General features: G+C 72.4%; 50 protein-coding genes and 1 pseudogene (2 of these 51 running past the window's edge). 30 read left to right on the top strand and 21 right to left on the bottom strand.

All coding sequences use genetic code 11. From position 1 onward, the window contains the following. The 9 genes from SYYSPA8_RS14425 to SYYSPA8_RS14385 all read left to right on the top strand — a co-directional run. Positions 1-788, top strand: the 3' portion of a protein-coding gene (locus SYYSPA8_RS14425) for a beta-ketoacyl-[acyl-carrier-protein] synthase family protein (RefSeq protein ID WP_323447545.1). 475 nt of this gene lie to the left of the window's left edge; the window shows 788 of its 1263 coding nt (coding positions 476-1263); its start codon lies beyond the left edge, outside the window; it ends in the stop codon at positions 786-788. After that, on the top strand, positions 785-2005 hold the full coding sequence (locus SYYSPA8_RS14420; protein WP_323447544.1) for a beta-ketoacyl synthase N-terminal-like domain-containing protein: 1221 nt from the start codon (positions 785-787) through the stop codon (positions 2003-2005). The genes SYYSPA8_RS14425 and SYYSPA8_RS14420 overlap by 4 nt, the downstream gene beginning before the upstream one ends. Before the next feature lie 120 nt (positions 2006-2125). Continuing rightward, positions 2126-2386 carry an acyl carrier protein gene (locus SYYSPA8_RS14415; RefSeq protein WP_323447543.1) on the top strand — a complete coding sequence of 87 codons (261 nt, stop codon included), beginning with the start codon at positions 2126-2128 and terminating at the stop codon, positions 2384-2386. A gap of 1 nt (position 2387) precedes the next feature. Beyond that, positions 2388-2870: an SRPBCC family protein gene (locus tag SYYSPA8_RS14410; RefSeq protein ID WP_323447542.1), complete on the top strand. Its 483-nt coding sequence runs from the start codon at positions 2388-2390 to the stop codon at positions 2868-2870. Beyond that, positions 2867-4069: an acyl-CoA dehydrogenase family protein gene (locus tag SYYSPA8_RS14405; RefSeq protein WP_323447541.1), complete on the top strand. Its 1203-nt coding sequence runs from the start codon at positions 2867-2869 to the stop codon at positions 4067-4069. The genes SYYSPA8_RS14410 and SYYSPA8_RS14405 overlap by 4 nt, the downstream gene beginning before the upstream one ends. A gap of 44 nt (positions 4070-4113) precedes the next feature. Continuing rightward, the gene (locus tag SYYSPA8_RS14400; RefSeq protein WP_323447540.1) at positions 4114-5244 is read left to right on the top strand and encodes an acyl-CoA dehydrogenase family protein; all 1131 of its coding nucleotides are present in this window, start codon (positions 4114-4116) and stop codon (positions 5242-5244) included. A 48-nt stretch (positions 5245-5292) separates the two neighbouring features. Further along, on the top strand, positions 5293-5622 hold the full coding sequence (locus SYYSPA8_RS14395) for a TcmI family type II polyketide cyclase (RefSeq protein ID WP_323447539.1): 330 nt from the start codon (positions 5293-5295) through the stop codon (positions 5620-5622). Between the two features lie 204 nt (positions 5623-5826). Beyond that, positions 5827-6912 (top strand): methyltransferase, encoded by a 1086-nt coding sequence (locus SYYSPA8_RS14390; protein WP_323447538.1) that lies wholly within the window; start codon positions 5827-5829, stop codon positions 6910-6912. A gap of 1 nt (position 6913) precedes the next feature. Continuing rightward, on the top strand, positions 6914-7906 hold the full coding sequence (locus SYYSPA8_RS14385; protein WP_323447537.1) for a carbohydrate kinase family protein: 993 nt from the start codon (positions 6914-6916) through the stop codon (positions 7904-7906). A 103-nt stretch (positions 7907-8009) separates the two neighbouring features. Here the strand turns inward: SYYSPA8_RS14385 and SYYSPA8_RS14380 are convergent, their stop codons facing one another. From SYYSPA8_RS14380 to SYYSPA8_RS14365, 4 genes are all read right to left on the bottom strand, one after another. After that, the gene (locus SYYSPA8_RS14380) at positions 8010-8789 is read right to left on the bottom strand and encodes a S1 family peptidase (protein WP_323447536.1); all 780 of its coding nucleotides are present in this window, start codon (positions 8787-8789) and stop codon (positions 8010-8012) included. Between the two features lie 270 nt (positions 8790-9059). Then, complete coding sequence (locus SYYSPA8_RS14375) at positions 9060-10235, bottom strand: glycoside hydrolase family 5 protein (protein WP_323447535.1); 1176 nt, start codon at positions 10233-10235, stop codon at positions 9060-9062. 195 nt (positions 10236-10430) lie between these two features. Further along, positions 10431-11624: a M20 family metallopeptidase gene (locus SYYSPA8_RS14370; RefSeq protein WP_323447534.1), complete on the bottom strand. Its 1194-nt coding sequence runs from the start codon at positions 11622-11624 to the stop codon at positions 10431-10433. A 59-nt stretch (positions 11625-11683) separates the two neighbouring features. Continuing rightward, the gene (locus SYYSPA8_RS14365) at positions 11684-13237 is read right to left on the bottom strand and encodes an AbgT family transporter (protein WP_323447533.1); all 1554 of its coding nucleotides are present in this window, start codon (positions 13235-13237) and stop codon (positions 11684-11686) included. Between the two features lie 130 nt (positions 13238-13367). On the opposite strand from SYYSPA8_RS14365, the gene SYYSPA8_RS14360 reads away from it, so the two are divergent. Together SYYSPA8_RS14360 and SYYSPA8_RS14355 are read left to right on the top strand one after the other, a co-directional pair. Further along, complete coding sequence (locus SYYSPA8_RS14360) at positions 13368-14399, top strand: Lrp/AsnC family transcriptional regulator (RefSeq protein ID WP_323447532.1); 1032 nt, start codon at positions 13368-13370, stop codon at positions 14397-14399. Positions 14400-14594: 195 nt separating this feature from the next. Further along, entirely contained in the window at positions 14595-17999 is a 3405-nt protein-coding gene (locus SYYSPA8_RS14355) for a S8 family peptidase (protein WP_323447531.1), read from the top strand. Between the two features lie 165 nt (positions 18000-18164). On the opposite strand, the gene SYYSPA8_RS14350 is transcribed toward SYYSPA8_RS14355, so the two are convergent. The 11 genes from SYYSPA8_RS14350 to SYYSPA8_RS14300 form a co-directional block, all read right to left on the bottom strand. Next, complete coding sequence (locus SYYSPA8_RS14350; RefSeq protein WP_323447530.1) at positions 18165-19610, bottom strand: aldehyde dehydrogenase; 1446 nt, start codon at positions 19608-19610, stop codon at positions 18165-18167. Then, entirely contained in the window at positions 19610-19861 is a 252-nt protein-coding gene (locus tag SYYSPA8_RS14345; RefSeq protein ID WP_323447529.1) for a hypothetical protein, read from the bottom strand. The genes SYYSPA8_RS14350 and SYYSPA8_RS14345 overlap by 1 nt, the downstream gene beginning before the upstream one ends. A 137-nt stretch (positions 19862-19998) precedes the next feature. Next, complete coding sequence (locus SYYSPA8_RS14340; protein ID WP_323447528.1) at positions 19999-21762, bottom strand: sigma-54-dependent Fis family transcriptional regulator; 1764 nt, start codon at positions 21760-21762, stop codon at positions 19999-20001. A gap of 45 nt (positions 21763-21807) precedes the next feature. Then, on the bottom strand, positions 21808-22662 hold the full coding sequence (locus SYYSPA8_RS14335) for an alpha/beta fold hydrolase (RefSeq protein WP_323447527.1): 855 nt from the start codon (positions 22660-22662) through the stop codon (positions 21808-21810). 32 nt (positions 22663-22694) lie between these two features. Then, on the bottom strand, positions 22695-23897 hold the full coding sequence (locus SYYSPA8_RS14330) for a thiolase family protein (RefSeq protein ID WP_323447526.1): 1203 nt from the start codon (positions 23895-23897) through the stop codon (positions 22695-22697). After that, entirely contained in the window at positions 23894-24598 is a 705-nt protein-coding gene (locus tag SYYSPA8_RS14325; RefSeq protein WP_323447525.1) for a CoA transferase subunit B, read from the bottom strand. Before SYYSPA8_RS14325 ends, SYYSPA8_RS14330 begins: the two co-directional genes overlap by 4 nt. Beyond that, the gene (locus SYYSPA8_RS14320) at positions 24598-25353 is read right to left on the bottom strand and encodes a CoA transferase subunit A (protein ID WP_323447524.1); all 756 of its coding nucleotides are present in this window, start codon (positions 25351-25353) and stop codon (positions 24598-24600) included. Before SYYSPA8_RS14320 ends, SYYSPA8_RS14325 begins: the two co-directional genes overlap by 1 nt. Continuing rightward, positions 25353-25643: a muconolactone Delta-isomerase gene (locus SYYSPA8_RS14315; protein ID WP_456115163.1), complete on the bottom strand. Its 291-nt coding sequence runs from the start codon at positions 25641-25643 to the stop codon at positions 25353-25355. The genes SYYSPA8_RS14320 and SYYSPA8_RS14315 overlap by 1 nt, the downstream gene beginning before the upstream one ends. Next, positions 25640-26632, bottom strand: coding sequence for a catechol 1,2-dioxygenase (gene catA, locus SYYSPA8_RS14310; protein ID WP_323447523.1), 993 nt, complete (start codon positions 26630-26632; stop codon positions 25640-25642). Before catA ends, SYYSPA8_RS14315 begins: the two co-directional genes overlap by 4 nt. Positions 26633-26657: 25 nt before the next feature. Beyond that, positions 26658-27761 (bottom strand): mandelate racemase/muconate lactonizing enzyme family protein, encoded by a 1104-nt coding sequence (locus tag SYYSPA8_RS14305; protein ID WP_323447522.1) that lies wholly within the window; start codon positions 27759-27761, stop codon positions 26658-26660. Further along, positions 27758-28693, bottom strand: a complete 936-nt coding sequence (locus tag SYYSPA8_RS14300) for a LysR substrate-binding domain-containing protein (protein WP_323447521.1) — start codon at positions 28691-28693, stop codon at positions 27758-27760. The genes SYYSPA8_RS14305 and SYYSPA8_RS14300 overlap by 4 nt, the downstream gene beginning before the upstream one ends. A gap of 240 nt (positions 28694-28933) precedes the next feature. On the opposite strand from SYYSPA8_RS14300, the gene benA reads away from it, so the two are divergent. From benA to SYYSPA8_RS14275, 5 genes are all read left to right on the top strand, one after another. Continuing rightward, positions 28934-30361, top strand: coding sequence for a benzoate 1,2-dioxygenase large subunit (gene benA / locus SYYSPA8_RS14295; RefSeq protein ID WP_323447520.1), 1428 nt, complete (start codon positions 28934-28936; stop codon positions 30359-30361). Further along, positions 30358-30921: a benzoate 1,2-dioxygenase small subunit gene (gene benB, locus SYYSPA8_RS14290; protein ID WP_323447519.1), complete on the top strand. Its 564-nt coding sequence runs from the start codon at positions 30358-30360 to the stop codon at positions 30919-30921. The genes benA and benB overlap by 4 nt, the downstream gene beginning before the upstream one ends. A gap of 23 nt (positions 30922-30944) precedes the next feature. Next, positions 30945-31994, top strand: coding sequence for a benzoate 1,2-dioxygenase electron transfer component BenC (gene benC / locus SYYSPA8_RS14285; protein ID WP_323447518.1), 1050 nt, complete (start codon positions 30945-30947; stop codon positions 31992-31994). Continuing rightward, positions 31991-32788, top strand: a complete 798-nt coding sequence (locus tag SYYSPA8_RS14280) for a 1,6-dihydroxycyclohexa-2,4-diene-1-carboxylate dehydrogenase (protein WP_323447517.1) — start codon at positions 31991-31993, stop codon at positions 32786-32788. The genes benC and SYYSPA8_RS14280 overlap by 4 nt, the downstream gene beginning before the upstream one ends. Positions 32789-32994: 206 nt before the next feature. Then, complete coding sequence (locus tag SYYSPA8_RS14275; RefSeq protein ID WP_323447516.1) at positions 32995-35841, top strand: helix-turn-helix transcriptional regulator; 2847 nt, start codon at positions 32995-32997, stop codon at positions 35839-35841. A 70-nt stretch (positions 35842-35911) separates the two neighbouring features. On the opposite strand, the gene SYYSPA8_RS14270 is transcribed toward SYYSPA8_RS14275, so the two are convergent. Further along, on the bottom strand, positions 35912-36265 hold the full coding sequence (locus tag SYYSPA8_RS14270; RefSeq protein ID WP_323447515.1) for a MerR family transcriptional regulator: 354 nt from the start codon (positions 36263-36265) through the stop codon (positions 35912-35914). A gap of 124 nt (positions 36266-36389) precedes the next feature. Here SYYSPA8_RS14270 and SYYSPA8_RS14265 point away from each other — a divergent pair, with 124 nt between their 5' ends. Further along, positions 36390-37187, top strand: coding sequence for an aminotransferase class IV family protein (locus tag SYYSPA8_RS14265; RefSeq protein ID WP_323447514.1), 798 nt, complete (start codon positions 36390-36392; stop codon positions 37185-37187). 251 nt (positions 37188-37438) lie between these two features. Here SYYSPA8_RS14265 and SYYSPA8_RS14260 read toward each other — a convergent pair whose 3' ends face one another. The 3 genes from SYYSPA8_RS14260 to SYYSPA8_RS14250 all read right to left on the bottom strand — a co-directional run bounded on the left by SYYSPA8_RS14260 (position 37439) and on the right by SYYSPA8_RS14250 (position 40333). Further along, positions 37439-39082: a DEAD/DEAH box helicase gene (locus tag SYYSPA8_RS14260; RefSeq protein ID WP_323447513.1), complete on the bottom strand. Its 1644-nt coding sequence runs from the start codon at positions 39080-39082 to the stop codon at positions 37439-37441. 87 nt (positions 39083-39169) lie between these two features. Beyond that, positions 39170-39373, bottom strand: coding sequence for a cold-shock protein (locus SYYSPA8_RS14255; protein ID WP_030069301.1), 204 nt, complete (start codon positions 39371-39373; stop codon positions 39170-39172). Positions 39374-39670: 297 nt separating this feature from the next. Then, positions 39671-40333: a TetR/AcrR family transcriptional regulator gene (locus SYYSPA8_RS14250; protein WP_323447512.1), complete on the bottom strand. Its 663-nt coding sequence runs from the start codon at positions 40331-40333 to the stop codon at positions 39671-39673. Positions 40334-40383: 50 nt separating this feature from the next. Between SYYSPA8_RS14250 and SYYSPA8_RS14245 the strand changes: the two genes are divergently transcribed. Next, positions 40384-40935, top strand: a complete 552-nt coding sequence (locus SYYSPA8_RS14245; RefSeq protein ID WP_323447511.1) for a GNAT family N-acetyltransferase — start codon at positions 40384-40386, stop codon at positions 40933-40935. A gap of 26 nt (positions 40936-40961) precedes the next feature. Here the strand turns inward: SYYSPA8_RS14245 and SYYSPA8_RS14240 are convergent, their stop codons facing one another. Next, positions 40962-41333 carry a hypothetical protein gene (locus tag SYYSPA8_RS14240; RefSeq protein ID WP_407706001.1) on the bottom strand — a complete coding sequence of 124 codons (372 nt, stop codon included), beginning with the start codon at positions 41331-41333 and terminating at the stop codon, positions 40962-40964. A 113-nt stretch (positions 41334-41446) separates the two neighbouring features. Between SYYSPA8_RS14240 and SYYSPA8_RS14235 the strand changes: the two genes are divergently transcribed. The 4 genes from SYYSPA8_RS14235 (at position 41447) to SYYSPA8_RS14220 (ending at position 47376) form a co-directional block, all read left to right on the top strand. Then, positions 41447-42178 (top strand): class I SAM-dependent methyltransferase, encoded by a 732-nt coding sequence (locus SYYSPA8_RS14235; protein ID WP_323447509.1) that lies wholly within the window; start codon positions 41447-41449, stop codon positions 42176-42178. 612 nt (positions 42179-42790) lie between these two features. Then, entirely contained in the window at positions 42791-44299 is a 1509-nt protein-coding gene (locus SYYSPA8_RS14230) for an alpha/beta fold hydrolase (protein ID WP_323447508.1), read from the top strand. Between the two features lie 1136 nt (positions 44300-45435). Continuing rightward, on the top strand, positions 45436-46563 hold the full coding sequence (locus SYYSPA8_RS14225; protein WP_323447507.1) for a type III polyketide synthase: 1128 nt from the start codon (positions 45436-45438) through the stop codon (positions 46561-46563). A gap of 144 nt (positions 46564-46707) precedes the next feature. Next, entirely contained in the window at positions 46708-47376 is a 669-nt protein-coding gene (locus tag SYYSPA8_RS14220; RefSeq protein ID WP_323447506.1) for a mycothiol-dependent nitroreductase Rv2466c family protein, read from the top strand. A 68-nt stretch (positions 47377-47444) separates the two neighbouring features. On the opposite strand, the gene SYYSPA8_RS14215 is transcribed toward SYYSPA8_RS14220, so the two are convergent. Then, entirely contained in the window at positions 47445-47747 is a 303-nt protein-coding gene (locus SYYSPA8_RS14215) for a hypothetical protein (RefSeq protein ID WP_323447505.1), read from the bottom strand. Between the two features lie 140 nt (positions 47748-47887). Here SYYSPA8_RS14215 and SYYSPA8_RS14210 point away from each other — a divergent pair, with 140 nt between their 5' ends. From SYYSPA8_RS14210 to SYYSPA8_RS14175, 8 genes and pseudogenes are all read left to right on the top strand, one after another. After that, on the top strand, positions 47888-48481 hold the full coding sequence (locus SYYSPA8_RS14210) for a TetR/AcrR family transcriptional regulator (protein ID WP_323447504.1): 594 nt from the start codon (positions 47888-47890) through the stop codon (positions 48479-48481). Beyond that, on the top strand, positions 48471-49091 hold the full coding sequence (locus tag SYYSPA8_RS14205) for a hypothetical protein (protein ID WP_323447503.1): 621 nt from the start codon (positions 48471-48473) through the stop codon (positions 49089-49091). Before SYYSPA8_RS14210 ends, SYYSPA8_RS14205 begins: the two co-directional genes overlap by 11 nt. Further along, on the top strand, positions 49084-49737 hold the full coding sequence (locus SYYSPA8_RS14200; RefSeq protein ID WP_323447502.1) for a GNAT family N-acetyltransferase: 654 nt from the start codon (positions 49084-49086) through the stop codon (positions 49735-49737). Before SYYSPA8_RS14205 ends, SYYSPA8_RS14200 begins: the two co-directional genes overlap by 8 nt. Positions 49738-50570: 833 nt before the next feature. Further along, positions 50571-51080: pseudogene (locus SYYSPA8_RS14195) on the top strand (hypothetical protein); the annotation flags it as partial. 822 nt (positions 51081-51902) lie between these two features. After that, positions 51903-53261, top strand: coding sequence for a cytochrome P450 (locus SYYSPA8_RS14190; protein WP_323447501.1), 1359 nt, complete (start codon positions 51903-51905; stop codon positions 53259-53261). A 380-nt stretch (positions 53262-53641) separates the two neighbouring features. Beyond that, complete coding sequence (locus tag SYYSPA8_RS14185) at positions 53642-55177, top strand: DUF6056 family protein (RefSeq protein ID WP_323447500.1); 1536 nt, start codon at positions 53642-53644, stop codon at positions 55175-55177. 255 nt (positions 55178-55432) lie between these two features. Beyond that, positions 55433-55882 (top strand): hypothetical protein, encoded by a 450-nt coding sequence (locus tag SYYSPA8_RS14180; protein WP_323447499.1) that lies wholly within the window; start codon positions 55433-55435, stop codon positions 55880-55882. 227 nt (positions 55883-56109) lie between these two features. Then, positions 56110-56919 carry the 5' portion of a hypothetical protein gene (locus SYYSPA8_RS14175; protein ID WP_323447498.1) on the top strand. It continues 657 nt past the right edge of the window, so 810 of the gene's 1467 nt are visible here — the first part of the coding sequence; it begins with the start codon at positions 56110-56112; its stop codon lies off the right edge, out of view.

The raw sequence follows: 56919 nt of genomic DNA, 5'->3' as shown, positions 1-56919 counted from the left end.
GCGCCGTGCACACGGTGTCCACCGGCTGCACCTCCGGCCTCGACGCGATCGGCTACGGCCTGCGGCTCATCGAGGAGGGCAGGGCCGATGTCGTCATCGCCGGCGCGGCGGAATCCCCCGTCTCCCCGATCACGGTGGCCTGCTTCGACGCCATCCGGGCCACCTCGACCCGCAACGACGACCCGGCCCACGCCTCCCGCCCCTTCGACCGCACCCGCGACGGATTCGTCCTCGGGGAGGGCGCCGCCGTCCTGGTACTGGAGGAGGCCGGACACGCCCGCCGCCGCGGAGCGCGCGCCCGCTGCCGGGTCAGCGGCTTCGCCACCCGGGGCAACGCCTATCACATGACCGGCCTGACCAGGGAGGGAGTGGAGCTGGCCGAAGCCATCGACCAGGCCCTGTGGCAGGCCCGGGTGGACCCCGCCGACGTGGACTACGTCAACGCCCACGGCTCCGGCACCCAGCAGAACGACCGCCACGAGACCGCGGCGGTCAAGCGGGCCCTCGGCGCGCACGCCTACTCCACCCCCGTCAGCTCCATCAAGTCGATGGTCGGACACTCGCTCGGCGCCATCGGCGCCATCGAACTCGTCGCCTGCGTCCTGGCGATGGAGAACGACGCGGTGCCGCCGACCGCCAACCTGGAGATCCCCGACCCCGACTGCGACCTCGACTACGTGCCGGTCGAGGCCCGCCCGGCCCGCCTGCGCAACGTCCTCTCGGTCGGCAGCGGCTTCGGCGGGTTCCAGTCCGCCGTCGTCCTCACCCCGGGGGAGCACCCGCGATGACCCGGCGGACCCTCATCACCGGCATGGGCGTGATCGCTCCCTCCGGGACGGGGACCGACGGCTTCTGGCGCTCCGCGCTCGAAGGCCGCGGCGCCCTCGGCAGGCTCTCCCGCTACCCGGCCGGCGACTATCCCCTGACGGTCGCGGGGGAGGTGCGGGACCACGACCCGGCCCACGCCATCGACCCGCGTATCACCGTGCAGACAGACCGCTTCACCCAGTTCGCGCTCGCCGCGGCCGACCTCGCCCTGGCGGACGCCCGGCTGGACCCCGCCACCCTGCCGCCCTACTCCTTCGGAGCGGTGACCGCCAGTGCCGCCGGCGGAGTCGAATTCGGACAGCGGGAGATCGAACGGCTGTGGAGCAAGGGCCCCGCCCAGGTCGGTCCGTACCAGTCCATCGCCTGGTTCTACGCGGCCAGCACCGGGCAACTCTCCATCCGGCACGGGCTCAAGGGCCCCTGCGGGGTACTCGTCGCCGACGAGTCCGGCGGTCTCGACGCCATCGCGCACGCCGCCCGGGACATCCGCTACGGCACCTCCGCCATGCTCGTGGGCGGGGCCGAGGCGCCGTTCGCCCCGTTCTCCATGGCCTGCCAGTACGGGCACGGACTGCTCAGCGACGCGACCGACCCGGACCGCGCCTACCTGCCCTTCAGCCCCCGGGCGCGGGGCTTCGTCCCGGCGGAGGGGGGCGCCGTGCTGGTCGTCGAGGAGGAGGGGCTGCGCGGTGCGGGCCCCCGGCCCCCGGTCCGTGTCGCGGGGCACGGCACCACGCACACCGGAGCCCTGAACCACGAACAGAGCGCGGAGGGCCTCGCCAAGGCGATCACCGCGGCGCTCGACGAGGCCGAGTGCCCACCGGGGGACATCGGTGTCGTCTACGCCGACGGGCTGGCCGTCCCCGAGGCCGACCAGGCCGAGGCGGACGCGCTGCGGGCCGTCTTCGGCCCCGCCCTGCGCACCCTCCCCGTCACCGTCCCCAAGGCCGGTTACGGGCGGGCCTACGCGGGGGCCGCCGCCCTCGACGTGGTCCTCGCGACGCTCACCCTGCGCCATGGCCTGATCCCGCCCACCCCGTACGCCGACGGCACCGACCTCGGCATCGACCTGGTGACCGGCGCGCCCCGGCCCACCGGCACCCGGGCCGCACTGGTCCTCGCCCGGGGCCTCGCGGGCGGCAACTCCGCGCTCGTACTGCGGACCGACGGGTCCTGACCACCCCGACACCGACCCGTCCCGCCCCGACACCGACCCGTCGCGCCCGGACCCCGTCCCACCCCGACCGCGTCCCACCTGTTCACCGCACCCGCACCCGCATCCCTCCGGAGGAGAAGCATGTCCCCATCCACGGCCCTCAGCCACGAGGAACTGGCCGAGGTGATCACCCGGTGCGCCGGGGCCCGCACCGACGCCGCCGCCCTGCGGACCACCCGCCCCACCTTCCAGGACCTGGGCGTCGACTCGCTGGGCCTCCTCGGCATCGTCGCCGAGCTGGAGCAGATGTTCGGCATCCGGCTCGGCGACGACGCCGAGCGCTGCTCGTCCCCGGACGAGCTTCTCGCGACGACCAACACCCTCCTGCGAGAGGCGGCCTGACATGCCCGGCAGCACCAGCAACGCGGTGGTCATCGACGCCCCCCTCGACCTCGTCTGGGAGATGACCAACGACATCGAGGACTGGCCCCGGCTGTTCAGCGAGTACGCGTCCGTCGACATCCTCGAACGCGACGGCGACCGCGTCGTCTTCCGGCTGACCATGCACCCCGACGACCAGGGCCGGACCTGGAGCTGGGTCTCGCAGCGCGAGGCCGACCCCCGCACGCGCACGGTCACCGCGCACCGCGTCGAGACGGGCAACTTCCGGTACATGAACATCCACTGGTCCTACAGCGAGGTCCCCGGCGGTGTCCGGATGGAGTGGCGGCAGGACTTCGCGATGAAGCCCGACGCCCCCGTGGACGACGCCTGGATGACCGACAACATCAACCGCAACAGCGCGGTGCAGATGGACCTGATCCGCCGGCGCGTCGAAGCGCGCGCGGCGGAGGGCATCGCCCGGGCGAAGGAGACGCGCTCATGACCGACGGCAACGCCGGCACCACCACGGACGGGGTGGACAGGGCCCTGCTGGACTCCGCGCGCAGGATCGCGGCCGGACTCCCGGCCCGCTCCCTGGAGATCGAGTCCTCCGGCACCCTCCCCGCCGATCTCGTCAAGGAGTTCACGGAGCGCGACCTGTTCCGCCTCGCCATGCCGGTGGCGCTCGGGGGGACCGGGGCCGCGCCCCGCACCATCGTCGAAGTCATCGAGGAGGTCTCCCGGGGCGACGGGGCGACCGGCTGGTCACTGCTCATCGGGAACATCGGCAACGCCTTCCTCGCCTGGCTGGATCCCGATGTCTCCCGCCGTATCCTGGCCGACACCCCGGACATGATCGTGGCCGGTGGCCAGGCCCCGCTCGGCCAGGCCGTGCCCAAGCCGGACGGCACCGGATACACCCTCACCGGGCGGTGGCCCTTCGGCAGCGGCAGCCTCCACGCCCACTGGTACATGGGCGGCTTCATCGTCATGGAGGGCGGGCGGCCCAGGACCGACGACCGGGGCGCCCCGGTCATGGGAGTCGCGTACTTCCCGGCGGCCCAGGCGGAGATCGACGACACCTGGCACGTCGCCGGACTCCAGGGCACCGGCAGCCACGACATCCTCGCGAAGGACATCGACCTCCCGCTGGCCCACACCTCCGTGCCCTACTTCGCCCGCGCGACGTACGACGACCCGCTCTACCGGCTCACCGCCTACAACCTCCTGCTCACCGTGATGTCGGGCTTCCCGCTCGGAGTCGCCCGCCGCGCCCTGGACGAGGCCCGCGGCCAGTTCGCCGAGCGCAGGCTCCAGGGCGGTGGCACGGCGTACATCGAGGACCCCGCCGTCCAGGTGGCGATGCTCAAGCACGAGACCGCCCTGGACGCCGCCCGGCGCCATCTCCTGGGAACCCTGGACGAGCTGCTGGGCGAACTCGCCCACGACGACCTGGACTACGCGGCGCGGGCCCGGCTGGCCGCCGCGATCATCAACGTCTACGACGTCGGCCGGGAGCTGGTGCAGGGACTGTTCCGGCTCGCCGGAACGGCCGCCGTGCTCGACACCAACCCGTTGCAGCGCTGCCTGCGCGACCTCGTCGCCGGGTCCCAGCACGTCGCCTTCTCCTTCGACTCCCGCAAACGCATCGCCAACGCCCGGCTCGGCCTCCAGACCGCACCCGCGTTCTTCGGCGTGTGAACGGTCCCAACCAGCCGCAACCGAGAACAAGTGAGGCAGAGACTATGTCCGTCACCACACTGGAGAGTTCCCCGGTCGAGGAGGCCGTCCGCCTGGCGGCGACCCTGCCCGGCCGTGCGCTGGAGGTGGAGGCCGGCCGGACCGTTCCGGCGGACCTGGTGGCCGAGCTGCGCGAGGCGGGTCTGTTCAGCCTCATGACACCGGCCTCGTCCGGCGGGCTCGAAACCGATCCGCTCACCCTCGTCCGCGTCGTGGAGGAGCTGAGCCGGGGCGACGCGGCCACCGGCTGGACCGTGCTGATCGGACAGGGCGCCGGATATCTGGCCTGGCTGGACCGCGACGCGGCCCAGGAGATCACCGACAGCACGCCCGCCCCGCTGATCACCGGCTCGATGGCGCCCCTCGGCACGGCCGCCGACACCGGCGCGGACGGGATACGGCTCACCGGCCGCTGGCCCTACACCAGTGGCTGCGGGCTCGCCGACCATCTCGTCGCCGGGTACCGGCCGGCCGGGGGAGCCCCGCGCTTCGCCCTGCTGCCCTCCGCCGCCGTCACCGTCCACGACACCTGGCACGTCGCCGGGTTGCGCGGTACGGGCAGCCACGACATGGAGGCCACCGACGTCCTCGTCCCCCACCGGTTCACCTTCGACCCGTTCGGCCCGGCGCGCGAGGAAGGCCCGCTGTACCGGCTTCCGTACATGACCTACCTGCTCGTCGCGATGGCCGGATTCCCGCTCGGCGCGGCCGGACGCATCGTGGACGAGTACCGCGACATCGTCCTGCGCAAGCGCAACACCGAGCGGACGCTCCTCGCCGAGACCCCCATCGTGCAGGCGGAGATCGCCCGCTGCGACGCCGCGGTCGGCGCCGCCCGGGCCTTTGTCCAGGAGGCCGTCGGCCAGGTCTGGGCGGAGACCCAGGACGGCGTCGCCGCCCGGCGCACCCGTGCGCGGCTGACCGGCGCGGTCCAGCACGCCATGCGGGTGACGCTCGACGTCGCCGACTCCGCGATGCGCGCGTGCGGCGCGAGCCAGCTCTACGACAGGGCACCGCTCCAGCGCTACTTCCGCGATGTCCAGACCGCCGCACAGCACATCGCGTACGGACTGGAGGCGCAGCGCCGCGTGGGTTCGGTCCTGCTCGGCCAGGACGTCCCCGACCACCTCGTCTGACCAGCCCCCTGCCGTACCGCGGCCCTCCCCCCGACCCAGGAGAGAACGATGCACCGAAGCCTGATCGTCGCCCGTATGCTCCCCGACGCCGCCCCGGACATCGCCGAGGTCTTCGGGCGCTCCGACCGCGAGTCCGATCTGCCGCGCACCATCGGGGTCCGTGCGCGGAGCCTCTTCCAGTTCGGCGCGGTCTATCTCCACCTGGTGGAGGGCGACGAGCCGGTCGAGGCGGCCGTGACCCGGAACCGGAAGCACCCGGAGTTCCGGCGCATCAGCGCGGAACTGGGCCCGTTCGTGTCCGCGTACGACCCCGGGACCTGGCGTGAGCCCAAGGACGCCATGGCCCGCGAGTTCTACCGCTGGGAACGTGATGCCTGAGACACCGCCCCGGGGCACCGGGCACCCGAGGCTCCACCGCCTGGCGGATCAGTTCGCCTACGGCTACCGGGCGCCCCCCGGCGCGTCCCCCGCGTACCGGATCTGGTGCGTCGTCGCCGCCGGCCTCGTCCACCTCGGATGGTGGTACAGCGGAGTCCCGTTGAGCGCCGTCCTCCCCGACCCACGTCATGAGAGAGGGACCCCATGAGCGGAGACCCGCGCCGGACCAGCGTCCCGGAACACGGGGCACCCACCCTGCCGGATGCCGTGGCGCTCAACGAACTGGTCGTCACCACGGCCCCGTGGGCCTTCCAGAGCCTGTACGTCGCGGCGAAGCTGGGCCTCGCGGACGCGCTCCGCGAAGGCCCCCGGTCCAGTGCCGACCTGGCCGCGGAGACCGGCGCGCACCCCGGGGCGCTGTACCGCTTCTGCCGGGCGCTCGCCGCCCTCGGAGTGCTGCACGAGCACCCCGGACGGGTCTTCGGCACGACGCCGATGGGCGCCGCCCTGCGCTCCGACGCCCCGCGGGGGCTGCGGCACTTCGTCATCGTCAACGGCGAGGAGAGCTTCCGGGCCTGGGCCGATGTGATGCACACCGTCCGTACCGGCGAAGCCGCCTTCGACCACGTCTACGGCCTGTCGCACTTCGCCTACCTGGCACGGGACGCGGATGCCAGCACCTCCTTCAACGCCATGGCCGGGACGGGCGCCCCGACTCAGACCGTGGACCGCTGCGACTTCGGCAAGGACCGGGTCGTCGTGGACGTCGGCGGCGGCGCCGGTGGCCTCCTGGCCCATGTCCTGGAGCGGAACCCGCAGCTCACGGGGGTTCTCCTGGACACACCAGAAGGCGTCGCCCAGGCTCCCGGACTCCTCGCCTCCCGGGGCGTGCGGGACCGCGCGGAGATCAGGGGAGGGAGCTTCTTCGACTCCGTCCCCACCGGCGGCGACAGCTACATCCTGTCCCGCGTCATCCACGACTGGAACGACGAGGACGCGCTGCGCATCCTGCGCACCGTACGCGGGGCGATGCCGGCGGGGGCGCGGCTGATCCTCGTCGACAAGGTGATCCCCGACGTCGCGGGATTCCACCCGGGGAAGTTCTCCGACTTGCAGATGCTGGTCGTCCTCGGGGGCCGCGAACGCACCCTGGACGAACTGGCCGCCCTGCTGGACCGCGCGGGCTTCCGCATCACCGACACCCGGATGCCCGGGTTCGGGCCGGACGCCCCGTGGGCCGAGGCCCTGATCGAGGCGACGGCGGCCGACCCCGGCGGGAAGGGGGCGTGAGATGCGCACAGCCGTCACGGGCTCCATCGCCACCGACCATCTCACCGTCTTCCCCGGACGCTTCACGGAGCAGCTCCTCGCCGGGCGGCTGGACACCGTGTCCCTGTCGTTCCTCGTCGACGAACTGGAGGTCCGCCGGGGAGGGGTCGCGGCGAACATCTCCTTCGGGCTCGGTGTCCTCGGTCTCGCCCCCGTCCTGGTGGGCGCGGCGGGCACCGACTTCGCCGAGTACGGCGCCTGGCTGCGCGACCACGGAGTCGACACCGGCTCGGTGAAGGTCAGCCGGACCCGCCGTACCGCGCGATTCATGTGCACGACGGACGCCGATCAGAACCAGATCGCCGTCTTCTACGCGGGAGCGATGGCCGAGGCGCGTGAGATCGCGCTGGCGGAGGTCGTGGCGCGCGTCGGTGGGCTCGACCTCGTGGTCGTGGCCCCCGACGACCCCGAGGCCATGGCGCGGCACACCGCCGAGAGCCGCAGGCTGGGCATCCCCCGGGCGGCGGACCCCTCGCAGCAGCTCGCCCGGATCGACGCCGGGGAGGCGCGCCGGCTCGTGGACGGGGCCGTGCTGCTGTTCACCAACGAGTACGAGGCCGCGCTGCTGCGGGAGCGCACGGGCTGGACGGAGCGGCAGGTGCTGGACCGGGTCGGCACCTGGATCGTCACCCGCGGCGGCTCCGGCGTGTCCCTCCTGTCCGCCGGCTCCCGGGTCCGCGCCGTCCCCGCCGCGCCGGCGGACCAGGTGGTCGATCCGACGGGCGGCGGCGACGCGTTCCGGGCCGGCTACCTGGCCGGCCTGGGGCGCGGCCTGTCACCGGAACGCTCGGCGCAGATGGGCTGCGCCCTGGCGGCTGGCGTCCTGGAGACGGTCGGGACCCAGGAGTACACGCTGGTGCCCGCCGAGTTCGCGGCCCGGCTCACGGACGCGTACGGACCGGCCGCGGCACGGGAGATCACGGAGCGGGGGGTGGTGGGCACGGGCACGGGATGAACGGAGCCCGTGCTCCTGGTGGCGCGGGGTGGGCGTGATCGTCATCTGTCGTCCCGCCCACCCCGCTCATCCCGTACGCGCCGGGCGTGGGCCCGTGGTCCGGTCAGACGCCGGCGATGGACTGGATCCAGGGGCGGTACGCGGTCACGTTCGTGTAGGCGGTGATGGTCTGCCGGTCGCTGGTGGAGGCGACGCCGACCTGGATGCCGTTGGCGTTCATCGGGCCGCCCGAGTCGCCGCCCGCGGTGATCCCGTCGCCGCGGCGGGCGCAGATCGCGGAGCCGTTGTAGGCGTCGCGGCAGCCGCCGCTCACGATGACATTGGCGAACTTCAGGTACTGCGACTGGCAGTTGATCTCGGATCCGCACTGGGAGGTGGCGCCCCAGCCGTACACCTGCACGGTCTGGTTCACCGTGACCGAGCCCGGCTGTCCCAGGCGGGCGTAGGTCGCGGCGACCGAGCGGTCGAGTCTGACCAGGGACAGGTCGGAGGACGCGTGGTTGTAGACGCCGGAGGCGTTGGCCACGGTGCCGCCCGCGGTCTGGTCGAGGCTGCCGATACGGAACGACAGTCCGCCGCCGCCGACACAGTGCTTCGCGGTGAGGATCCAGGTGGGCGCGATGATCGAGGCGCTGCACGTCTGTCGGCCGTTGGAGAACAGCCGGGCCGCCCAGGGGGCGTTGGTCGCGAAGCCTCCGCCGATGATCGGCAGGGCCTTGGTGCCGGCTGCGGCGGTCGCGGCGCTTCCGGTGGTCGCCGCGGTCGCGGCGCGGGGCGTGCTCTCCGCGGACGGCGCCGGTGCCTGGGCCGTGGCGGTGGGGGCCAGAGCGACTACGGAGAGTGCGGCGGTCGCGAGCGCGGGTATGAGTCGGGTGATGCGCACGTGGTCTTCTCCATCATGTGGGGGTGGAGCCCTGCCGGGATGCGCAGGGAAGGCAGGGACGCACCAGTGGGGTCTTGTTGCGTCCATGACATGTGTGGCTGCGGAGAATCTGGCAGACATCGTGCTCCGGGCACAAGAGGTCGACGGAGGTGACTTGCGCGCGAGGGCGGGCCCCTTGCCCTGTCCCGGCGTCGGACGCCCGGACGCGGACGCGGCACGCCGCCCAGGGATTCCCTGGGCGGCGTGCGGGGGACGGGGGTGCCGGACGGTTCAGCTCGTGGGGAAGTCGTCCGCGGTACGGATCTTGCCCCGGATCCAGGCTCCGGCCTCCTTCAGCGAGGCGGTGCCGACGCTGGGGCCGCCCGCCGCGCAGGTGCCCGGCTTGAAGGCGGCTCCGCTGCGGTGGTCGTCGGAGTAGTTCCAGTTGACCCAGCTGATCTTCTTGGACGCCATCAGGTTCAGATACTTCTGCGTCATGGTGAAGTCGTTGGCGCCCTCGCCCAGGTTGTTCTGGGTGCCGAACTCGGAGACGAAGACGGGGATCCTGTCGGCGGCCCGGGTGAGGCCGTCGAGGTACCGCTGGCCGTGCGACGCGGCGTAGAAGTGGAAGGTGTACATGATGTTCTGGAGCTGGAGGGGGTTGTTCACGACCTCGGACTCGTCGGTGGGTCCGGAGAGGCCGAAGGACGCCCAGTCGGGGGTGCCGACCAGGACCGGGGTGTTCGGGGCGAACTGGCGGATGTACGGGATCAGGTCCTCGGCGTAGGTCTTGACCGTCCACCAGTCGACCCGGTTGCCCTGCCAGTTCTTGCCGTTGGGCTCATTGGCGATCTCGAAGAGCAGGTTGTTCTTGCCCCGGTGCCGCTCGGCCACGTCCTTGAAGAACTTCTTCGCGTGCGCCGCGTACGTCCAGGGGTCGCCGTCCCCCCAGGTGGCGTCGTTGCCGTCGCCCAGCATGTGCCAGTCCACGATGACGTACATGCCCCGCGCCGTGGCCTTCTCGATGAGGTCGTGGACCTGGTTGGTGTACTTCACCGGGTCTTCCAGGTAGCCCTTGTCCACCGCGTCGACATACATGGAGACGCGCAGGACGTCGGCCTTCCAGTCGTTGGCCAGGACATCGAGCGAGCCGTTGTTGTAACAGCCGGGGAACCACCCGATGCCGTGGGTGGACATGCCGCGCAGCTGGATCGGCTTGCCGAACTGGTTGCACAGCTTGGTGCCGCAGACCTTGAGCTGTCCGTTGATCGCGACCGGCGATCCCGCGGGCGCCTGCGCCGCCGGGACCTGCGCGGCCGGGACCCGAGGCGCCGGCACCGCGCCCGCGGGGGCCCGGTCCGGGGTCGCCGCGGGCGCGGCCGGGGCGGCGGCGAGGCCGAGGGCCAGTGCGGCGGCGACCGTGCCCGCGCCCGCCAGCGAACGCACTCGATTGCGCGAGATGTCCATGGGTCTCCCTGTGCCTGATGAGGGTGGGTGAAGACTTATAGGAAACTTTCCTAACGGTAGGCAGTTACAACAATCTGTTGCAAGAGGGCGGGGTGGAAAAGATCGTCGGCGGGCGGGCCCGCGGCCCGCGCGCTTCCGTTTCGTACCGGTCCTGCCGGTCCTGCCGGTCCTGCCGGTCGTATCGTCGGGGTCGGGTCAGGACGTCGTGGCCGGGGCTCGCAGCGGCTCGGCCAGCCGCCCCAGCAGGGCCGCGACCAGGGCGGTCTGGGCCGGCACGGTGTCGGGGTAGATGAACTCCCCCTGGGCGTGGGCGCCGTCGCCCACCGCGCCCATGCCGCACAGCACGGGCAGCCCGAGGGCGGCGACGAAGTTGGCGTCGCTGGCGCCGCCGACGGCGGTGTCGGGCAGGTCGCGGCCCTGCTCGCGGGCGACCTCGCGGGCGAGGGCGAGCAGCGGGGCGGAGGCGGCGCCGAGGGTCATCGGCGGCCGGTTCCAGGCGTGGTCGATCTCGATCCGGACGCGGGGGTCGCCGACCTCGATGGCGTCCATCTCCGCGTCGACGCGGGCCTGTTCGGCCGCGCTGCTGATCCGGATGTCGACGCTCGCGGTGGCCTTCCCGGCGACGACGTTGGTGGCGGAGCCGCCCTTGATCAGGCCGGTGTTGACCGTCGTGCCCTTCTCGGGGGCGGCGACGGCGGCCGCGGCGACCACGAACTCGGCCAGCGCGGTGATCGCGCTCGCCCCGTCCTGCGGTGCCAGCCCGGCGTGCGCCTCGATCCCGACGGCCGTGACCTGGAAGATCCCGGAACCCTTGCGGGCGGTCTTGACCGCGCCGTGGGCACTCGGCTCCAGCACCAGGGTGACGTCCGCCTTCCGCGCGACCTCCTCGATCACGGGCCGCGAGGACAGGGAGCCGATCTCCTCGTCACCGTTGAAGAGGAAGGTGACCGTGGGCAGGGGCGTGCCGCTCTCCCGGGCGAGCCGCAGCGCCCAGATGCCCTGGATGAGCCCGGTCTTCATGTCGAAGATGCCCGGCCCGCTCAGCTTCTCCCGGCCGTCGCCGTCCGGCGCCGGCTGCACCCATCCGGCGAGGGTGCCGGTCGGCCAGACGGTGTCGTAGTGGCCGACGAGCGCGACATGCCCGGCGCCGGTGCCCGCGTAGGTCAGTGTGAGGGTGTCGCCGCACTCGCCGCCGGGGTGGCGCTGTTCGTGGTCGGGCCGGCCGAGCCGGCTGACGGTCAGCTCGCGCAGGAGGTCCAGGCCCCCCGCGAGCCCCGGCAGGTCGTAGCTCCCGGTCTCGTGGCGGACGAGTCGCAGGATGTCGGTGACGATCTCCGACGACACCTCGTGGGCGCGGTCGGTGAGTTCGGCTGCGGGCGATTCGCTCATGGTCTGCTCTCTCGTCATCTCTTGTACGGGGTCGGGGGGCTTTCGGCGGAACGGGCGGGTCAGCTGATGCCGAAGGGGATGCCGAGCAGGTACCAGGCCACGAAGAACGCCATCCAGGCGACCCAGACGACGGCGGCGATCGGGATGGTGAAGGAGGCCAGGGTGCCGATCCCGGCGGACTTGCGGTACTGCTGGATGAAGCCCAGGGCCATCACGAAGTACGGGCTCATCGGGGTGACGCAGTTGGTGACCGAGTCGGCGACGCGGTAGACGGCCTGGGTGGTCTCGGGCTCGATGCCGATGAGCATCAGCATGGGCACGAGGACCGGCGCTGCCAGCGCCCACAGTGCGGAGCCGCTGGTGATGACGAGGTTCATGAACGTGATCAGCACGGCGATGCCGACCAGCACGGTCCAGCCCTCCAGGTCGAGGGCGCGCAGCGTCTCGGCGCCCTTGACGGCCAGGATGTCGCCGATGTTCGTCCACTTGAAGTAGGCGAGGAACTGGGAGATCGCGAAGAACAGGACGAGGATCGGCGCCATCGACCGGGTGCCGTCGACCATCGCGGCGATGATGTCGCGGGCGGCGGTGAAGCTGCCGCTGATCCGCCCGTAGACGGTGCCGAGGACGGCGAAGAACACGCCCAGGACGAGGGCCATTCCGCCGATCAAGGGGGAGTTGACGATGCCGCTGCCTTCGCCGCGCAGCGGTGAGGACGTGGGGACCATGGCCAGCACCAGGAACGCGATGAAGGCGGCGGCGACCAGTCCGGTCGTGCGCAGCGCGCGGCGCTGCTGCTCGGTGACCTCGATCGCCGCCAGCTCCGCGGCGTCGAGCGCGGCCACCGGCTCGTCGGGCTCCAGGTCCGGGCGCCGGGCGATGACCTTCTCCACGACGAGGGTGATCACCAGGGCGACCAGGACCGACGAGCCGACTCCGAAGAAGTAGTTGCCCACCGGGGTGATGACGTAGTCGGGGTCGATGGTGTGGGCGGCGCTGGTGGAGATGGACGACAGCAGGACGTCGGTGGTGGTGAGGGACGGGGAGGCGTTGTAGCCGGCGGAGATCGAGACATAGGCGACGATGCAGCCGAGGACCGGGCTGCGGCCCGCCGCACGGAAGATCAGGGCGCCGATCGGGATGAGCGTGAAGTAGGCCGCGTCACCGGCGACATGGCTGACCATGGCCGTCATGGACAGGGCGAAGGTGAGGTACTTGCCCGGCACCCGCGCGACCATGCGGCGCAGCAGCGCGGAGAACAGTCCGCTCTTCTCGGCGACGACGATGCCGAACATCACGGTCAGGATGGTGGCCAGCGGCGGGAAGGCCGCGAAGTTGTCGACGGCCCCCTCGATGGCCATGGTGAGCCCGGCCTTGCTGAGCAGGCTCTCCACGGTGATGGTCTCGCGCGAGCCGGGGTGGACGGCGCTCACGTCGGCCGCCGCCAGCACGGCGCTGAGGACGGCGACGACCCCCGCGAGGATCCAGAACAGCCAGAACGGGTGGGGGAGTTTGTTGCCGACCCGCTCGATCGCCGCGAAACCCCGGAACGCGGTGCGCAGCACTCTCGACTGAGGCTCGGCCTGCGGAGTCTGGGCGGAGGTGACGCTCATCGGTACCTCTTTGCATGGTGCGAAGGATGTTCCTGCGAAGAATGGCATTCGAGTGAGAGATTCCCTAGTGTCTGGATATAACGATGGGATTAACTGGCGGTCTCGGGGGGTCGGGCTAGGGTGACATGCCATGACCCGCCCTCTCCTCGACGAGCTCGACCGGCGCCTCATCGGCGCGCTGCATCTGGCACCCCGGGGCACCTGGGACGACATCGGCGGGATCCTGGCCGCCGATGCCAGTACGCTCAAACGCCGCTACGACCGGCTGCGCGAGGCGCGCATGGTCCGCGTGATCGGGCAGGCCGACTGGGGTGTGCACTCCACGGCGATGCCGGTCCATGTCTTCCTGGACATCACCGGCGAGACCCCGCTCGCCGTCCTGGGGCGGCTGTGCGACCTGCCGCACCTCCAGCTGCTGGCGCAGATCTCCGGCGACTACCCCCTGTACGCCGTGGTCCACGCGCCCTCCGAGGCCGCGACCAGTCAGGCGATCGACCGGATGTTCTCCATCCCGGGGGTCCGCCGGGTCAACGCCCTGCCCGCGCTCAGCACCCTGCGCCGGGGCATCACCTGGGATCCCCGGTTCCTCACCGACACCGAACGCGACGACCTGCTGACGCTGATCGGCGCCCGGCCGGGGGGCACCGCGACGGCGACCGCGACGCCGCCCGCCAAGCCGCTCAGCGAGGCCGAGCGGACCGTCGTCGCCGAGCTGATCCAGGACGGCCGCGCGTCCGCCGCGGGCATCGCCAGGACCGCCGGCCTGGCGACCTCCACCGCGCACCGGGTCGTCCGCCGGGTCCTCGACGAGGGGTGGGTCAGGCCGCGCCTGGAGATTGTGTCGGAGTGGCTCGACTTCCAGACCCCGTTCATGCTCCGCCTGCGCGTGGCCCCGGGTCGGACACCCGACGTCATGCGCCGCATCGACCAGCTGCCCCAGACCCGGCTCGTCGCCCATGTCGCCAGCGATATGTCCGTGCTGGCCACGGGTCTGGTCACCGACCGTTCCGCCCTGGCGCTCTTCATCGACGACGAGCTGGCCGGGATCCCCGGCATCCTCGCCGTCAGCGTCGATGTCATGTTCGTGGAACCGCGCCGCTACTGGGTCGACCGCGACCTGGACTCCGGCCTGGGCGCCTTCCACGCGCCGACGCTGCTGTAGGGCGTACGGCGGTGGTCGTGGTGCCGCCCTGGATCGAAACCCCCTGAACCCGCCCATTCCCCCTGGCATATTTTTAACGGTTCATCAGATGTACTGACAAGGGCGGGTGGGGGATGGGAGTTTCCCTGCGGGAGTGGATCACGGGTGGCGCTCCCGGACCTCCCTGACCACCACCCGTACGGGCAGGGGGAATTGGTGTTCTCCAGGAAACATTCATATCGCGGTGGGGCGACGCTCACCACGGCGGTCGCGGCGGCGCTCGTCGCGGGGCTGACCACCCCGGCGGCATCCGCCTCCGCCGGCCCTTTGGGCGGCACGGCCGGCGCCGTGGCCTTCGGGGCGGGCGCCGCACTCATGGACCGGGGCGGCACGGCGGGCGGGGGCGGTGCCGCCGGCCTCCACTGGGTCACCCTCATCACCGGTGACCGGGTCGGCGTCGACGCCCAGGGCAGGGCGGCCGCTCTCGACCGGGCCGAGGGCCGCTCGGGCATCCCCGTCCAGACCTTCACCCAGGACGGCAGCACCTACGTCGTACCCGCCGACGCCCGCTCCCTGATCGCCGCCGGCCGCCTCGACCGGCGGCTGTTCGACATCACCGAGCTGAGCAGGGCCGAGAGCCGTGCCGCGTACCGCGAGGGCCTGAAGGTCATCGTCGCCTACGACGGCGCCCCGGGGGCCACGGCCAGGAAGGGCCTGCGTACGGCGGGAGACGTCCGGGTCGGCCGGACCCTTCCGGTCCTGAACGCGGACGCGGTGACCATCCCGGGCCGGGAGGCGAGCGCCCTGTGGGACTCCCTCACCCGTACCGGCGGAGGCACGGACGCGCGGACCACCACCGTCTCCGGCGTCCGGCACATCTGGCTGGACCGCGTGTACTCGGCCAAGCTGGACAAGAGCGTCGCCCGGATCGGCGCTCCCCAGGTGTGGCGGGCCGGTTTCGACGGCACCGGTGTCAAAGTCGCCGTCCTCGACACCGGAGTGGACCGGACCCACCCCGATCTGACGACGCAGGTCGTCGCGGAGAAGAACTTCACCGACGCCAAGGACGTGAAGGACCGGCACGGCCACGGCACCCATGTCGCCTCCACCGTGGCGGGCACCGGCGCCAGATCGGGCGGTACGCACAAGGGGGTCGCCCCCGGCGCCCGGATCATCAGCAGCAAGGTGCTCAACGACCGCGGCTCCGGCACCGCCTCCAGCATCATCGGGGGGATCGACTGGGCCGTGGCCCAGGGAGCCGACGTCATCAACATGAGCCTCGGCGCCCCTGACGGTCCGGAGATCGACCCGGTGGAAGCCCAGGTCAACAAGGTCTTCCAGGAGAAGGGCGTGCTCTTCGCCGTCGGCGCGGGCAACGAGGGAAGGCGTGGCCCCACCGGTTCGATCAGCTCCCCGGGCAGCGCCGACGGGGCCCTGACCGTCGGCGCCGTGGACGACGACGGGGCGACGGCCCCCTTCTCCAGCCGGGGCCCGCGGGCCGACGGCGGCGCGATCAAGCCGGACGTCGCCGCCCCCGGTGTGGACATCGTCGCCGCCGCGGCCGCCGGTACCGAGGTCGATCCGCAGGCCCCTGCGGGGTACGCCACCCAGTCCGGCACCTCGATGGCCACCCCGCACGTGGCGGGAGCCGCGGCCCTGCTCAAGCAGCGGCACCCCGGGTGGACGGGCGATCGGCTGAAGAGTGCCCTGACCGCTTCCACCGAGGATCTCGGCCGGCCCGCCGTGGAACAGGGCACGGGCCGGATCGCCCTGGAGCGGGCGATCGGGCAGAGCGTCGTCGCCGACCCCTCGTCGGTGAGCTTCGCCCAGCAGTCGTGGCCGCACCACGACGACACCCCCCAGACCCGGAAGATCACCTACCGCAACCTGGGCGACACGGACATCACCCTCGATGTGAAGGCCACCGGATACGGCCCGAAGGGCAGGCCCGCCCCGGCCGGCTTCTTCACCCTGGGCACCGGCCGGGTAACCGTCCCCGCCGGCGGCACCGCCTCCGTGGACCTGTCCGTGGACACCCGCATCGGAGGGACGGCCGACGGCTACTACTCGGCCTCCGTCGTGGCGACCGGCGGCGGGCAGAGCGTGCGCACCGTCGCGGGCGTGGAGCGGGAGCCGGAGCGGTACGACCTCACCATCAAGTACATCGGACGGGACGGCAAGCCGACCCGGAACCTCTCCTCGATGCTCTACGGGCTCTTCGAGGACGGGGGTTCGTACATGTTCGACGACGAGGCCAGCAGCGTCACGATCCGCCTCCTGCGGGGCGAGTACGCCCTCAGCTCCAGCGGAGCCGTGGACCCGAGGAACTACGCCAAGGGCTACGACCTGCTCATCCAGCCGAGGCTCTCCCTGACCAGGAACACCACGGTCACCGTCGACGCCCGCAAGGCCAAGCCGGTCTCCATCACCGTCCCGGACCGGAAGGCGAAGCTGAGCCGCGCGGTGCTCGGGTACGCGGTGGGCAAGGGCGCCCATCGGAGCAACGACGGCTTCTTCTTCGACTCGCTGACCAATGTGCGCACCGCGCATCTGGGCCCGGAGGCCACCGCCGGCTCGTTCGCCGAGTCCTGGACCACCCGGTGGAAGCCGGTCGGCCCGACCGAGTACACCACGGTCACCGGTGGCCCGGCGAAGAAGTACTCCACCGGCTACACCAAGAAGTTCAAGGCCGGTGACTTCGCCACGGTGAAGGTCGGCACGGCGTCCTCGGTGAAGGGCAAGTACGGCTATCTCACCCTGGCGAGCGAGCTGGGCGGCATCACCTCCTACCTGGACGGCGGACCGCAGCCCCTCCCCGGCGTCCGGAACCTGGCGGTCGCTTCGGGCCCCGGAGCCACCTGGTCCCTGGAGAGCGTCCAGTCCCGGGCGAAGGTGCCGGACCCCTGGGGGGACGAGGTGAGGACCTTCACCCCGAGCAAGGTCTACCGTCCGGGCCGGACCTACACCGAGACCATCGGTACGGGGGTGCACTCGCCGCTGGTGCGGAAGGACATCAGCGGTGCCTACCGCGAGGGCGGCAGGATCTACGGCGATGTGGCCCTCTTCAGCGACGGCAAGGGCCAGCCGGCCTACTCCCACCACGCGTCGGCGAAGACCACCCTGCACCGGGGGACGACGAAGATCGGTGAGACGAAGGACCCGATCAGTGCGTCGAACCCCTTCGAGGTCGGCGCGGACCGGGCCGTGTACACCCTGGCCACCTCGGTGCGGCGGGACAAGAAGATCACCAGGACCGCCGTCCGTATCGACGCCGCCTGGACCTTCACGTCGCAGCAGCCCGCCAAGGGCACGGTGGACACGCTGCCGCTCTCCTCGGTCCGCCTCGACGCGAAGCCGGCGCTGGACAACACCGTCCCGGCGGGCAGGCAGGCCACCATCCCCGTGACCGTCGAGGGCCCGGCGGCGGGCAAGGGGCTGAAGTCCCTCACGGTCTCCGTCTCCTACGACGGCACGTCATGGAAGAAGGTGACGGTCACCCGGGGCAAGATCACGGTGAAGAACCCGGCCAAGGGCAAGTCGATCTCCTTCCGGGCGCAGATCGTGGACACGAAGGACAACAGGAGCACCATCACCGTCCACGACGCCTACCACGGCACGTAGGCCGTGACGGCCGCCGGCCCACCGCGCTCGGCGTGGGCCGGCGGCACGGGCCCGTGGCGGTCCGGAACTCCTGACACCGGTCGACGCGCCGGAGAGCCGGACCCCCTCCACCCCGATCGGTGGAGGGGGTCCGGCCTTTACCGGTCAGTGATCAGGGGGCCAGGGTCAGAGGTAGATCGTCTGCGTCTGCTGGTAGGACGCCAGGCCCTCCGGCCCCAGCTCCCGCCCAAGGCCGCTCGACTTGATGCCACCGAAGGGGGCCGCAGGGTCGGGTATGTAGCGGTTGACGCCGATGGTCCCCGTCTGCACCCGGCGGGCGACGGCCGCTCCGCGCTCCGGGTCGGAGGTCCACACCGTACCGCCGAGGCCGAAGTCGGAGTCATTGGCGAGACGTACGGCGTCGTCCACGTCGTCGTACGCGATGACGGAGAGCACCGGACCGAAGATCTCCTCCTGGGCGACGACGGAGGTGTTGTCGACATCCGCGAAGACGGTCGGCTCCACGAACCAGCCCCGGTCGAGACCGGCGGGGCGGCCCCCGCCGGTCGTCAGGCGCGCGCCGTCGCCGAGGCCCTTGGCGATGTACGACTCGACCCGCTCCCGCTGGAGCCGCGTGGCCATCGGCCCGATCCGGGTCGCGGGGTCGCTCGCGTCGCCGACGGGGAGGGACCCGGCGAACGCGGTGAAGGCGTCGACCACTTCGGCGTACCGGTGGCGCGGGGCCAGGACGCGGGTGCCCAGGAAACAGGTCTGGCCGTTGTTGAGGAGAGTGGCGCCGAACAGACCCTCGCCGATCTTCGCCAGGTCCAGGTCGGCGTCGTCCAGGACGATCGCCGCGGACTTGCCGCCCAGCTCCAGGGTGACCGGGCGCAGCAGCCGGCCGCAGACCTCGCCGATGGCGCGGCCGGCGGCGGTGGAGCCGGTGAAGGCGACCTTGTCGACGGACGGATGCGCGACCAGGTGGGCCCCGGCCGCCCGGCCGCCCGGGACGATGTTGACCACACCGGGCGGGAGGCCCGCCTCTGCCACGGCCTCGGCCAGCAGATAGGCGTCGAGGACCGTCTCGGGGGAGGGTTTGACGACGACCGTGCAGCCGGCCGCCAGCGCCGGGGCGAGCTTGAACATGGTCAGGGCCTGGGGGAAGTTCCACGGGACGATCGCCGCGACGACGCCGACCGGTGCCCTGCGGACCTCGATCGGGCCGCCGAGGAGCCCCGGCCGCGTCTCCGCCACCGACAGCTCCCGCGCCAGGCCCGCGTAATAGCGCAGAATCGCGCTCGGATAGCCGGCCTCCAGCTGGCGGGCGACCGCGACGGGCATGCCGTTCTGTGCGCTGACCCGGGCCACGAATCCGTCGGCCCGCAGGTCGATCGCGTCGGCGAGGCGCTCCATCGCCCCGGCCCGGCGGGCGGGCTCCCAGCCCGCCCAGCCCGACGGGTCGTCGAAGGCGGTACGGGCCGCGGCGACCGCGCGGTCGATGTCGGCCCCGGTGCCCTCGGGGACCTCGCCGAGCGGTTCCTCGGTACTGGCGTCGACCGGGGTGATCGTGCGGCCGCTGTCGGGGCGGACCCAGGCGCCGCCGATGTAGAAGGTGTCGTAACGCAGATCCATCACAGGACTCCTCGGTCGTGGGGGCGCGAGGAGCGGGACGAGGGGGCGGTGGCACGGCGCGGGGCCGTGGCGGGGGCGTCGGGGGCGCCGCTGTGCGCGGGGCGGCCCGGTGCGGGGGCCACCACGCGGCGGATCGCCGGTGCGGTGCGGGCCGGCCGGGGGCCCGGCACGCGGGGGAGGGCGCGACGAGGGTACGGGGCTCGCTCCGCCAGGACGCCCCCGCGCACGGGCGGCGCTGCGTCGATCCGCATGGTCCGGCTCCTTTGCCAGGGGTTTCCGGCACAGTAGAGCAGCGCGGACCGCGCGGACTGTTCACATTCTGGACAACGTTCCGGCGCCCGGCCGGTTGCATCGCCGCCGCGCTCCCGGGTGATCTGCGGGTCCGGGCTCAGGCGGTGATCCGTAGTGCGCGCATCCGGTTGTAGAGCGTGGTGCGGCTGATGCCGAGACGTTTCGCGGCCCGCAGCTTGTTGCCGTCGCACGCGAGCAGGGCGGCGGCGATCGTGTCGTACTCGGCACGTTCCAGCGGTGTCAGGGCGCGAAGGCCCGGGCTGACCCGGTACCGCTCGGGCAGATCGCGGGGGGTGATGTCCCCGGCGGACCGGCGCTCGACGGCGCTCCGCACGACCGTGTGCAGCTCCCGCAGGTTGCCGGGCCAGGGGTGGCCGGAGAGGGCGGCCAGGGCGGCCGGGGTGAAGCGCGGCCGGCCGCCGGTGCCCGGGGCGTCGACCAGGGGGTCGAGCAGGGCGTCGACCATGGTCCGGACGAGTTCCGGCAGCTCCGCCGTACGGTCGCGCAGCCGGGGCAGTTCGATGTGGTCGGGGCAGTCGGCGGCGAGGGCCGCGTGGGGGCCGGTCAGCTCGGCCCGGGGCGGTCCGGTCAGGGCGATCCGCGGGCCGGGCCGCCCTTCCATGATCCGCCGCAGGCGTGCCGTGGAGGCCGCGGGCAGCAGCTGTACGTCCTCGACGACCAGCAGGCCGGGGCCGCTGCCGGCCGCCTGCTCCGCCGGCGCGGGCTCCAGGCCGGCCAGGGCCCGGTCCAGATCGGTGAGCCAGGCGGCTTCGCCCCGTACCGCCGCCTCCGAGGCGTCGAGGGTGATGACACGCGCCGGCTCCGTACCCGCGAGCGACCGCGCCGTCGTGGTGCGACCGGTACCGGGCACGCCGCCGACGTACACCGGGGGTGCCGCGGGAGCGGCGGACTGCCGCAGGGACCCGGAACCGGACCTGGGGCCGTGGCGGTGGGCCGGGGGAGCGGCGCTCCGAGGCCGGTGGAACGTGAAGAGCACCCTGTCGGACCCGGCGACGGCCCGGAAGGTCACGGCCAGGGTCCGCCCCGAGGACAGCTCGACGGCCGGCAGCCGGTACTCGTCACCGGCACCGGCACCGGCACCGGCACCGGCACTGGCACCCACGGCCTCGCGGCCCGGCCCGGCGTCGGCGGCGATGCCCCGCAGGCGTACATGGTCGACAGGGTCGAGGAGTTCCACGGCGGCGGGAGTGGCCAGCACCACCCCTTCGCCGAGGACGAGCACCGCCCGGTCGCGTCCGGCCGCCGCCTGGAAGGCCGCCAGCATCCGCTGCTCGGCCGCGCGAGCGGTGCGCAGCAGCCGTTCCTCGATGTCCCGGGCGGCGCGCGCGACGAGCGGGGCCAGCAGCGGGGAATCGCTTCCGCTGTGGCAGGTGATGTCCAGTACGCCCTGGAGCCGGCGGGTCACCGGATGCGTGATCGGATGGCCGTAGCAGCTGAACCGTTTGAACGGCTCCAGATAGTGCTCATCGCCGTGCACGGCGACGCCCCGCCGCAGCTCGTGCGCGGTCGCTATCGAGTTCGTCCCGGTCGTCTCCTCCAGGAACACCCCGCCCGCCACCACACCCAGCGCCTCCAGCCGGTCGCGCAGTGGACGCGCCCCGCAGGACAGGTCCACGATCCGCGACTCGCGATCGGCGAGCAGGACACAGAAGTCCGCGTCGCCGAGCTGACCGGCCAGCTCGGCGAGGACCGGTCCGGCGGCGGCCCGCAGCCGGCCACGCCGGTCCACCGCGTCCGGCTCCACCCGCAGGTTCGGCGCGGTGGGCGTCAGCCCGCTCCGCTCGGACCGCCACCAGGAGTGCGCGATCTCCGGACGGAGCGTGGTGTCATCAGGGCGCACAGCGACCTCCGATGCCCGTCGTGCGTACGCGCAGGGTAGAACGGTTCATCCGGGCGGCGGAAGCCGCGTTCCGTTTCCGGGGGCCGATACGGGAGGGGCCGCGGGCGGGGCAGCGGCCGCGGCCGCGTCCAGATGTGCGGTCAGCGCGGCCCGCAGCTCGCCGGGCCGTTCGGCGGCGAGATGGCCGCAGTCGATCACGGCGAGCGAACTGCCCGGAATGCCCTCCGCGAGTTCCCGGGCGTGCGCCACCGGGGTCGCGCTGTCCCGGGAGCCTCCGACGACGAGGGTGGGGGCGGTGATCCGGTGCAGGTCCGGGCGGAGGTCGTACGCGGCGAGGGCGTCGCAGCAGGCCGCGTAGCCGACCGGGTCCGCCCCGGCCAGGTCGCCGAGGAGTCCGCGGGCGAAAGGGGTACGCGTCTCCGTGTCCGCCGCCGCTTCCGTAGCGGCGAACCAGCGGGCCGGGCTGGTCTCCAGCAGGGGAGCGGTCCCCCGGAGCCGTACCAGGCCGGCCCGCTCGTACCACGGTTCCGGCGGCCCGAACCGCGCGGACGAGCAGACCAGCGCGAGCGAGGCGACCCGCCGCGGGCAGTGGGCCGCGAGCCGCGCGCCGATGGCGCCGCCGAGGGAGATGCCCGCGTAGTGGAACCGGTCCCAGCCGTGGTGGTCGGCGACGGCGAGCACCAGCGACGCCAGATCCTCGACCGTGGTACGGCCGGGCTCCGGGGCGGGCAGGACATCGGCCCGGGAGCCGCCGTGCCCGGGCAGGTCGAAGCGGAGCACCCGGAAACGGCGGGAGAGGGCCGGCAGCTGGCGCTCCCAGACAGCTGTGGAGGTCCCGAGGGAGGGGCCGAGGATCAGCGGTGGGGCGCCGGCCGGACCGGCGAGGTGGTGATGCAGCACGGATCTCCCGCACATCGATGGTTGATGGTCGGTCAGCGTTCGAGGACGAGGGCGAGGCCCTGTCCGACGCCGACGCAGAGGGTCGCGACGCCGGTGCCGTGCCCCCTGCGGGCGAGCTGATGGGCGACGGTCCCGGCCAGGCGGGCACCGGAGGCGCCCAGTGGATGGCCGAGGGCGAGGGCTCCGCCCTGGGGGTTGAGGATCGCCGGGTCGATATCCGGCCATGCGGCGAGACAGCCGAGGACCTGCGCGGCGAATGCCTCGTTGAGTTCGAGGACGTCCAGGTCGGCGAAGGTCCGGCCCGCCTTGGCGAGCGCACGGTGCACGGCCTCGACCGGCCCCAGGCCGAAGTAGTGGGGATCGATGGCACAGACACCGGTGGCCGCGATCCGGGCGAGGGGTTCGCGGGCCATGCTCCGGAGCCCTTCCTCGTCCGCGAGGAGCAGCGCCGCCGCGCCGTCGTTGAGGGGCGAGGCGTTTCCGGCGGTGACCGTGCCGCCGTGCGGACGGAAGGCCGGCCGGAGCGCCGCGAGTCCGGCGAGGGAGGTGTCCGGGCGTACGCACTCGTCCGCCGCGACCAGGTGCGGTCCGCCCCGGCGCCGCGGGACCGGCACGGGCGCCAGTTCGGCGTCGAACAGCCCCTCGGCCTGCGCGCGGGCGGCCTTCCGGTGGCTCAGCAGGGCGTACTCGTCCTGCTGGACACGGCTGATTCCGTACTTCTCGGCGACGAGTTCGGCGGACTCGCCGAGGGGCACCGTCCACTGCGGCTCCATGGCCGGGTTGACCATGCGCCAGCCGAGGGTGGTGGAGTACATCTCGGTGTGGGCCGCCGGGAACGCCCGGTCGCTCTTGGGCAGGACGTAGGGGGCGCGGGTCATGGACTCGACACCGCCCGCGAGGACGACGGACGCGTCACCGCAGGCGATGGCGCGGGCGGCCTGGACGACGGCCTCCAGGCCGGAGGCGCACAGGCGGTTGACGGTGACGCCCGGGACGGTCGTGGGCAGCCCGGCGAGGAGGGCGGCCATGCGGCCGACGTTGCGGTTCTCCTCGCCCGCGCCGTTGGCGTTGCCGAAGTGGACGTCGTCGATCCGCTCCGGTTCGAGGCCGGGTGTCCGGGCGAGGAGTTCCCGTACGACATGCGCGGCGAGGTCGTCGGGACGGACGGAAGCGAGGCCTCCGTTGTACTTCCCGATCGGGGTGCGTACGGCGTCGACGATGTAGACGTTCTTCACCGCGTGCCCTCCTGTGTGCCGTTCCGCAGCTCGTCCCGCAGCTCGTCCCGCAGTTCTTCCCGCAGCTCTGCCGCGACGGAGAGCCGGGCACCGGTCCTCTCCGCGATCTCCGCGATCTCCACCCCCGGCGCGGTCTCGACCAGCACCAGGCCCTCGTCCGTGACATCGAGGACGCCCAGGTCGGTGATGATCCGGTCCACGCAGGCCCGGCCGGTCAGGGGCAGCGCGCACTCGGTGAGGATCTTCGGGGAACCGTCCTTGGCGGTGTGGGTCATCACCACGACGACGGTACGGGCGCCGTGGACGAGGTCCATCGCGCCGCCGATGCCGGTGACGAGCTTCCCCGGGACCGCCCAGTTGGCGAGGTCGCCCTTCTCGGACACCTGCATCGCGCCCAGGACGGCGACGTCGATGTGCCCGCCCCGGATCATCCCGAACGACAGGGCCGAGTCGAAGAAGGACGCCCCCGGCAGGACGGTGACGGTCTCCTTCCCGGCGTTGATGAGATCCGGGTCGACCTCGTCGCGGGTGGGGTAGGGGCCGGTGCCCAGGATGCCGTTCTCGCTCTCCAGGACCACTTCCACCCCCTCGGGCAGATGATTGGGGATCAGCGTCGGCAGGCCGATGCCGAGGTTGACGTACTGCCCGTCGCGCAGCTCACCCGCCGCCCGCGCGGCCATCTCCTGGCGTGTCCAGGCCATCAGTCGCTCACCGTCCGCTGTTCGATGCTCTTGTCGGCGGCCTGCTCGGGTGTGAGGGCCACGACGCGCTGGACGAAGACGCCGGGTACGTGCACCGCGTCCGGGTCCAGTCCGCCGGGCTCTACCACCTCCTCGACCTCGGCGATCGTGATCCGGCCGGCCATCGCCGCCAGGGGGTTGAAGTTCCGGGCCGACCGGTGGAAGACCAGGTTGCCGTGGCGGTCGCCGCGCGCGGCCCGGACCAGCGCGTAATCGGTGCGTATCCCGCGTTCCAGGACGTACTCCTTGCCGTCGAACGCGCGGACCTCCTTGGGCGGCGAGGCCAGCGCGACCCCGCCGGAGCCGTCGTAGCGCCACGGCAGACCGCCCTCGGAGATCTGGGTGCCGACCCCGGCGGGTGTGTAGAAGGCGGGGATTCCGGATCCTCCGGCGCGCAGCCGCTCCGCCAGCGTGCCCTGGGGGATCAGCTCGACCTCCAGCTCACCGGCGAGGTACTGCCGGGCGAACTCCTTGTTCGCGCCGATGAAGGAGCCGGTCACGCGGGCGATCCGGCCGGCCGCCAGCAGGACCGCGAGGCCGCGGTCCATCGCCCCGCAGTTGTTGGAGACCACGCCCAGACCGGTCGTACCCCGCTCGTACACCGCCTGGATCAGGACGTTCGGCACCCCGCTCAGACCGAACCCGCCCACCGCCAGCGTCGCGCCGTCCGGCACATCGGCCACGGCGGCCGCCGCCGAGGCAACAGTCTTGTCCATCAGCCGGCCGCCAGGTCCGAGGGGTGCTGGGACAGGGGGGTGATCTCGACGCTCAGATAGGGGAAGAGCGGCAGGTTCCACAGGATCCGGTGCAGCGCCTCGTTGTCGGCGACGTCGAAGACACTGATGTTGGCGTACTGTCCGGCGCACCGCCAGATGTGCGCCCACGCACCGGACCGCTGCAACTCCTGGCAGTAGTCCCGCTCACGGGCGACCAGGTCCGCCCGGACCCCGGGGTCGAGACCGGGCGGGATCGCGACGTCCATCCGTACCGCGAACAGCATCGTCATCCCACCTTGTCGAACGTGTCGAGTGTGTCGAACTCGTCGGACGGGTCGGACGGGTCGGACGTGCCGAGCTTGTCGAGGACGAAGTCGTAGGTGACACGGCGGCCGTCGCCGTCCGCCGCCGGCACGGGGTCGAGCACCAGCTCCGGCTTGACGGCGGAGGCTATGTCGTCGGAGACGTGCTCCCCGCCTCTGAAGTACAGCTGGGTGGTGATGAGCCGGTGGCCCGGGGCCGAGACCTTCAGATGCAGATGGGCGGGGCGCCAGGCGTGCCAGCCGGCGGCCGTGATCAGGCGGCCGCAGGAACCGTCGGTCGGTATCCGGTAGGGCGCGGGCTCGACGGTGTGGATGCGGAAGCGGCCCTCGTCGTCGGCGGTGACCGTGCCCCGCAGGTTCCACTCCGGCAGGCCCGGGGCGAACTGCGAGTAGTAGCCGTCGGCGTCCGCCTGCCAGATCTCGACCGAGGCCCCGGCGAGCGGCGCCCCGTCCACGTCCGTGACCTGTCCCTGGAAGGCGAGAGGGGTGCCCTGTTCGCCGTCGCGCATGGGGAGGGCCGCCGTGGCGGGCAGGAGTGGGGAACCGGGGACGTAGTACGGGCCCTCGATGGTGCCCTTGCTGCCCCGGCGGCTCTCGTGGGCGACCTCCTCGACGACGTGCTCCAGCCATACGTCGAGGAAGAGGGGCCACTCGCCGTCCTCGCCGACCTGGATCAGCCAGGACTTGAGGGCGTCGTACTCGGCGTAGGTGACCTGGTGGTGGCGGATGATGTCGTGGGCGGCGGCGAGGAGTTCGGAGACCAGCGCGTTGACACGGGTGGTGTGGGAGGTGTCTGTGGTGTCGGCGGTGCTCGGGTCGGCGGTGTTCGGGTCGGCGGTGGCGCTCTCCGTGCGCTGCCTGCTGCGGAAGCGCTCGGTGGCGGCGGCTCCGGAAGCGGCGGCGGTGGCCTGCTCGGCTGCGGCTTCGGCTGCGGCTTCGGTGAGGATGTCGGTCATGGGTGTCCCGTCCCTGGGGTGAGTGTCAGCGGTCCTGCCGGTAGCGGGCCAGCTTGTCGGGGTCGATGTCGATGCCGAGCCCGGCGCCCTCGCGGACGCGCAGCGTGCCGGACTCGATGGTCAGCGGCTCGGTGAGGAGGTCGTCGGTCATGTCGAGGAAGTTGGAGAGTTCGCCCGCGTACCGGGACGACGCGCGATGGGCCGCACCGAACGCGACCGAGCAGAGGGTGCCGATCTGGCCGTCGATCTGATTGCCCATCACCACCTCCACGCCCAGGCCCTCGCATCCGTACAGGACCCGCTGCGAGCCGGTGAATCCGGTACGCGCGGTCTTGATGCTGATGGCGGTGGCGGAGCCGCCGAGGAGTTCGCGTGTCACCTCGGCCGGCCGGGTGGCGCTCTCGTCGGCGATGAACGGGACGGGGCTCCCCGCGACCAGCCGGCGGCGCCCCAGCACATCGTCGGCCGGGCACAGTTCCTCGGCGAAGAGCAGTCCCAGGTCCGCCATCTCGGACAGGGCGCGCGCCGCCTCGGACGCGGACCAGCCGCGGTTGCCGTCGACGTACAGCTCGACTCCGGGGCCGAGGGCTTCCCGCAGCGCACGGCAGGCCGCCACGTCCTCGCCGTACGGCTGCCGGCCGACCTTCACCTTGAAGGTGGTGATGCCGTAGGTGTCCCGGACCCGTTCCGCTTCCGCGACCATCTCGTCGGCGGGCGCGAAGCCGACCATGTGACTCACCCGCATCCGGTCGGTCCAGCCGCCGAGCAGTCCGCAGACCGGCGCTCCGGTGGCCTGGCCGAGGATGTCCCACAGGGCCAGGTCGATCGCCGCCTTCGCGGTGGGATTGCCCACGGTCCGGTTCAGCCGGGCGTGCACGGTCTCGCGCTCCAGCGCCGTGAGACCCAGGAGCTGCGGAGCGAAGATCTTGTCGATCACCGCGACGATCGACTCCTGGGTCTCGCCGTAGGTGTACGGGCGGGGCGGGGCCTCCGCGGTCCCGGTGAGCCCGTCGTCGGTGCGCACCCGGATCAGGACATGGTCGGCGGTACGCACTTCGCCGCTCGCGAATCTCAGCGGTTTCGCGTAGGGAATGGCGAAGGGGATGGCCTCCACCGCCACGATCTTCATGCAATTCCTTCGTTCGCTTCGGTTCTTTCGTCTGTTCCGGCCTTTTGGGGAAAGAGGCCTTCGTGCTCCAGCACCTTGCGGAGATTCCGCAGCAGCGGTGATCCGTCGTCCTCGCGCCAGGCCAGGGCCAGCGGCACGGTCGGCGCGTTCTCGATCTCCTTGCACCGCACGCCCTCGCGGGGCGCGGAGCGGATGGAATCCGGCAGGACGGCGATGCCGAGCCCGGCCGCGACCAGCGCCAGGGCGGCGGAGGTCTCGGTCACCTCGTAGGCGCGGTGCGGGAAGAAACCGGAGGCCAGACAGGTGCGGACGACGGTGTCGCCGACGACGGAGCCGAGAGCGGCGCCGTACATGATGAAGTCCTCGTGGCGCAGCTGCTCGATGCGGACGCCGCCGGCCCCGGCGAGCCAGTGCTCCTCGGGTACGGCGACGACCAGCGGCTCGTCCGCGAGCTTCCGGTGGGCGATGCCCTCGCGGCGCACCGGCGGGCGCAGCACGCCGACATCGAGACGCCGCTCGATCAGCCCCACTTCCTGGGCGGGCGTGAGCATGTCCGTGTGCACCTCCATCACCACGTGCGGCATCGTGTGTTTCAGCAGCCGGGCCAGCGCGGGCAGCTGTCGGTACGAGGCGGAGCCCGTCAGGCCGAGCCGCAGCACCCCCTCCACCCCCGAGGCGAAGCGCCCCACCCGGGTGACCGCCTCGTCGACGGCCTTGAGGATGCGTTCCACATCGGTGCGGAAGACCTCGCCGGCGCCGGTCAGGGCGACCTGCCGGGTGGTACGGGTGAACAGCTCGACGCCCAGCTCCGTCTCCAGCCGGCGGATCGCCTGCGAGAGCGGAGGCTGTGCCATGTGCAACTTCTCCGCGGCCCTGCCGAAATGACAGGTCTCGGCGACGGCCGCAAAATAGCGAAGGTGCCTGAATTCCATCGGGGCTGCCTCTTTCCCGTGTCCGGGGCCCTCGATTGCGCCTCAGCGTAGGAAGCCGGCCCCGTGGCCCGCAAATATCTGTCAGCAGGGTATTGAGACGACCGCGATATCAATACCCCCCTGGGTCAACCCTGGGGGAATGTCCGGGGCCGACTCTTCACCTCGCTGTCATGGTGCTGAAAAGCAATGGCAACGAAGCCGCCGGCGAGGCGGCCCGGCCCAGAGGCGAAAGGGGCGGTCATGACTGAGGTCCGCAGCCGCGCGCGAAGCATCCTCGACGACGCCCTCGTGGAGGACCCGGACACCGGTGTGTACCGGGTGCGGCGGAGTGTCTTCACCGACGAGGAACTCTTTGAACTGGAGATGAAGCACATCTTCGAGGGGAACTGGGTCTATCTCGCGCACGAGAGCCAGATCCCGGAGGTCGGGGACTACTTCACGACCTGCATCGGCCGGCAGCCGGTGGTGATCTCCCGGGACAAGCAGGGCGTACTGCACTGCCTCGTCAACGCGTGCAGCCACCGGGGCGCGATGCTGTGCCGGCGCAAGACCGACAACCGCACCACTTTCACCTGCCCCTTCCACGGCTGGACGTTCAGCAACAGCGGACGGCTGCTGAAGGTGAAGGACCCCCGGGGGGCCGGCTATCCCGAGCAGTTCAACACCGACGGCTCGCACGACCTGACCAGGGTCGCCCGCTTCGAGAGCTACCGTGGCTTCCTCTTCGGCAGCCTCAACCCGGACGTCAAGCCGCTCAGGGAGCACCTGGGCGACGCGGCGGTCGTCATCGACATGGTGGTCGACCAGTCCCCCGACGGACTGGAGGTGCTGCGTGGTTCCTCGACGTACCACTACGACGGGAACTGGAAGCTCCAGGCGGAGAACGGCGCCGACGGCTACCACGTCTCCGCCACCCACTGGAACTACGCCGCCACCCAGGCCCGCCGTACCTCGGGGGAGTCCAGGAACGACACCAGGACCATGGACGCGGGCGGCTGGTCGAAACAGAAGGGCGGCTTCTACTCGTTCGAGCACGGCCACCTCCTGCTGTGGACCAAGTGGCTCGACCCCGCCAACAGGCCGCTGTCGGAGCGCCGCGACGAACTGGCCGCCGAGTTCGGCGAGGAGAAGGCCGACTGGATGATCGGCGTGTCCCGGAATCTGTGTCTGTACCCGAATGTCTATCTGATGGACCAGTTCAGTTCGCAGATCCGGCACTTCAGGCCCATCTCCGTGGACCGGACCGAGGTCACCATCTACTGCATCGCCCCGAAGGGCGAACCGGCCGAGGACCGTGCCCGCCGGATCAGGCAGTACGAGGACTTCTTCAACGCGACCGGCATGGCAACGCCGGACGATCTGGAGGAGTTCCGCTCCTGCCAGAAGACGTATATGGCCCGGTCCATGCCCTGGAACGACCTCAGCCGTGGTGCGACACACCAGATCGACGGCCCGGACGAGGACGCGAAGAAGATCGGCATCAACCCGATCGCCAGCGGCGTGCGCACGGAGGACGAAGGCCTCTACACCATCCAGCACGGCTACTGGCTCGACACCCTGCGCAAGGCCCTGGCCGAGACCCCGGCCGCGAGCTTGTGCGCGACGAGCGCGGGGGACACGGAAAACACGGGGGACACGGAAAACACGGAGACGGAGGCGGCGAAGTGACGACGGTGAACGAAGTGACGCCGGTGACCGGCACGGGCGGCTCTGCGGCCGTCGCGGAGACCGCCGAAGGGCCGGCCACCCTGGAGCGGATCCGTCAGTTCCTCTACCGCGAGGCCCGCCATCTGGACGACCGCGAGTTCGAGCAGTGGCTGGAGTGCTACCACCCGGACGCCGAGTTCTGGATGCCTGCCTGGGCGGACGACGACCGGCTCACCACCGACCCGCAGCGGGAGATCTCCCTGATCTACTACCCGAACCGGGCCGGCCTGGAGGACCGCGTCTTCCGTATCCGCACCGACCGCTCCAGCGCCACGAGCCTGCCCGAGCCGCGCACCGGCCACAACATCACCAATGTCGAGATCACCGGCCGCGACGGCGACACGGTGGAGATCCGGTTCAACTGGTTCACCCTCTACTACCGCTACCAGAGCGTCGACACCTACTTCGGTACGTCGTACTGCACGCTCGACCTCTCCGGCCCCGAGCCGCTGATCACCCGCAAGCGGGTCGTCCTGAAGAACGACTACGTGCACCACGTCGTCGACATCTACCACGTCTGAGCCGACCGCCGCTCCGTTCGGAAATGAGCGAGAACATGTCCTTCCAGGTCGCCCTGAACTTCGAGGACGGCATCACCCGCTTCGTCGCGTGCCGCCCCGGCGAGACCGTCGCCGAAGCCTCGTACAAGGCACGCATCAACATTCCGCTGGACTGCCGCGACGGCGCCTGCGGCACCTGCAAGTCCCTCTGCGAGTCGGGAACGTACGACGGAGGCGACTACATCGACGAGGCACTCACCGACGACGAGGCCGCCCACGGCTACTGTCTGCCCTGCCAGATGACCCCGCGGAGCGACCTCGTCCTGAGGATCCCCTCCTCCTCCGCCGCCGCGAAGACCGCGGCGGCCACCCACACCGCCACGGTCTCCGGGATCGAGCACCACTCGGCCACCACCGTCGAACTCGCACTCGACGTCGACGCGCGACCGGCACTGGACTTCCTGCCCGGCCAGTATGTGAACATCGCCGTCCCCGGCACCGGCCAGAGCCGCTCCTACTCCTTCAGCTCGGGCCCCGGCCGACGACAGGTCTCCTTCCTGGTACGGATCGTGGCGGGCGGCGCCATGTCCGGCTATCTGACGGGACGGGCCCGCGTCGGCGACCGACTGGAGTTCACCGGCCCCATGGGCGGCTTCTACCTCCGCGACCTCGTCCGCCCCGCCCTCCTGCTGGCGGGCGGCACCGGCCTCGCCCCGCTGCTGTCCATGCTCGACCGCCTCTCCACGGCCCCGGCCGCCGCTGCCCACCCGGTCCATCTGCTCTACGGCGTCACCACCGACGAGGACCTCGTCCACCTGGACACCCTGGCGCACTACACGGAAGCGATCCCCTCCTTCACCTTCGACCACTGTGTCGCCGACCCGGCGACCACCGCCCGCAACAAGGGCTTCGTGACGGCGCTGATGGACACCGGCACCCTCCACGACGGCGACGCGGACATCTATCTGTGCGGACCGCCCGCCATGGTGGAAGGCGTACGCGGACACATCGCATCGCTCGGCGTGACCCCGGCGGCCTTCCACTACGAGAAATTCACCCCGGCCGCCGTACGCGAGACGGCGAGGGCCGCGTGAACGCGCCGATCGGGTCCGGCCCGAGCGTGCACACCGGCCGGTTCGCGGGCAGGAAGGCCGTCGTCACCGGCGCCGCCCAGGGCATCGGCCTGGCCGTCGCCCACCGGCTCGTCGCGGAATCCGCCGATGTCGTCCTGGTCGACCGCGCGGAGACCGTCCACGAGGCCGCCGCCGATCTCGGGGCGCACGCCGTCCTCGCCGACCTGGAGACCTACGAGGGCGCCGAGTCGGCAGTCACGGAGTCGCTGGCACGGCTGGGCCGGATCGATGTCCTCGTCAACAACGTCGGCGGGACCATCTGGGCCAAACCCTACGAGCACTACACACCCGACGAGATCCAGGCGGAGATCCGGCGCTCCCTCTTCCCCACCCTCTGGACCACCCGGGCCGTCCTGCCCCATCTCATCGAGCAGCGCTCCGGCACCGTGGTCAACGTCTCCTCCATCGCCACCCGGGGCATCAACCGCATCCCCTACTCGGCGGCCAAGGGCGGCGTCAACGCGCTCACCGCCTCCCTCGCCATGGAAGCCGCCCCGTACGGGATCCGGGTCGTCGCCACCGCGGCGGGCGGCACCGACGCCCCGCCCCGACGCGTGGCCCGGGGGCCCGCGCCCCGCACCGGGCAGGAGCGGCACTGGTACCAGCAGATCGTGGACCAGACCGTCGCATCCACACTGATGAAGCGCTACGGCACACCGGAGGAACAGGCAGCCGCGATCTGCTTCCTCGCCTCCGACGAGGCTTCCTACATCACCGGCACGGTGCTCCCGGTCGGCGGCGGCGACCCCGGCTGACCGCGCCCGGCCCGCGCTGACCCGCGCCGATGCCGACGCCGGCGGTGATGCCGGCACCCACACCCGTACCGACGCCATGACCGACGGGAGGCGGAGACCGGGAACCGGACCGCGGGCCGGGGAAGGCCCGGCCGGTGGAGGACCCGGGGCCCCCGGGCGGCTTCCCCCCTGTGCCGCCGCCCGGCCCTGCTGCTAGCGTCCGGCTCATGAACGACCGCCCTGAGCTGCGACGGAGCCTCATCGGGCGGGCCGGCGAGATCACCGCGCTGTCCCGTGCGATACAGGCCGCCCGAGCAGGGCACCCCACGACGGTCCTGGTCGAGGGGGCGGCGGGCATCGGCAAGACGGCCCTCGTCGAACATGTCCTCCAGGACCACCACGACCTCTGGAAACACCGCGAAGGCCACGATCCGGCCGGGCAGGTCCCACCCGGTGTCCTGCGGGTCGCCGGGGTGTCCTGGGAGGCGGACCTGCCGCTCGGGATCGCCCACCAGCTCATCCGGGCCCAGAGCAGCGGTCTCGACCCGACCGGCCCGGCTGCGCCGCGGACCGTCCTCGACGCCGGCCTTCTCCTCCACCGCCAGTGGTCGGCCCGGCAGGAGCGGGAACCGCTGACCGTGGTCGTCGACGACGCCCACTGGGCCGATCCGGAGAGCCTCCGCGCCATGCGGTCGGCGCTGCGCCGCATGTCCACCGAGCGGGTCCTCGTCGTCCTGATCGCCCGGGAGGACCCGCACGAGCTGCACGAACCGTACGACTCGTACGAGGCGGGCGGGTGGCCCACCGAGCCGTCCCCGGCCGTCCTGGCCGCCCTGGAGGTCCTCGACGGCTGCCGCGAGCACGTCGTACGCCCCGGCCCGCTCACCCCGCAGGACGTGCGGAGCCTGGCCCGGGACACCGCGGGCCTCACGCTGGACCTGCCGGCCGCCCGGCAGCTCTGCCACCACACACGGGGCAACCCGCGCCATGTGACGCGACTCCTGCGCGAACTGCCCCACGAGACCTGGCAGGACCGGCGCTGCGAACTCCCCGCCCCCGCGCGCTGTGCCACCTCCGTCCGCCATCGCCTCGCCCGCTGCGGCCAGGACACGCGGGCCCTGGTGGAGGCGTGCGCCGTCCTGGGCGAGGACGCCCTGCTCGCCGAGGCCGCCGTGCTCGCGGGCATCGACACCCCGCTGCCCGCGCTGGACGAGGCCCGGGCCGCCGGTCTGCTGACCGCCACCGTCGATCCCGGACGTGCCCTGCTGACGTTCGCCCACCCCCTGGTACGGGCCGCCGTCCTCACCGGCATCGGCCTGACCCGCCGGGCCGGACTCCACGCACGGGCGGCGGAGATCACCGAGGACCGGGGCCGCCGGCTCTTCCACCGCGTGGCCGCCACCACGACCGCCGACGGGCCACTCGCCGACGAACTCGATCGCCACGCCACCGAACGAGCCGCGGCGGGGGAGTGGTCCGCCGTGGCCGACACCCTCGTCCGCGCGGGCCGGCTCAGCACCGGACGTGCCGCCCGCGAGGACCGGCTGCTGCGCGCCGTCGACGCGATGATCGGCGCCGGCGACGTGCCCCGGGCCACCGCGTTCGCGGCGGAACTGGAGAGCTTCCCGGCCGACACCCCGCGCGATGCGGTCCTCGGATATCTGGCCATCATGCGCGGACGCCCGGCGGAGGCGGACGCCTTCCTCACCCAGGCCTGGAAGCGCTGCGACCCGGAGCGCCACCGCGACCTGATGGCCAGGATCTGTCAGCGGCGCGTGCTGCACGCCCTGGGCCGCTGGGACGGAAGGGACCTGGTCGCCTGGGCCCGCCGGGCGATCGAACTCGCGGACCCGGAGGATCCGTCCGCCGTCGAGTCAAAGGCCGTGCTCGGCCTCGGCCTGGCCGCCGTGGGCCGCCCCGAGGAAGCCCTCGCCGCGTACGACGCGGCCGCCGCCGAACTGCCCGGGGGCGCCCAGCCCCAACGCTTCCAGCTGGGCCGTGGCTGGGTGGATCTCGCCCTGGACGCACCCGAAGCCGCCCGCCGCCGACTCGAAGCGGCCGTGCCCACCGGCTATCGCATGGGGTCCACCCGGATCTCCCTGTGGGCGCAGGGCTGGCTGGCCCGCACCCAGTTCGCGCTGGGCGTATGGCCGGACGCCCTGGAGACCGCGCAGCGGGCCGTGGTCCGGCTCACCGAGTCCGGCATCGAACCGGTCCGCCCGCTCATCCACTGGACCGCCGCGCAGATACACGCCCTGCGCGGCGACTGGGAGACGGCCGACCGCCACGCGGCCGAGGCCGCCGCCGACCTCCACCACTACGAGGTCATGCTCGTCCCCTCCTGCCTGGCCCGCGCCCAGGTGGCGGAGGCCAGGGGCGACTACGAACGGGTCATCGAGGCCCTGGCCCCCGTGGTCCAACTCCCCGTACGGGAATCGATCGACGAACCGGGCTTCTGGCCCTGGCCGGACATGTACGCCAACGCCCTGGCCCTGACCGGCCGTCTGGACGAGGCCGACGCCTTCCTCACCCCCCACGAGGCCCGGGCCGCCCGCCGGGGCCGCCGCTCCGCCCAGGCCCGCCTCGGCCTGGCCCGGGGCCGCCTCACCGCCGCCCGCGGCGACATCGACACCGCCCGCAGGGATTTCGAACAGGCCCTCGCGCACCTCGACCACCTCCCCCTGCCGTACGACCGGGCCCGCGTGAACTTCGCCTACGGCCAGACCCTCCGCCGCGCCGGCAAGCGCCGCGAGGCCGACACCGTCCTGAAGAACGCCCGTGACGCCTATGCCACCCTCGGGGCCCGCACCTATGTGGAGCGCTGCGAACGGGAACTCCAGGCCGGCGGGGTGCACACCGCCCGCACCGCCCCGGGCCTGCTCCGCCTCACCCCGCAGGAGAGGGCCGTGGCGGGACTCGTGGCCGCCGGCGCCACCAACCAGCAGACGGCGCTGGAGCTGTTCATCTCGGTCAAGACGGTCCAGTACCACCTGACGAACATCTACTCCAAGCTCGGCATCCGCTCCCGGAGTGAACTGGCGGCACGGTTCCGGGAGTCGCCACCGACCGGATGATCCCTTGTGCCTTGTGCCTTGTGCCTTGTGCCCTGTGCCTCGCCCTCCGAGCCCGGCCCGGCGGGGCTCCTTATACGGAGCTGCCCGCCCCCAGCCACGCGGCCAGGGCTTCACGGCTGCGGCGGAGGTCGGCCATACGGGTGTCCGTGGCGTCGAGTTCATGCGTGAGGAGGGCCTGGACATCGATGCAGAGGTCGAGCCGGGGCGGTGCGCCGTGGGCGCAGGGCAGGAGGGCGCCGATGGTGTCCGTGGTCAGGCCCGCGTCGAGCAGTGCGCGGATCTGATGGACGGTGAGAACGGAGGCCTCGTCGTAGTCGCGGTAGCCGTTCGGGGTGCGGATCGGAGTGAGGAGGCCCTGGGACTCGTAGTACCGCAGCAGACGGGCGCTGACACCGGTCCGCTCCGACAACTCACCGATCAGCATGTGCTTCCGCCCCCGTACGGTTCGCTCTTGACCTTGCCATTGGTGTGAAGCCTTAACGTCGTCCCGTGAGCGGGCATTCCGCCCCTCGCGATTCCCCAGTGCCGTAGCGATGGAGTGATGACGCATGACCTCGTACGTGGTGCACCGTGACGGACGGGCAGCCACCGCCGAAGAGCTGGGGCCCCTGGCGTTCGCAGGATATGCGCACTTCACCGCGGCACAGGTACGCGGGGGCCGGATACGGGGCCTCGACCTGCATCTTGAGCGGCTGCGGGCCGCCTCGGCGGAACTCTTCGGACGCACGGTGCCACAGGAGCGGATACGGGAGTATCTGCGGGCGGCGCTCGCGGCCGGGCCCGGGGACCTCTCGCTGACGGTGACCGTGTACTCCCGGGCGGGCGAGTTCACCGCCGCCGACGACGAGTTGGAGGTACTGGTACGGACGGGCCCCGCCGCGTCCGGGCCACGTGGGCCGCTGGCGCTGGCGGCGGTGCCGTACGAGCGGCCCCTGCCGGAGATCAAGCACGCCGGCGAGGTCGCCAAGACGTACCTGTTGCGGAAGGCCGTCGCCGACGGGTACGACGACGCCGCCTTCACCGATCAGCGGGGCCGGCTGAGCGAGGCGACCATCTGGAACCTGGCGTTCTGGGATGGTACGGCCGTGGTGTGGCCGATGGCCGGAATGCTCGACGGAACCACGATGGGGATCGTCCGCCGGCAGCTCGCCCGGCTCGGGGTGCCCCAGCGGGACGAGGAGATCACCCTCGACCGACTGCCGGATCTGGCAGGGGCGGTGGTCATGAACTCCTGGACGCCGGGGGTCCCGGTGCGCCGGATCGGGGCGCTGGGGGTGCCGGAGGCGCCGTCGTTCGTGGAGCTTCTGCACCGGGCCTACGAGGCCGAACCTCTCACCGCCCCCTGAGGCCCGCCGGCACGCCCGCGGAACGGAGGGGCGTTCCGGCGGTGCCCCGAGCGCGGGAGAGCCGGTCACACCCGAGGCCCGCCTGTCCGGGTGGTGCCTTCGGGAAGGCGCGACCCGGACAGGGCCCTCGGATGTGACCGGCTCAAGCGTCACCGGACGGCATGTCCGTCCCACCGGCATCGGCCACGGGGCCGCGCCGGGCACGCGGGTCATGCCCGCGTGCCGTGCTGACGCGGCCGCCGCCTGCCGTGCTACGCGGCCGAGCCGCGTCGGCCGCCCCGGCGGTCGGAGCCACGGGACACCTTGCCCGATGCGGCACCGGTCGCCGTACCACCACTGGACCGGCGGTCGGAGCCACGCGGGCTCCTGCCGACGGCGCTCTCCGTGGCACCGCCCGCCACCGATCGGCGGGCAGAGCCGCGCCCACCGGACGCGGACGTACGGCCGGCCGCTGCTCCCCCGGCCCGGCGGTCCGTGCCGCGGCCGCCCGTTCCGGTGGCCGTGCCGTTCGCGGACCCGGTCCCGCCGCCGCTTCGGCGCCGGCGGCTGGACCGCCTGCCCGGCTCGTCACCGGTCCTCGCCGGCGCGGTGGGCTGGGGGACCTCGATGGTGATGGCCACACCGGACGGCTCACGGGCGCCGGTGATGTCCGACAGCTCCGCGTCGCTCGACTTGATGCGGGCCGTCCGCGGGCGGATGTCCGCGTCCGACATGAGCCGGGTGACGTCCCGCTTCTGCTCGGGCAGGACCAGGGTGACCACGCTGCCCGAGCCACCGGCACGGGCCGTACGGCCGCCCCGGTGGAGATAGTCCTTGTGGTCGGTGGGGGGATCGACGTTCACGACCAGGTCGAGGTCGTCGATGTGTATGCCCCGGGCCGCGACGTTCGTCGCCACCAACGCGGTGACCTGGCCGTTCTTGAACTGCTCCAGGGTGCGGGTCCGCTGCGGCTGGGAGCGGCCTCCGTGCAGCGCCGCCGCGCGGACACCGGCGGCCAGGAGCCGCTTGGCGAGCCGGTCGGCGGACCTCTTGGTGTCGAGGAAGAGGATGACCCGGCCGTCACGGGCCGCGATGCGGGTCGTGACAGCCTTCTTGTCGGTCTCGTCCTGGACGTGGAACACATGGTGCTCCATGGTGGTCACCGCGCCCGCGGACGGGTCCACGGAGTGCACCACGGGGTCCGTCAGGAACCGCTGCACCAGACGGTCGATGTTGCCGTCCAGGGTGGCCGAGAAGAGCATGCGCTGCCCGTCGGGCCGTACCTGCTGGATCAGCTTGGTGATCTGCGGCAGGAAGCCCATGTCGGTCATCTGGTCGGCTTCGTCCAGCACGGTGATGCGTACGTCGTCGAGTACGCAGTCCCCGCGTTCCACGAGGTCGTTGAGCCTGCCGGGGCTGGCCACGACCACCTCGACGCCGCGCCGCAGCGCGGTGGCCTGCTTGGTGATGGACAGTCCGCCGACGACGGTGGCCAGACGGAGGTTGACCGCCGTCGCGTAGGGAGTCAGCGCGGTCGTCACCTGCTGGGCGAGTTCGCGGGTGGGCACCAGCACGAGGGCGAGAGGCGCCCTGGGCTCAGCGCGCAGCCCGGCCGTCCGGGCCAGGAGCGCGAGCCCGAAGGCGAGGGTCTTGCCGGAACCGGTACGTCCCCGTCCCAGCAGATCACGGCCGGCGAGCGAGTTCGGCAGCGTGGCGGCCTGGATGGGGAAGGGTGTGGTCACACCCTGGGCGGTGAGGGTCTTGAGCAGCCCCGCGGGCATGTCCAGACCGGCGAAGTCCTCGACGGCGGGAAGCGCGGGTGTCGTGCTTTCCGGCAGCCGGAATTCCCTGGGGGACGATGCGGACGGCCGGGGCGACGAGGTGCGCCGGTTCGGCTTCTGGGACCTGCGGGACATGCGGATACTTGCCTTCCTGGAAACAGCGCAAACCGGGGTCCGCACCATGACGGTGCGGACCCCGGCGAGCGGATACGCGTCCGGCTATCAGGCGGGGACGATGTTCTCCGCCTGCGGGCCCTTCTGGCCCTGCGTGACGTCGAAGGAAACCCGCTGGCCCTCCTGGAGCTCACGGAAGCCCTGGGTGGCGATGTTCGAGTAGTGGGCGAAGACGTCGGGGCCGCCGCCGTCCTGCTCAATGAAGCCGAAACCCTTTTCGGCGTTGAACCACTTCACAGTTCCCTGTGCCATGACATTCTCCTTCTGTAGGCAGAGGCCCCATCCGGAAGATGCCGGATAACAAAATATGCGCCTGAAGGAGAAACATTCCCGTCAGGCGCACATAGGTTCATGGGTACCACAACTGCAACTCCTGAACGGTAACACAACTTGGCGGTCCGATGTGGATCACCGGCGTGTGTCGGGGTGCCTCAGGGTGATTCGACGGCCCTGGCGCATGCCGGACGGCCGTCGATCCCCCGAAAAGAAACCCAGGGTGATCGCTCCGTCGCCAGGGGTCGCGGATGGATCCTGACGGGCGCTCGCCCGTCAGGGTGAGGGCGCCACGTCGTCGGGGGTCGCGTCGTCGGGGCGGGCCGCGTCGTCGGGGGCCGCCTGGCACGACGCCGGCGACGCCAGTGACGTCAGGTAGTCGTCGAGCAGCTCGGCCTGGCGGTGGGGCGGGAAGGCCGCCGGGTTGAACAGTGCCTGCACCGTCAGGCCGAGGACGAAGGACTGGGCGCCCGCCGCGATGCGCTCCGCGTCCCCGGCCGGCAGCTCGCCACGCTGCTGCGCGGTGACGACGAGATCACGCAGCCCGGTGCGGCTGTGTGCGTACTGACGGGCGTAGTCCTCGCTCACGGCCGCGTCGGCGAGTGCGGTGTCCCAGGAGGACACCCAGATCCTGTTACTGGCGGTGGCCTCGGCCGTCAGGGGAAGGATGTCGAGCAGAGCGGCCCTGAGGGCCGGCAGGCCCGGCCCGCCCGCCTGCCGGGGGCGGGCGGCGCTGCGTTCCGTGAGCAGGTCGAGCGCGTAGGCGACCAGATCACGCTTGGCGGGGAAGTAGTGGGTGAGCATCCCGGTCGTGGCACCCAGCTCGGTGGCGACGGCGCGCAGCGTCAGCCCGCCGAAACCGTGCGTGGCCAGCACGCGCCAGACGGCCTCCGACACGTCCCGGCGCCGGGCCTCGTGGTCCCCCTTGGTACGTGGCATGCTGCTACCGTACATAAATATAACGAGCGTTTTGTCAATGTGAGGTCCTCTTGTTCTCCCTCCCGCTGCGGGACGGTGCCCAGCTCCGTCCGCTTGAGACCTGGCATGCCGCGGAGTTCGCCGCCCATATGGACCGGGCTCGCGAACACATCCGGCCATGGGTCGGGGCGGCGTTCGTCACCGACGACCTCGACGGGGCGCGGGGCACCCTGAGCCGCTACGCCGAACGCCAGGCCGCCGACGGCGCCCGCCTCTACGGCATCTGGCTCGACGGCACGCTGGTCGGCGGCGTGATGTTCACGGACTTCGACGCGGCCTACGGCTCCTGTGAGATCGGCTGCTGGCTGGAGCCGGCCGCCGAGGGCCACGGCCTGATCACCCAGGCCTGCGGCACCCTGCTGGACTGGGCCTTCACCGACCGGGGAGTGCATCGCGCCGAATGGCACTGCCGGGCCGACAACCAGCGGAGCGCCGCCGTGGCCCAGCGGCTCGGCATGACGCTCGAAGGGGTGCAGCGCCAGTCCTGGCCCTTCGACGGCACCCGTCACGACAAGCAGACCTGGGCGGTCCTCGCACCCGAGTGGCGCACTCACCGTCAGTGACCGCCCCGGGCCACCCGGTGTGCCGGTCACGGTCCGGGGGAGTCGCGGTCGGCCATCCACAGGGTGAGGTCCCGGGCGATGTCGTGGATGCGCGTCGAGACGGTGCTCCGGTGCTCGTTCCGGGCGGTGTCGTGGAGCACGACCTCGTAACCGCCTCCGGCCAGAACGGTGACCGAAGCGAACCAGACAGGATCGTCCTGATCGGGCCGGATGGCAACGAAAGTGTTGTCGGTGCCGTTCAGGTCGCTGAGCATCATGAAAAGAGCGTCCTCGGACGGATCGTCGATGCTGTCGCCGTCCTCGCTGTCCGCGCGGTAGTACTCAGCACTCATCAGGCGGCCCTCCCCTCGTGCGGTTGAGCCGGACCCTGTGGGTCGAACTCCGGTCGCGGTCAGCATGGCACCCGGCACTGACAACGCCGCCGGGCACCGCCCCGCCGCTTGGTGCAGCGGGTGGCCGGGGCCGCCGAAATGACCGCGACAGCAACGTGGTTGGGCCGTAGGGTGCCGACGTGGATCCAGCTGACTTCTACACCGGAATCGTCGCCGAGATATACGGGCCGCTGAAGGCGGTCGCCCAGGACCCGGAGCCCAGCGCGTCCTTCGTACGAGAAGCGGGTTCCCCGGCTCTGGAGCTGGGGTGCGGAGACGGCGATCCGCTGCTCGACCTGCGTCGCCGTGGTCTGGACGTCGAGGGCGTCGACGCGTCGGCGGACATGCTGGACCGGTGCCGCCGCCGGGCGCGCGAGCAAGGTGTCGAGGTCGCCGTCCACCATCAGCGGATGGAGGCGCTGGACCTGCCCCGCCGGTATCGCGCGATCTTCCTGGCCGGGCCGACCTTCAACCTCCTTCCCGACGACACCACCGCCCTGGCGGCCCTTCGGGGTGTGCGCGACCACCTCGCCGAGGGCGGCACCGCCCTGGTACCGCTGTTCGTCCCGTCGCCCACACCTGCCGACCAGATCGGCAAGGTGCGCACGGCGACGGCCGACGACGGTGCCGAGTTGCGCGTATCGGTGGTGTCCGAAGAGCGCGACGAGGCCGCGCGGACGCAGACGACGCTGCTGCGCTACGAGCGGCACCACGAGGGGCAGAGCACGGTCGTCGACCGTCCTTGGGTGCTGCACTGGTACACCCGTCAGGGCTTCGACGGTCTCGCCGCGGCCGCCGGGCTGACGGCCGTGTCCGTCCAGGACACACCCGGCGCCACCCTCCGGCAGTACCGGCTGCGGGTCGCCGGATGAGCCGCGACGGCGACCGCGACCCCGACGGGCCGGTGATCGGCCGCGCGCCGTGGTCCTGGACGACTCGCGGAGTCCTCCCCGGCTGAGCGCCCTCCGGGCGACGTCGACATCGACATCGACATCACGGTTCCCTCCCGTGGCGTGGAACTGCGACCAGTGCGGTGGACCCTCCGCCCCTGCCCGGGCCGCGGACATCGGTGCCGGTACGGGGCGGGACGCCGCAGCGTCGGCACTGCGCGGTACGCAGCGGGTACGACGGGGCCGTGGTCGAGCCGGTGGGCGAACTGCGGGCGGTGGCACGGCGGATGCACCCGGGAGGGGGAGTCCGCCAGGCGCGGACGGCGCGCTGCCCGGACTGCCGCGACCGTCGGCGGGCTCCCCTGCCGATGGTGTTCACGGGGCCTGCCCGAGGTGGTCGTCCCGAGCCCTGACCGAGCTTGCTGCGCGCCGGGCCACGGACCCTGAGGGGGTACCCCGAGGGCGACCCCGACCACGTCCCGGAGCCTCCCCTGATTCCGGTCCGGAACGCTGGCCGTCGCGGGCCGTCCGGTGCGACCTTCGATACGGGGGCGATCCTCGGTCGCCCTGTCCCGCACACCGTGGAGGGGCTTCATGCGCAGGCTCGTCAAGGCGCTCGCCGGAGCGCTCGGCGTCGGGTTACTCATGGGGGCGGCAGGTCCCGGTGGGGCGGCGGCCGGCAGCGGACCCCCGGGCGGCGGCCCGGCGGTGCGGAGCGTCCTCGACTGGAGACCGTGCCCCCGTGACCCGGCGGCGGAGTGCGGCAGTCTGCGGCTGCCGGTCGACTGGGCACGGCCGTCGGGCGCCGGGTTCGATCTCGCGGTGGCCCGGCGCAAGGCCGCCGACCCGGCCCGCCGAATCGGCGTACTGCTGGTCAACCCGGGTGGTCCCGGCGACTCCGGGGTGGACTTCGCCGTACGGCGCGCCCCGTCCTATTTCAGCCCGGACATCCTGGCGAGGTTCGACATCGTCGGCTTCGACCCGAGGGGCATCGGCGACAGCGCGCCGATCAGGTGCTCGCAGGGCCTGCTGGACCGCAGACCGCCGGCGTATCCGCGCGACCAGGCCGAGTTCGAGCGGCTCGTGGCCTTCAACCGCGCCCTGCGCAAGGACTGCCGACGGCACAGCGGCCCGGTCTTCGACCACGCGGACACCCTGAGCGTCGTCCAGGACATGGACGCGCTGCGCCAGGCCCTCGGCGAGCGGACGATCACCTACTTCGGCCACTCCTACGGCACCCTGATCGGCCAGCAGTACGCGGAGCGGTACGGCGAGCGGCTCCGGGCCATGACCCTGACGGCGAATGTCGACCACAGCCTCGGCGCGCGGGAGTTCATGGTGTCGTCGGCCGCCGGCGCGGAGGACTCGTTCCACCAGTTCGTGCGGTGGTGCGCCCGCACGGACTCCTGCGCGCTGCACGGCCGGGACGTCACCGCCGTGTGGGACCGGCTTCTGAAGCGGGCGGACCGGGGGGAGGTGAGCGACCCCCGGAGCCCGGACCACGCGCTGACCGCGACCATGATCACGGCGAAGGCCTTCCGGGCGTTCTACGGCCCGGACCGGGCCGGGCTGGCCACCGAGCTGGCGCGGCTCGACGCGCAGCCTCCACCACCCGGGCCACTCGAACCACCCAGGCCGAGCCCGCCGCCCGACCCGGCGTTCCACGCGGTCTTCTGCCAGGACTGGCGGATACGGGCCGAGGACCATCGCGAGTACGCCCGGCTCACCGCGGCCGAGGTGCGAGCCGCGCCGCACATGCGTGGTGCACCCCGCGTCCACGAGGCGGCCTCCGGCTGCATGGGCTGGCCGGAGGAGGTGAACAACCCGCAGCGCCCGCTCCGGATCACGAAGGCCCCCAGAATCCTGATGCTGCACTCCCGGCACGACCCTGCGGCCCACTACACGGTGGCGGCCCATGTGCACCGGCAGACGCGCGGGACCACGGTCCTCCTGCCGTACGAGGGCGCGGGCCACAGCGTCTACGGCCGCAGCGACTGCACGCGCGGCGCGGTGGACGACTACCTCACGGACCTGAGGCTCCCGAGCATCGGAAGCTGCGCGGCCGTCACCCCGTCGGCGCGGGGAATCTCCCGGACGGAGTGAGGGGGCGGCGCAGCGTCCGGGAGCGCTCTCCGCCGTGTCGCCGCTGTCGGATGCGATGTCTTGCGGCGGCCCGGTTGCCCGGGATCCGTGTCCTGAAGGTCGTGGACACGGTCGGTGCGGGGGCCACGTCTGTGGTGTGGGAGATGGGGTTTCGGGGGCGTCCGGGGGCGGGTGGCCGGAATGTCGGGGCGGGGAGTCAGGAATCAGCCAATCAGCGGTTATGGTCAAGCGCGGCATCACCCGCATAACGACGCTTTTGTGGAAGGGAGTTGGAGAACGTCCCCGCCGGGATGCCGATGCGGTGGACGCTTCGGAGGTGCGTGGCGCGGACGCGGAGCCGGGCGGTGTCCGTCCTGTCGGCGCGGGGTGCCGATGGAGGCGATCCTCCGTGGTCACCGGCTTTCGGCGGCCCTCCCCGGTCGCTGTGGCACCCCTGTCCGGCTCACCGCAGGAGTTTCGGCGGGGGGTGGTCCCGTGAACGGTCGGATGCGCCGGTGTCGTCCGAGACGGCTCATGGCAGGGCCGTGGCGGGTGGAAGGGCGCCGGGTGGATCGGGGTGTCCGAAAGGCGATCTTGTCCAGCCGAATACCAGGAGTTCATGCTTCCTAACGCGTGGGCCGCCCCCAACAGGCCCAGGCTCCCCCCACAGCGTAAGGAAACACCGTTGACCATCACGCGCTCCGCCCTGCCACCGGGCGTCCCGGTCCACAGGTCACCGGTCGTTGTCGTGTCGGCGTGGTCTCTGCGGAGGGCTGGTCGGCGCACCCGAAGGAACGTTCCTGCGGAGCCCCGCTCACATCCGGGCCTCCGTGCTCCAGGCGCGCCCTCCCACGCGTGCCGGTGAACTGACGCGCGCGGATCCCCGGCAGCGGGCCCTCCGTTCCCTGCTGTTGGCCGCTGCCGCTGCCGCTGCCGCTGCCGCTGCCGGAGCCGGAGCCGGAGCCGTCGCCGGTGTCGCCGGACGCGGCGGTCGGATGGTGCCCCGCGCCTGTGCCGGCTCCTCCCCAGGAGAATCGTTCCCCCACTTCGCGGCCACCGGCTGACCCGGCCCGCCGTACCCCCTGCGCGGAAACAGGGCCCGGAGTCGCACATCCGCGCCCCGGGCCTTCCCCCCCCACCCCCGAAGGACGGACGCCGTGCCCGCGACATACCTCGGTGAGGAGCACGAGCCACGCGCCCGTGTCGCCATCACCCACCCCGCCGTCGTGCTCCCCGAACACGTGGTGACCCAGCAGGAGATCGTCGCCGCCGTCGGTGAGCACTTCGCGGAGGTCCCCCACGTCGAACGCGGCCTGGATCTGATGCGCGCCACCACCGTCGAGACCCGCAACCTTGTCGCCGGACTCACCGAGATGTTCACCCCGCGCCCCTTCGGGGACCGCAACGCCCGGTACACGGAGGAGGCCGTCCGCCTCGGCGCCCGCGCCGCCGAGGAGGCCCTGGCACTCGCCGGTACCGACGCCGCCGACGTGGACCATCTGGTCTTCGTCTCCTGCACCGGGTACGCGCTGCCGGGACCCGACGCGTACATCGCCCAGGAGATCGGCTGCCGGCCGACCGTCCGGCGCACGCCGATCCAGCAACTGGGGTGCGCGGCCGGGGTCTCCGCGCTGGCCGAGGCGTTCCACTTCCTTCAGGCGTACCCCGACGCGACGGCGCTGGTGGTGGCCGTCGAACTGAGTTCCCTCTCCTTCCAGCCGGAGCAGGACTCGCTCAGCGACTTCATCTCCAACGGGATCTTCGGCGACGGCGCCGCCGCCACTGTCCTGCGGCGCGCGACCCCCGGCGCCACCGGCTTCCAGATCCAGGGCGCACGGCAGCATCTGCTCCCCGGCTCGCAGTCGGTGATCGCGGGCCGTACCACCGAGGACGGCTTCCACTTCCGGACCGACCCGCGGGTCCGTACCACCGTGCCCAAGGTGATCCCCGAGATCGAGTCCTTCCTCTCCGATCTCGGCTGGAAGCCCGGCGCGTTGGATTTCTGCGTCTCCCACACCGGGGGACCGCTCATCATGGACGGTGTCGAACGCGGTCTGGCACTCGAACCGGGCACGCTGCGCCACAGCCGGGAGAGCATGGCGCGGATCGGCAACACCTCCAGCGTCTCCATCCTCGACGTCCTCCGGCGCCACCACGAGAACGGGTCACCCGCGCACGCGGCCCGGGGCCTCGTCGTCGCCTTCGGCCCCGGCTTCACCACGGAACTCCTCGCGGGCACGTGGAACGACGGAACCCGGTACGGAAACCTCCCCGCCGGGGCATGACGGTTCGACGGTCACCGCGACTCTCGCCGGGGCCGCGCCGTTCGCGGGGACTGGCGGGCGGGCCGGCTTTCACGGCAGTGTGGCGGTCCGGGCGGTCCGGTTGCCGGGCCGGCGGTGTGCGGGACGGACGGACAGGGGGAGCGTGTGAGCAGCATCGGGACCGGGAACACGGACGGGCCGTGGAGGGTGGACTTCTGGTTCGATCCTGTCTGCCCCTACACCTGGATCACCTCGCGGTGGCTGGTGGAGGTGAGCGGAGTGCGGCCGGTCGCCGTCCGCTGGCGGCTGATGAGCCTGTCGGTCCTCAACGAGCACCGGGACGACAACCCGGAGGGCGAGTGGGGCGAGTACATGTGGGCACCGGTCCGCGTGTGCGCGGCCGCGGAGGAGGAGTTCGGGCAGCGGGCCCTCGGTGATCTCTTCACGGCGATGGGCAACCGCTTCCATCTGCGCGGCGACTGGGGGGAACTCGAAGCCGCCCTCGCCGACGCCGGACTGCCCGCGCGGCTCGCGGAGGCCGCCTGGTCCACCGCTCGCGACGAGGCGATCCGCGCCTCGCACGCGGACGCCATCGCCCTCGCCGGTACCGACATCGGCACCCCGGTGGTGGCCGTCACCGACGCCGGTGGTGAACGGTCCGGATTCTTCGGTCCGGTGGTCTCCCCGGCGCCCACGGGCGAGGCCGCGGGGCGGCTGTGGGACGGTTTCCTCCTGCTGGCCGGTGTCCCGGGCTTCTACGAACTCAAGCGCCCCTGCACGGAGGAACCGGACTTCACCCTGGACACGGCGCGGGAGCCCGCCCCGGGCGGCTGATGCCCGCTCCAGTGCCCGCCCCTGTCTCCGTCTCCGGCGTCCGTCCCGGCCGCCGTATGCCGTACGCGTCAGACGAACGGTTGCGGCGGGCCGCCGGTTCCGCTGTGTCCCGGTGAACGCCGGTACAGCAGATACAGCAGACGGAAGCCCGCCGCCACGGTCAGCGGCCAGCAGACGGCGAAAGCGCCGATCAACGCCGCTTCACCGGTGACGGCGGCCGCCACGAGCAGCCCCAGTGAGCCGAGAGCGAGCAGGACGAGCAGCCGGGGGCCCGCTGCGGCGGTCCGCCGGCGTTGCGCACGGCCGCCGGACAACTCCCGCTCCATGTCGTCCAGGACCCGCTGCTCGCGCTCGGAGAGCGGTCCGTCCATCGCTCCCACCTCCGGGGCCGGTGGCGTGGCCCGCGCCTGACTCCTTCCTCCCCACCGTACGCCGGTGTTCCGCCATGCCGCAGCCGCAGAACCACCAGGGTGTACTAGCGGTACACCCCAGTGGTGCGTACTGTGGGTTCATGAGTCCGCTTCCCCGTTTCCACCGCCTGCCCGCAGAACGGCGGCAGGCCATCCTGGGCGTGGCCCGCCGGTACTTCGCCGAACAGGGTCCGGAGGGTGCCTCGTACAACAAGATCATTGAGGCCGCCGGCATGTCGAAGACCGCCGCGTACCAGTACTTCGACGGCCGTGACGACCTGCTCGCCGCAGTCCTCGACGATGTACTGGAGCGGCTGCTCGCCGCGCTCGGCACCTGGCAGCCCGCCCGCGACCCAGCGGCGTTCCGGGCCGCCCTGGAGACCGGCACCCGGGCCCTCTCGGCCCATCTGCGGGAGCACCCCGACGACCTCGTGCTCGCCGGGGCGGCCGCCGCGCGCGCCGGTGGGACGGTCTGGACCGGCTGGTTCACCTCCGTCGTCGCCGACGGGCAGCGGATCGGCGTCATCCGTACGGATGTGGACCGGGAACTGCTCGTGGCGGCCACCGAGTCGGTGCTCCGGGCCGGCGACGCCTGGGCCCTGGCCGCGTGGCTGCGCGACGGCCACGAGCCCGACACCCGGCAGGTCTGGGAGCTGCTGCACGGCCTGTGGAGCGGAGCCGCCGATGCGCGCTGACCTGGAAGTCGACTGGGACATACCCGCGACACCCGGCGGGTTGGCGGGTCGGCTCGAACGCTTCATGGGCCCCGGCAAGTCCCGGGCGGAGTCGGCCGTCGAAGCCGCCGGCGCGCTGGTCTGCGTCCTGCTGCTCGCGGCGGGCATCACGGCATCGGACTCCTTCGACGACTGGTCCGGTCCACAACTCGCCATCGTTGCGCTCGCCGGGCTCGATCTCGTCGGCGGGATCCTCACCAACGCGACCAACGCCGCCAAACGCTGGTACCACCGGCCCGGTCCCGCGGTACGGCGCGGACGGCTGCTGTTCACCGGCGCGCACCTGCTGCACCTGGCCGCGATGGGGCTGGTCGTCCTCGACGGGGACATGGGCTGGACGGCGGTCAACGCCGCGCTGCTGCTGCTCGGCGCGGTGACCGTCGAGTTCACGCCCGTCCACATCAAGCGCCCGGTGGCGATGGCCACATGGACGGCAGCCGTCCTGGTCAACCTCTTCTGGCTGCCGACACCCGCCGCACTGCTCTGGTTCGCCCCGCTGTTCTTCCTCAAGCTGCTGGTGTGCCATCTGGTGACCGAGGCACCGCTGCGTCCGAGGGGGATCGGTGGCTGACACCACAGGAGAGGGGCGGTCCGGTGGCACCGAGGAGTGGCGGGTGGACGACACACCCGCGCCGGATGTCTGCGCGGACGTCCTCGCGGCGGCCTTCGCCCGCGAGAGCGCCACCCAGTGGATCTGCCACGGCTCCGACGTCGTACGGAAGCGCTGGTTCACGGTCCTGCTCGACACGCAGGCCACCGTGGCGGGCTCGCGCCGGCTGCTGCTGACCGACGGCCGGGGGCGGGCCACCGGCGCGGCCGTGCTCACCCCGCCGGGCGCCGATCCGTCCGCCGGGGCACAGGCGCGCTGGGCCGCGCGCACCCTGACGCTCTGCGGCGGACGGGCGCTGACCCGGACCCTGCGCTATCTGCACCGCACGGAGTCACTGGCGCCGCCCGGGGCGTGGACGCTGGAGTTCATCGGGGTACGGCCCGAGGCGGCCGGCCGGGGAGCCGGGCGCCTGTTGCTCGGTCGGCTGCTCGCCACCGCACCCGCCCCGGGCGGTGTCTTCCTGACCACTGCGGATCACGCCAATGTCGCCTTCTACGAGGGCTTCGGGTTCACCGTCCTCGACCGGCCGCGCGTGGGGCCGCTGGAGACCACGGCGATGTGGCGGCCCCCGGGGCCCGTGCGGCCCGAGGAGCCCCGGCCGCTCTGATCCAGCCGCGTCGATCCGGCCGCGCTGGATCCGGGCGCGTTGATCCCGCTGTGCTGATCCGGCCACGTTGATCCGGGCGCGTTCTCGACCACAGGTGCCCGGCCCTGCTCGTCGCCGTATGGTCCCGGCGTCCGGCGTCCTGCGTTCCGGTGCCTCGTGCCTCCGGGCCGTGCGACTTCGGCCGCACGGCCCGGAGGCGTGTCCCTGATGCGCCGGGCGCGGTGCGGCGGGCCCCGGGTCAAGGAGGCGCGCACCCCGACCGACGCGTCCGGGTGACACCCGGCCCGAACCGCCGACGGCGCCACCGCCCAGCGGATATGCACGGACGCGTGAAGAACACACTGCGTGCCGGGGCGGGGCTGCTCGCCGCCTCCGCCCTGGCCCTTCTGCTCCCCGCCGTGCCCGCGAGCGCGGCACCCCCGACCGCCCCCGCTGTGACGGCGTCCGTCAGTACGGCGACGGCCGCCTCCGGGACCACCGCGCCCGGGAGCGCCCCACCGGCCCGTATCGACTCCGCCGCGATGTCCCCGGCCGTGCCGCCGCTGCCCACCGGTGCCGACGCGTCCGCCTGTGTCTCCCCGGGCGGCATTCCGGCGCCCCGCGCCGCCGGGCCGTGCACCTTCACCGCCGACGGGGGCGGCTGGTGGTTCCGGTACACCGGGAACGGCGCCGTCGCCGGCCGTACCCGTACCGTTCCCCGGGCGCCGGTGTGGGATCCCTCCGCCCTGGAAATCGCCACCACCGCCTGGTCGTTCTCCACGCGGCTGCGGTACGCCGGTCACCCCGGCGGCATCGTCCACCCCGGCGGGCCGGACGACGGCTCCCCGTTGCCCGTGCTTCCGGACGCCCCGGCCGGATGGGGTGCCCCGCGCTGCGCGACCGCCGACTGCGGTGGCTCGGTCATCGTGGCGCCCCTCTCCCAGGAGCCGCCGAGCGAGGGGCCGTGCACCAGCCCGGAGAAGGTCGTCTGCATGATCCGGCGGGAGACCCCGCAGGAGCGCGAGGAGTCCCGCGAGCACCGGATGCGCTACCACGCACTCCTCGGCGAGATGGACCGTGTCGAGTGCGCCATGCGGGCGGAGGGGCGCTCCGAGGAGGAGATCGCCCGCCGGCTGGTCCGGCTGCGCAACGAGGCCAAGGACGTCGTCCGCGCGGGCATGACGCCCGAGGAGGTCCGGGAACTGGAGGCACGCAACCAGGAGAAGTACGGTAATCCGCTCGGCCCGACGGCGGATCAGCTGTACGCCAAGTACGGCTCCTGGGCGGAGGTCACCGCCGCCGCGACCCGTACCAGCAAGGCGGTGGACAGCGAACTGGGCCTGGAGTACCGGCCGTGCCCCTGTGCCGACCCGGGTGCCCCGGCGACGAGTACCCGGGCCGTGGCCCCGGTCCGGGGCACCCGGCCCGGCGGTGCGGCGGCCCCGGCCACCGGCGCCGGCCGGGCGGACGTCCTCGCCCATGTCGGCGGCCACGCGCGGCTGTACGGACGCGGCACGCCGGCCGGTCACATCCCCGGTCACCCGGGCGCCCGGGAAGCCGTCCCCTGCGCCGCTGCGCCGGCCGCCCGGACCACGGTCCACCCGTGACCTGAGGCGCGGACCCTGCGGCCGTTCGCCGGGTCCGCGCCGGCCCCGGCCACGGTGCGTCCCGGTGCCGGAGCGGGCCGCCATGGCACCTCCGGCGCCGGACACGGGACACCGGTTCCGGTCCGCCGCCGGGTGCTGTCGGCTCCCGTAACTCCGCGACCGTCCGCCCTCCCGGCGGACATGTACCGGACACCCCGGCTCCGGTCGGCACCCGCAGCACACCCGGAGGAGATACGGAGCAAGTCATTCCGGCCTGGAGTGTGCACCGGGACGCGTACGGTCGGGTTCCGGACCGTCACCGGAGCGGTCCGGAGCCGACCGTCACCAGGTGCGGTCGGGAATCGACTGTCCGGAACCGACTGTCCGCAGCCGACCATCCGGAACCGACCATCCGGAATTGACTGTCCGGAACCGACCGACCGTCTGAAACCGACCATCCGGAACTGACCGTCCGGAACCGACTGTCCGCAGTCGACCGACGCGACCGGGCGTGCCCCCCCCCGCACGGCACGTCCATCCCCCTGTGACCGCCGTCCCGCTGTCACCTGCCGTGACCGGAAATCGACCGGAGGACCCGCTTTGGCCGATCGCGCCACCACCTTCCTGGCCCCCGCTCCCGCGCACAGCGGCCTGGCCCCGGTGCCGGGCGACCCCGGGCTGCCCTACCTCGGTTACGCGCTCCAGACCATCCGCGACCCGGTGGGGCACTACCGCCGCCGCTACGACCGGCACGGCCCTGTCTCCTGGGGGAACTTCCTCGGCCGCCCCATGGTCTCCGTCCAGGGCCCCGACGCCGCCCAGGTGGTCCTCGGCAACCGGGAGAAGGCGTTCGCTTCCGGGCCCGCCTGGAACTTCTTCATCGGCCCGTTCTTCGAACGCGGCATCATGCTGCTGGACTTCGAGGAACACCTCAGGCACCGGCGGATCATGCAGCAGGCGTTCACCCGCGACCGGCTCGCGGCCTATCTGCGACGCATCGACGCCGGGGCCGGACACACCGTCGCCGACTGGCGGCCGGGGCGCCGCCGCATGCTGCCGCTCTTCCGGCGCCTCACCCTCGACATGGCGATCGACGTCTTCCTCGGACTCGAACTCGACCGCCGCGAGACCCGCCGCGTCGAGCGTGCCTTCGTGGACGCGGTACGCGCCGGGCTCGCCGTCGTCCGCTTCCCGGTCCCCGGCCTCCGCTGGAGCCGTGGCCTCCGGGCCCGCGCCGCCCTGGTCGACTTCTTCGCCGGCCATATCCCCGCCAAGCGCGCGCAGGGCGGCGACGACCTCTTCTCCGTGCTCTGCGCCGCCCGCTCCGAGGACGGCGAACGGTTCACCGACGCGGACGTCGTCAACCACATGATCTTCGTACTGATGGCCGCGCACGACACCTCCACCATCGCGCTGACCACCATGGCGTACTACCTGGCCCGCCATCCGGAGTGGCAGGAGCGCTGCCGCGAGGAGTCGCGGAGCCTCGGCGCCGGGCCCGTCGACAGTGCCGCACTGGAGTCCCTGCCGACGCTCGACCTCGTGCTGCGGGAGTCGCTGCGGCTGTGCCCTCCCGTACCCCTGCTTCCGCGTATCGCGGTGCGCGACACCTCCGTTCTCGGCCACCACATTCCCGCCGGAACCCTGGTCTCCGTCACCACCTTCAGCAACCACCGGCTGGCCGACTACTGGCCCGACCCGGAGCGGTTCGACCCGGAACGCTTCTCCCCGGACCGGCGCTCCGCGATCACCCACCCGTACGCCTGGTTCCCCTTCGGCGGCGGCGTCCACAAGTGCATCGGTCTGCACTTCGCCGACCTTCAGGTCAAGGCCGTCATGCACCGGCTGCTCCGCGCCCACCGCTGGTCGGTGCCCGCCGGGTACACCTGGGATCTGGACATGTCCACCCTGCCCGTGCCCAAGGACGGCCTGCCGGTCACCCTGCACCCCTACGGCTGAACATGTATGGCTGGAACCCGTATGACCGAGCCCCCGGGACCGAGCCCCCGGGGCCGGTCCGGGCGGGACGCCGCTGTCCGCCGGGGGAGTGAAGCCGTATCCGGAGTTGACCGCGCCGTGCCTGTCCCGCCCGGAGACGACCGGGAACGTCCCTACTGTGGGTGGCCGATGGCGCTCCGGCGGCAGCGGCGGGACGCATGCAGCGGCGGTGGACCACGTACCGGAGCACCGTGCACCGGAGCACCGTGCACCGGGGATCCGCGTACCGGGAACGGCGCACCCGAGAGCGGTGTACCGGAGCACCGGTGACAAAGGGCCGCAGCGGACGCGGAGCACCGGGCAGCAGGGGACCGCAGCAGACACGGGGAGCAGCAGCAGACATGACCGTCGTCCAACTCGCCGAACGCGCCCCCGCCGAAGCGACCACCGTCCCGGCCACGGCGACCGCCCCCGGGACGGCCGACGGCGGCCATCCGCCGGCCCCGCCCGGCCGCCGGCGGGTGCACCCGGCCGCCGCCCTCGCGCTGCTGCCGCTGGGACTGCTGGGCGCCGCGCTGTGGCTGGGCCGCCATGTCCGCCCCGGAGCGGACGACTGGTGCTTCCTGCCGTTCGTGCGGGACGAGGGCGTCGTCGGCCTGGTCGACAAGTTCTACCTCCGGGACAACGGACGGGTCGTCAACGCCGCGCTCACCGGGGCGTACGCGCGGTTCGACATCGCCGGACATCAGTGGTACGCCCTGGTCACCGGCGTGATGATGGCGGGTGTCGTGTGGGCGGTCGCCGCCGCCGTGCCCGCCGGCCGGCCCCTGGTGGTACCGCGCGGCCTCCCGGCGCTCCTGGCGGCCACCGTCACCGCCCTGTTCCTCCTCGGCTCCCCCAACACGTACAAGACGTTCTACTGGCCCGCCTCCTCGGTCTCCCACACGCTGGCGCCCGTGCTGGCCTGCGCGGCGCTCGTGCCGCTGCTGCGGGCCCGTTCCCGGGGCGGCAGGATCGCGGCTCTGGCCACGGCGTTCCTCACGGGGGCAGCCCTGGGCACGCTCTCCGAGGAGTCCTCGGTCGTCGCGCTCGTCGTGCTCGGCTGCGCGCTCCCGCTCGGGCATCTGCTCCTGGCCGGGCGCCGGCGTGCGTACGCGCGGGCCTGGTGTCTGGCGGGGATCGCGGGCACGGTCGCCGGACTGCTCGTCCTGGTGACCTCCCCCGGCTCCAGGACCCGGCGGGAACGCTACGGCGCGGAGGGCCTGACCGTCTTCGCGCCCGAATCGCTGACCGGCTCCCTGACCGCGTTCGCGCAGATCGTGCAGACGCTGGTCACGAGCTGGCAGTACCTCGGCGCGGTGGCCGTCGGGGCGCTGGCGGGGCTGGTCGTCCGCACGCGTCCCGGAGCCTCGCCGCCGTACGTCCGGGGGCGCCGGTCCACGGCCCTGCTCGCCGGTACGGGCGTGGTCGCCTTCCTGGTCTCCGGGTATCTCTGCACGCTCGTCGCCTACCCCGTGTTCGGGGACGGGATCGTGGTCGTGACCCGGGCGTGGAACGACTTCCTCCTTCTCTATGTCGCCCTGCTCACCTGCGCGGGAGCGCTCATCGGGCGGGCCGTCGGGCGCCGGGTCCGGTCCGTCGGCGCGGTCCGCGCGGCGCGCGGGATCTGCGCGGCGGCGGTCGTCGTGGTCTGCGCGGCGCTCGCCCTCTCCCTCGTGCGGCTGGGGGAGGACATGCGGGTGCGGGCGGGGCAGTGGGACCGGCAGGACCGGTGGATGCGGGACCGCGCGGCCGCCGGCGACCGGGTACTCCCGTACACCCCCACCTCGGTGGCCGGGATGGGCGAGCCGTTCGGCAAGCACGGTTCCTGGCCCGCCGGGTGCGTCGCCGACTACTACCGCGTCGACCGCGTCACCCACGCCACCCGCCTGCCCTGAGCACCCGCCCCGGGCCGCTCCGGTGGGGCCGCCCCGGTGGGGAGCGGGCGACACCTGCACAAATCCCGGCCCTCTACCACGTTTTCTCCACATCCCCCAGTCGGCGCGGTGGCCCCTGGCTCATATGATCCGTTTAAACTCTCGGTCACGGCATCGGGAGGGCGGCACGCCGAGCGGGCCCCGACGATCCGCCGGGCAGCTGCGGGAGTCCACGCCGCAACCGCCCTCACCAGCGACAACGGGGAGGACACAGGGATGGCTTTCGAACAGCACTGGGCCGGTACCGGGGCGGGGGCCCTGGACCGGGAGGCGGGCGCCGACGCAGCCGCTGCCACGTCGACCAGGCTGAATGGTGTCCCCGACGGTCCCGGTCCGGGTGGCGGTGCCCCGGATCTCGTCTCCACCCCGGCGCAGAAGTCGGCCGCCGCCCGCACCATCGAGACGGAGCTGGAACCGGGCACCAGGAAGGCCGGCGATGTCGCCGACGCCGCCACGGGGAAGGCCGTTTCCGGCTTCACGGGCTGGGCCACGGCGGCCGGTCTGAAGACCGTGCAGGAAACCTGGGAGAAGCAGGTGAAGACGTTGAACGCGCGGCTGGCGTCGGAGAAGGGCGCCCTGCGGGCCGCGTCCACCACCCTCACCACCACCGACATGGGGCAGCGCGGCCGCATCAACAGCGTCAGGTCGAACTTCGACACGTACTAGAACGCGCGACCCACGACGCACAACCTGTCCCGCGCGACGCGCGACGCGTAGTGGGCGACGGGTGACGCGTCACGGGAACGCGTGTCAGAACAGGGGCCGGACCGCGGACCGGGCCTGCCACACCCAGACGTACGAGACCGGGGCGAGCCGACCGCGCCGGGGCGCGCCCGCCGGCCGCGCCGGGATGCCGCCACGAGGGAACCGATGTGCTGACGTACCACGATGTCATGACGATCGATCTGAGCAGCCTCGCCACCGCCGCCGACAAATGGCAGGACATGGCGGGCGAGTTCCACAAGGTCGAACAGCGCTACAAGGACAGCGTCCAGAAGATCACCACGGGCCCGGACTGGGTCGGCGGGAGCGCGAACGCGGCCGGGACCGCCTTCGCCGCCACCCGCTACGAGTACCAGGCCGCCCAGACGCAGGCCAAGGCCACCGCCACCCTGCTGCGTAACGCCCACCAGCAGTTCACCGAGTTGAAGAAGCAGCTGGAATCCGGTCGGGCCGACGCGGTCAAGGCCGGGATGAAGGTGTCCGAGCAGGGCAATGTCGCCTTCGACTGGGACCGTCTGACGGCCCAGGAGCGCACCGACCTGGAGCAGGACGCCACCCGGATGGCCAAGGTCAAAACGGACGAGCAGTCCTGGCGCGACTATCTGACCCAGTGCGTCAAGCTGGTCGACGAGGCCGACCAGGACCTCAAGAAGGACCTGGAGGCCGTCGTCAAGGACGGCACCGGCGGCAAGAACGACGGCACCCCGGGCACCGGCTTCAACGGCGGCGCCGACGCCGTCGCCAAGGCCGACGACGCACAGAAGAAGGAACGTCTGGAACTCGCCTCGCTGGCGATGCGGGGCGACGAGACCCTGGACGACTACCTTCTGCGGCTCCAGCGCGAAGGCGTCACCCGGCTCACCGGCAGCGAGCGGCTCGGCAAGCTGTGGGCCGCGTACGCGGAGGGCACCATGACCGCAGGCGCGTTCGCCGCGGCCACCGGCGGCACCCTGGGCTCCTCGTTCAAGCTGTTCACGTAC

The sequence above is a fragment of the Streptomyces yaizuensis genome, assembly GCF_034961445.1.
Classification (GTDB): domain Bacteria; phylum Actinomycetota; class Actinomycetes; order Streptomycetales; family Streptomycetaceae; genus Streptomyces; species Streptomyces yaizuensis.
This window is presented reverse-complemented; position numbering and strand designations above follow the sequence as displayed.

What these genes read in the sequence shown, in the direction of transcription:
- SYYSPA8_RS14420 (WP_323447544.1), top strand. Translation starts at nt 785, where the DNA reads ATGACCCGGCGGACCCTCATCACCGGCATGGGCGTGATCGCTCCCTCC.
- SYYSPA8_RS14415 (WP_323447543.1), top strand. Translation starts at nt 2,126, where the DNA reads ATGTCCCCATCCACGGCCCTCAGCCACGAGGAACTGGCCGAGGTGATC.
- SYYSPA8_RS14410 (WP_323447542.1), top strand. Translation starts at nt 2,388, where the DNA reads ATGCCCGGCAGCACCAGCAACGCGGTGGTCATCGACGCCCCCCTCGAC.
- SYYSPA8_RS14405 (WP_323447541.1), top strand. Translation starts at nt 2,867, where the DNA reads ATGACCGACGGCAACGCCGGCACCACCACGGACGGGGTGGACAGGGCC.
- SYYSPA8_RS14400 (WP_323447540.1), top strand. Translation starts at nt 4,114, where the DNA reads ATGTCCGTCACCACACTGGAGAGTTCCCCGGTCGAGGAGGCCGTCCGC.
- SYYSPA8_RS14395 (WP_323447539.1), top strand. Translation starts at nt 5,293, where the DNA reads ATGCACCGAAGCCTGATCGTCGCCCGTATGCTCCCCGACGCCGCCCCG.
- SYYSPA8_RS14390 (WP_323447538.1), top strand. Translation starts at nt 5,827, where the DNA reads ATGAGCGGAGACCCGCGCCGGACCAGCGTCCCGGAACACGGGGCACCC.
- SYYSPA8_RS14385 (WP_323447537.1), top strand. Translation starts at nt 6,914, where the DNA reads ATGCGCACAGCCGTCACGGGCTCCATCGCCACCGACCATCTCACCGTC.
- SYYSPA8_RS14375 (WP_323447535.1), bottom strand. Translation starts at nt 10,235, where the DNA reads ATGGACATCTCGCGCAATCGAGTGCGTTCGCTGGCGGGCGCGGGCACG.
- SYYSPA8_RS14370 (WP_323447534.1), bottom strand. Translation starts at nt 11,624, where the DNA reads ATGAGCGAATCGCCCGCAGCCGAACTCACCGACCGCGCCCACGAGGTG.
- SYYSPA8_RS14365 (WP_323447533.1), bottom strand. Translation starts at nt 13,237, where the DNA reads ATGAGCGTCACCTCCGCCCAGACTCCGCAGGCCGAGCCTCAGTCGAGA.
- SYYSPA8_RS14360 (WP_323447532.1), top strand. Translation starts at nt 13,368, where the DNA reads ATGACCCGCCCTCTCCTCGACGAGCTCGACCGGCGCCTCATCGGCGCG.
- SYYSPA8_RS14350 (WP_323447530.1), bottom strand. Translation starts at nt 19,610, where the DNA reads ATGGATCTGCGTTACGACACCTTCTACATCGGCGGCGCCTGGGTCCGC.
- SYYSPA8_RS14345 (WP_323447529.1), bottom strand. Translation starts at nt 19,861, where the DNA reads ATGCGGATCGACGCAGCGCCGCCCGTGCGCGGGGGCGTCCTGGCGGAG.
- SYYSPA8_RS14325 (WP_323447525.1), bottom strand. Translation starts at nt 24,598, where the DNA reads ATGGCCTGGACACGCCAGGAGATGGCCGCGCGGGCGGCGGGTGAGCTG.
- SYYSPA8_RS14320 (WP_323447524.1), bottom strand. Translation starts at nt 25,353, where the DNA reads ATGGACAAGACTGTTGCCTCGGCGGCGGCCGCCGTGGCCGATGTGCCG.
- SYYSPA8_RS14315 (WP_456115163.1), bottom strand. Translation starts at nt 25,643, where the DNA reads ATGACGATGCTGTTCGCGGTACGGATGGACGTCGCGATCCCGCCCGGT.
- catA (WP_323447523.1), bottom strand. Translation starts at nt 26,632, where the DNA reads ATGACCGACATCCTCACCGAAGCCGCAGCCGAAGCCGCAGCCGAGCAG.
- SYYSPA8_RS14305 (WP_323447522.1), bottom strand. Translation starts at nt 27,761, where the DNA reads ATGAAGATCGTGGCGGTGGAGGCCATCCCCTTCGCCATTCCCTACGCG.
- SYYSPA8_RS14300 (WP_323447521.1), bottom strand. Translation starts at nt 28,693, where the DNA reads ATGGAATTCAGGCACCTTCGCTATTTTGCGGCCGTCGCCGAGACCTGT.
- benA (WP_323447520.1), top strand. Translation starts at nt 28,934, where the DNA reads ATGACTGAGGTCCGCAGCCGCGCGCGAAGCATCCTCGACGACGCCCTC.
- benC (WP_323447518.1), top strand. Translation starts at nt 30,945, where the DNA reads ATGAGCGAGAACATGTCCTTCCAGGTCGCCCTGAACTTCGAGGACGGC.
- SYYSPA8_RS14275 (WP_323447516.1), top strand. Translation starts at nt 32,995, where the DNA reads ATGAACGACCGCCCTGAGCTGCGACGGAGCCTCATCGGGCGGGCCGGC.
- SYYSPA8_RS14270 (WP_323447515.1), bottom strand. Translation starts at nt 36,265, where the DNA reads ATGCTGATCGGTGAGTTGTCGGAGCGGACCGGTGTCAGCGCCCGTCTG.
- SYYSPA8_RS14265 (WP_323447514.1), top strand. Translation starts at nt 36,390, where the DNA reads ATGACCTCGTACGTGGTGCACCGTGACGGACGGGCAGCCACCGCCGAA.
- SYYSPA8_RS14260 (WP_323447513.1), bottom strand. Translation starts at nt 39,082, where the DNA reads ATGTCCCGCAGGTCCCAGAAGCCGAACCGGCGCACCTCGTCGCCCCGG.
- SYYSPA8_RS14255 (WP_030069301.1), bottom strand. Translation starts at nt 39,373, where the DNA reads ATGGCACAGGGAACTGTGAAGTGGTTCAACGCCGAAAAGGGTTTCGGC.
- SYYSPA8_RS14250 (WP_323447512.1), bottom strand. Translation starts at nt 40,333, where the DNA reads ATGCCACGTACCAAGGGGGACCACGAGGCCCGGCGCCGGGACGTGTCG.
- SYYSPA8_RS14240 (WP_407706001.1), bottom strand. Translation starts at nt 41,333, where the DNA reads ATGCTGACCGCGACCGGAGTTCGACCCACAGGGTCCGGCTCAACCGCA.
- SYYSPA8_RS14230 (WP_323447508.1), top strand. Translation starts at nt 42,791, where the DNA reads ATGCGCAGGCTCGTCAAGGCGCTCGCCGGAGCGCTCGGCGTCGGGTTA.
- SYYSPA8_RS14215 (WP_323447505.1), bottom strand. Translation starts at nt 47,747, where the DNA reads ATGGACGGACCGCTCTCCGAGCGCGAGCAGCGGGTCCTGGACGACATG.
- SYYSPA8_RS14210 (WP_323447504.1), top strand. Translation starts at nt 47,888, where the DNA reads ATGAGTCCGCTTCCCCGTTTCCACCGCCTGCCCGCAGAACGGCGGCAG.
- SYYSPA8_RS14205 (WP_323447503.1), top strand. Translation starts at nt 48,471, where the DNA reads ATGCGCGCTGACCTGGAAGTCGACTGGGACATACCCGCGACACCCGGC.
- SYYSPA8_RS14185 (WP_323447500.1), top strand. Translation starts at nt 53,642, where the DNA reads ATGACCGTCGTCCAACTCGCCGAACGCGCCCCCGCCGAAGCGACCACC.
- SYYSPA8_RS14180 (WP_323447499.1), top strand. Translation starts at nt 55,433, where the DNA reads ATGGCTTTCGAACAGCACTGGGCCGGTACCGGGGCGGGGGCCCTGGAC.